The sequence below is a fragment of the Williamsia sp. z71 genome, from assembly GCF_059553375.1.
This window is the reverse complement of the sequence record NZ_JCANWX010000009.1, coordinates 171445-228861: the sequence shown is the minus strand read 5'-3', so window position 1 is coordinate 228861 and position 57417 is coordinate 171445. Positions and strand designations below refer to the sequence as shown.

The 57417-nt window shown below is 65.4% G+C and carries 55 protein-coding genes and 1 pseudogene (2 of these 56 cut by a window edge); 20 read left to right on the top strand and 36 right to left on the bottom strand.

Going from position 1 to position 57417, the window contains the following annotated elements; translation table 11 throughout:
* Positions 1-471 carry the 5' portion of a 3-oxoacyl-ACP reductase FabG gene (gene fabG, locus AC51GR_RS21785; RefSeq protein ID WP_496326736.1) on the bottom strand. It extends 285 nt beyond the left edge of the window, so only the first 471 of its 756 coding nucleotides appear in the window; the start codon lies at positions 469-471; its stop codon lies beyond the left edge, outside the window.
* Between the two features lie 163 nt (positions 472-634).
* Here fabG and glmU point away from each other — a divergent pair, with 163 nt between their 5' ends.
* The 3 genes from glmU to arsC are packed head-to-tail and all read left to right on the top strand — an operon-like array spanning position 635 to position 3463.
* Entirely contained in the window at positions 635-2131 is a 1497-nt protein-coding gene (gene glmU, locus AC51GR_RS21780) for a bifunctional UDP-N-acetylglucosamine diphosphorylase/glucosamine-1-phosphate N-acetyltransferase GlmU (protein ID WP_496326735.1), read from the top strand.
* Positions 2128-3108, top strand: coding sequence for a ribose-phosphate diphosphokinase (locus AC51GR_RS21775; protein ID WP_496326734.1), 981 nt, complete (start codon positions 2128-2130; stop codon positions 3106-3108). The genes glmU and AC51GR_RS21775 overlap by 4 nt, the downstream gene beginning before the upstream one ends.
* A gap of 13 nt (positions 3109-3121) precedes the next feature.
* Positions 3122-3463 carry an arsenate reductase (glutaredoxin) gene (arsC, locus tag AC51GR_RS21770; RefSeq protein ID WP_496326733.1) on the top strand — a complete coding sequence of 114 codons (342 nt, stop codon included), beginning with the start codon at positions 3122-3124 and terminating at the stop codon, positions 3461-3463.
* Positions 3464-3545: 82 nt separating this feature from the next.
* Here arsC and AC51GR_RS21765 read toward each other — a convergent pair whose 3' ends face one another.
* On the bottom strand, positions 3546-4028 hold the full coding sequence (locus tag AC51GR_RS21765) for a limonene-1,2-epoxide hydrolase family protein (protein ID WP_496326732.1): 483 nt from the start codon (positions 4026-4028) through the stop codon (positions 3546-3548).
* Between the two features lie 226 nt (positions 4029-4254).
* Between AC51GR_RS21765 and AC51GR_RS21760 the strand changes: the two genes are divergently transcribed.
* A complete protein-coding gene (locus AC51GR_RS21760) occupies positions 4255-4875 on the top strand; it encodes a 50S ribosomal protein L25/general stress protein Ctc (protein WP_496326731.1) in 621 nt (206 codons plus the stop codon).
* 3 nt (positions 4876-4878) lie between these two features.
* Here the strand turns inward: AC51GR_RS21760 and AC51GR_RS21755 are convergent, their stop codons facing one another.
* Positions 4879-5868: a DMT family transporter gene (locus AC51GR_RS21755; RefSeq protein WP_496326730.1), complete on the bottom strand. Its 990-nt coding sequence runs from the start codon at positions 5866-5868 to the stop codon at positions 4879-4881.
* Between the two features lie 82 nt (positions 5869-5950).
* On the opposite strand from AC51GR_RS21755, the gene AC51GR_RS21750 reads away from it, so the two are divergent.
* From AC51GR_RS21750 to AC51GR_RS21740, 3 genes are all read left to right on the top strand, one after another.
* Positions 5951-6556, top strand: a complete 606-nt coding sequence (locus AC51GR_RS21750; RefSeq protein ID WP_496326729.1) for a TetR/AcrR family transcriptional regulator — start codon at positions 5951-5953, stop codon at positions 6554-6556.
* Complete coding sequence (gene pth, locus AC51GR_RS21745) at positions 6553-7128, top strand: aminoacyl-tRNA hydrolase (RefSeq protein ID WP_496326728.1); 576 nt, start codon at positions 6553-6555, stop codon at positions 7126-7128. The genes AC51GR_RS21750 and pth overlap by 4 nt, the downstream gene beginning before the upstream one ends.
* Positions 7129-7225: 97 nt before the next feature.
* Positions 7226-8242: a beta-ketoacyl-ACP synthase III gene (locus tag AC51GR_RS21740; RefSeq protein ID WP_496326727.1), complete on the top strand. Its 1017-nt coding sequence runs from the start codon at positions 7226-7228 to the stop codon at positions 8240-8242.
* Between the two features lie 50 nt (positions 8243-8292).
* On the opposite strand, the gene AC51GR_RS21735 is transcribed toward AC51GR_RS21740, so the two are convergent.
* On the bottom strand, positions 8293-8457 hold the full coding sequence (locus AC51GR_RS21735) for a hypothetical protein (RefSeq protein ID WP_496326726.1): 165 nt from the start codon (positions 8455-8457) through the stop codon (positions 8293-8295).
* 25 nt (positions 8458-8482) lie between these two features.
* Here AC51GR_RS21735 and AC51GR_RS21730 point away from each other — a divergent pair, with 25 nt between their 5' ends.
* Both AC51GR_RS21730 and AC51GR_RS21725 read left to right on the top strand, forming a co-directional pair.
* Positions 8483-10132, top strand: coding sequence for a peptide chain release factor 3 (locus AC51GR_RS21730; protein WP_496326725.1), 1650 nt, complete (start codon positions 8483-8485; stop codon positions 10130-10132).
* The gene (locus AC51GR_RS21725) at positions 10132-10770 is read left to right on the top strand and encodes a hypothetical protein (RefSeq protein ID WP_496326724.1); all 639 of its coding nucleotides are present in this window, start codon (positions 10132-10134) and stop codon (positions 10768-10770) included. Before AC51GR_RS21730 ends, AC51GR_RS21725 begins: the two co-directional genes overlap by 1 nt.
* Before the next feature lie 31 nt (positions 10771-10801).
* Here the strand turns inward: AC51GR_RS21725 and AC51GR_RS21720 are convergent, their stop codons facing one another.
* The 15 genes from AC51GR_RS21720 to AC51GR_RS21650 all read right to left on the bottom strand — a co-directional run bounded on the left by AC51GR_RS21720 (position 10802) and on the right by AC51GR_RS21650 (position 27081).
* Positions 10802-12853: a neutral/alkaline ceramidase gene (locus AC51GR_RS21720; protein ID WP_496326723.1), complete on the bottom strand. Its 2052-nt coding sequence runs from the start codon at positions 12851-12853 to the stop codon at positions 10802-10804.
* Positions 12854-12864: 11 nt separating this feature from the next.
* On the bottom strand, positions 12865-14187 hold the full coding sequence (locus AC51GR_RS21715) for a D-arabinono-1,4-lactone oxidase (RefSeq protein WP_496326722.1): 1323 nt from the start codon (positions 14185-14187) through the stop codon (positions 12865-12867).
* Positions 14184-15428, bottom strand: coding sequence for an alanine racemase (locus AC51GR_RS21710; protein ID WP_496326766.1), 1245 nt, complete (start codon positions 15426-15428; stop codon positions 14184-14186). The genes AC51GR_RS21715 and AC51GR_RS21710 overlap by 4 nt, the downstream gene beginning before the upstream one ends.
* 44 nt (positions 15429-15472) lie before the next feature.
* A complete protein-coding gene (locus AC51GR_RS21705) occupies positions 15473-16111 on the bottom strand; it encodes a TetR/AcrR family transcriptional regulator (RefSeq protein WP_496326721.1) in 639 nt (212 codons plus the stop codon).
* Between the two features lie 213 nt (positions 16112-16324).
* Positions 16325-16939: a transglycosylase SLT domain-containing protein gene (locus AC51GR_RS21700; RefSeq protein WP_496326720.1), complete on the bottom strand. Its 615-nt coding sequence runs from the start codon at positions 16937-16939 to the stop codon at positions 16325-16327.
* Positions 16940-17731: 792 nt separating this feature from the next.
* Complete coding sequence (locus tag AC51GR_RS21695) at positions 17732-18379, bottom strand: transglycosylase SLT domain-containing protein (protein WP_496326719.1); 648 nt, start codon at positions 18377-18379, stop codon at positions 17732-17734.
* Positions 18380-18884: 505 nt separating this feature from the next.
* Complete coding sequence (locus tag AC51GR_RS21690; protein WP_496326718.1) at positions 18885-19172, bottom strand: hypothetical protein; 288 nt, start codon at positions 19170-19172, stop codon at positions 18885-18887.
* Between the two features lie 31 nt (positions 19173-19203).
* A complete protein-coding gene (locus tag AC51GR_RS21685) occupies positions 19204-19347 on the bottom strand; it encodes a hypothetical protein (protein WP_496326717.1) in 144 nt (47 codons plus the stop codon).
* A gap of 104 nt (positions 19348-19451) precedes the next feature.
* Entirely contained in the window at positions 19452-20453 is a 1002-nt protein-coding gene (locus tag AC51GR_RS21680; protein ID WP_496326716.1) for an enoyl-CoA hydratase/isomerase family protein, read from the bottom strand.
* A gap of 14 nt (positions 20454-20467) precedes the next feature.
* Positions 20468-22285, bottom strand: a complete 1818-nt coding sequence (locus AC51GR_RS21675; protein ID WP_496326715.1) for an ABC-F family ATP-binding cassette domain-containing protein — start codon at positions 22283-22285, stop codon at positions 20468-20470.
* Complete coding sequence (locus AC51GR_RS21670) at positions 22282-23220, bottom strand: 4-(cytidine 5'-diphospho)-2-C-methyl-D-erythritol kinase (RefSeq protein ID WP_496326714.1); 939 nt, start codon at positions 23218-23220, stop codon at positions 22282-22284. The genes AC51GR_RS21675 and AC51GR_RS21670 overlap by 4 nt, the downstream gene beginning before the upstream one ends.
* 24 nt (positions 23221-23244) lie before the next feature.
* Entirely contained in the window at positions 23245-24132 is an 888-nt protein-coding gene (rsmA, locus tag AC51GR_RS21665; protein ID WP_496326765.1) for a 16S rRNA (adenine(1518)-N(6)/adenine(1519)-N(6))-dimethyltransferase RsmA, read from the bottom strand.
* A gap of 16 nt (positions 24133-24148) precedes the next feature.
* On the bottom strand, positions 24149-25270 hold the full coding sequence (locus AC51GR_RS21660; protein ID WP_496326713.1) for a resuscitation-promoting factor: 1122 nt from the start codon (positions 25268-25270) through the stop codon (positions 24149-24151).
* A gap of 46 nt (positions 25271-25316) precedes the next feature.
* Complete coding sequence (locus tag AC51GR_RS21655; RefSeq protein WP_496326712.1) at positions 25317-26234, bottom strand: TatD family hydrolase; 918 nt, start codon at positions 26232-26234, stop codon at positions 25317-25319.
* A 1-nt stretch (position 26235) separates the two neighbouring features.
* Complete coding sequence (locus AC51GR_RS21650) at positions 26236-27081, bottom strand: PhzF family phenazine biosynthesis protein (RefSeq protein ID WP_496326711.1); 846 nt, start codon at positions 27079-27081, stop codon at positions 26236-26238.
* Between the two features lie 148 nt (positions 27082-27229).
* Here AC51GR_RS21650 and AC51GR_RS21645 point away from each other — a divergent pair, with 148 nt between their 5' ends.
* Entirely contained in the window at positions 27230-28078 is an 849-nt protein-coding gene (locus tag AC51GR_RS21645; protein ID WP_496326764.1) for an alpha/beta fold hydrolase, read from the top strand.
* On the opposite strand, the gene AC51GR_RS21640 is transcribed toward AC51GR_RS21645, so the two are convergent.
* On the bottom strand, positions 28079-28510 hold the full coding sequence (locus tag AC51GR_RS21640) for a TIGR03668 family PPOX class F420-dependent oxidoreductase (protein WP_496326710.1): 432 nt from the start codon (positions 28508-28510) through the stop codon (positions 28079-28081).
* A gap of 61 nt (positions 28511-28571) precedes the next feature.
* On the opposite strand from AC51GR_RS21640, the gene metG reads away from it, so the two are divergent.
* A complete protein-coding gene (gene metG / locus AC51GR_RS21635; RefSeq protein WP_496326709.1) occupies positions 28572-30125 on the top strand; it encodes a methionine--tRNA ligase in 1554 nt (517 codons plus the stop codon).
* 50 nt (positions 30126-30175) lie between these two features.
* A complete protein-coding gene (locus AC51GR_RS21630; RefSeq protein ID WP_496326708.1) occupies positions 30176-31378 on the top strand; it encodes an aminodeoxychorismate synthase component I in 1203 nt (400 codons plus the stop codon).
* On the opposite strand, the gene AC51GR_RS21625 is transcribed toward AC51GR_RS21630, so the two are convergent.
* Complete coding sequence (locus tag AC51GR_RS21625) at positions 31357-33432, bottom strand: putative bifunctional diguanylate cyclase/phosphodiesterase (protein WP_496326707.1); 2076 nt, start codon at positions 33430-33432, stop codon at positions 31357-31359. The two genes, AC51GR_RS21630 and AC51GR_RS21625, sit on opposite strands and share 22 nt — an antisense overlap.
* Before the next feature lie 149 nt (positions 33433-33581).
* Positions 33582-34433 (bottom strand): 16S rRNA (cytidine(1402)-2'-O)-methyltransferase, encoded by an 852-nt coding sequence (gene rsmI / locus AC51GR_RS21620; RefSeq protein WP_496326706.1) that lies wholly within the window; start codon positions 34431-34433, stop codon positions 33582-33584.
* Between the two features lie 97 nt (positions 34434-34530).
* Between rsmI and AC51GR_RS21615 the strand changes: the two genes are divergently transcribed.
* Complete coding sequence (locus AC51GR_RS21615) at positions 34531-36081, top strand: dolichyl-phosphate-mannose--protein mannosyltransferase (protein ID WP_496326763.1); 1551 nt, start codon at positions 34531-34533, stop codon at positions 36079-36081.
* A 176-nt stretch (positions 36082-36257) separates the two neighbouring features.
* Here the strand turns inward: AC51GR_RS21615 and AC51GR_RS21610 are convergent, their stop codons facing one another.
* The 4 genes from AC51GR_RS21610 to AC51GR_RS21595 form a co-directional block, all read right to left on the bottom strand.
* Positions 36258-37940, bottom strand: coding sequence for a BCCT family transporter (locus tag AC51GR_RS21610; protein ID WP_496326705.1), 1683 nt, complete (start codon positions 37938-37940; stop codon positions 36258-36260).
* A gap of 106 nt (positions 37941-38046) precedes the next feature.
* A complete protein-coding gene (locus AC51GR_RS21605) occupies positions 38047-38421 on the bottom strand; it encodes a GntR family transcriptional regulator (RefSeq protein ID WP_496326704.1) in 375 nt (124 codons plus the stop codon).
* A gap of 2 nt (positions 38422-38423) precedes the next feature.
* Positions 38424-39653 carry an arginine deiminase gene (arcA, locus tag AC51GR_RS21600; RefSeq protein WP_496326703.1) on the bottom strand — a complete coding sequence of 410 codons (1230 nt, stop codon included), beginning with the start codon at positions 39651-39653 and terminating at the stop codon, positions 38424-38426.
* A 19-nt stretch (positions 39654-39672) separates the two neighbouring features.
* Positions 39673-40881 carry an MFS transporter gene (locus AC51GR_RS21595; protein ID WP_496326702.1) on the bottom strand — a complete coding sequence of 403 codons (1209 nt, stop codon included), beginning with the start codon at positions 40879-40881 and terminating at the stop codon, positions 39673-39675.
* Between the two features lie 165 nt (positions 40882-41046).
* Between AC51GR_RS21595 and AC51GR_RS21590 the strand changes: the two genes are divergently transcribed.
* Both AC51GR_RS21590 and AC51GR_RS21585 read left to right on the top strand, forming a co-directional pair.
* The gene (locus AC51GR_RS21590; RefSeq protein WP_496326701.1) at positions 41047-41880 is read left to right on the top strand and encodes an oxygenase MpaB family protein; all 834 of its coding nucleotides are present in this window, start codon (positions 41047-41049) and stop codon (positions 41878-41880) included.
* 29 nt (positions 41881-41909) lie between these two features.
* Positions 41910-44054 carry a molybdopterin-dependent oxidoreductase gene (locus tag AC51GR_RS21585; protein ID WP_496326700.1) on the top strand — a complete coding sequence of 715 codons (2145 nt, stop codon included), beginning with the start codon at positions 41910-41912 and terminating at the stop codon, positions 44052-44054.
* Between the two features lie 14 nt (positions 44055-44068).
* On the opposite strand, the gene AC51GR_RS21580 is transcribed toward AC51GR_RS21585, so the two are convergent.
* On the bottom strand, positions 44069-45070 hold the full coding sequence (locus tag AC51GR_RS21580; RefSeq protein WP_496326699.1) for a TauD/TfdA family dioxygenase: 1002 nt from the start codon (positions 45068-45070) through the stop codon (positions 44069-44071).
* A 249-nt stretch (positions 45071-45319) separates the two neighbouring features.
* Here AC51GR_RS21580 and AC51GR_RS21575 point away from each other — a divergent pair, with 249 nt between their 5' ends.
* Entirely contained in the window at positions 45320-45802 is a 483-nt protein-coding gene (locus AC51GR_RS21575; protein ID WP_496326698.1) for a VOC family protein, read from the top strand.
* Positions 45803-45898: 96 nt separating this feature from the next.
* Here AC51GR_RS21575 and soxR read toward each other — a convergent pair.
* Positions 45899-46342 (bottom strand): annotated as a pseudogene (gene soxR, locus AC51GR_RS21570) (redox-sensitive transcriptional activator SoxR); the annotation flags it as partial.
* A 49-nt stretch (positions 46343-46391) separates the two neighbouring features.
* Between soxR and AC51GR_RS21565 the strand changes: the two are divergent.
* Positions 46392-46931, top strand: coding sequence for an NADPH-dependent FMN reductase (locus tag AC51GR_RS21565; protein ID WP_496326697.1), 540 nt, complete (start codon positions 46392-46394; stop codon positions 46929-46931).
* Between the two features lie 109 nt (positions 46932-47040).
* Here AC51GR_RS21565 and AC51GR_RS21560 read toward each other — a convergent pair whose 3' ends face one another.
* Positions 47041-47913 (bottom strand): universal stress protein, encoded by an 873-nt coding sequence (locus AC51GR_RS21560; protein WP_496326696.1) that lies wholly within the window; start codon positions 47911-47913, stop codon positions 47041-47043.
* Positions 47914-48321: 408 nt separating this feature from the next.
* Between AC51GR_RS21560 and AC51GR_RS21555 the strand changes: the two genes are divergently transcribed.
* Positions 48322-48477, top strand: a complete 156-nt coding sequence (locus tag AC51GR_RS21555) for a hypothetical protein (RefSeq protein ID WP_482138084.1) — start codon at positions 48322-48324, stop codon at positions 48475-48477.
* Between the two features lie 120 nt (positions 48478-48597).
* On the opposite strand, the gene AC51GR_RS21550 is transcribed toward AC51GR_RS21555, so the two are convergent.
* Positions 48598-50229: an AMP-binding protein gene (locus AC51GR_RS21550; protein WP_496326695.1), complete on the bottom strand. Its 1632-nt coding sequence runs from the start codon at positions 50227-50229 to the stop codon at positions 48598-48600.
* Between the two features lie 99 nt (positions 50230-50328).
* On the opposite strand from AC51GR_RS21550, the gene AC51GR_RS21545 reads away from it, so the two are divergent.
* Positions 50329-51207, top strand: a complete 879-nt coding sequence (locus tag AC51GR_RS21545) for a helix-turn-helix transcriptional regulator (protein ID WP_496326694.1) — start codon at positions 50329-50331, stop codon at positions 51205-51207.
* Between the two features lie 71 nt (positions 51208-51278).
* Here AC51GR_RS21545 and AC51GR_RS21540 read toward each other — a convergent pair whose 3' ends face one another.
* A complete protein-coding gene (locus AC51GR_RS21540) occupies positions 51279-52208 on the bottom strand; it encodes an SDR family oxidoreductase (protein ID WP_496326693.1) in 930 nt (309 codons plus the stop codon).
* Between the two features lie 166 nt (positions 52209-52374).
* Here AC51GR_RS21540 and AC51GR_RS21535 point away from each other — a divergent pair, with 166 nt between their 5' ends.
* Positions 52375-53577, top strand: a complete 1203-nt coding sequence (locus AC51GR_RS21535) for a trans-sulfuration enzyme family protein (protein ID WP_496326692.1) — start codon at positions 52375-52377, stop codon at positions 53575-53577.
* Here AC51GR_RS21535 and AC51GR_RS21530 read toward each other — a convergent pair.
* The 5 genes from AC51GR_RS21530 to AC51GR_RS21510 form a co-directional block, all read right to left on the bottom strand.
* Positions 53570-54793: an MFS transporter gene (locus tag AC51GR_RS21530; protein ID WP_496326691.1), complete on the bottom strand. Its 1224-nt coding sequence runs from the start codon at positions 54791-54793 to the stop codon at positions 53570-53572. The genes AC51GR_RS21535 and AC51GR_RS21530 overlap by 8 nt on opposite strands.
* 137 nt (positions 54794-54930) lie before the next feature.
* Complete coding sequence (locus tag AC51GR_RS21525) at positions 54931-56160, bottom strand: MFS transporter (protein WP_496326690.1); 1230 nt, start codon at positions 56158-56160, stop codon at positions 54931-54933.
* A gap of 167 nt (positions 56161-56327) precedes the next feature.
* A complete protein-coding gene (locus tag AC51GR_RS21520) occupies positions 56328-56651 on the bottom strand; it encodes a DMT family transporter (RefSeq protein WP_496326689.1) in 324 nt (107 codons plus the stop codon).
* 5 nt (positions 56652-56656) lie between these two features.
* Positions 56657-57025: a DMT family transporter gene (locus AC51GR_RS21515; RefSeq protein WP_496326688.1), complete on the bottom strand. Its 369-nt coding sequence runs from the start codon at positions 57023-57025 to the stop codon at positions 56657-56659.
* Positions 57022-57417, bottom strand: partial view of a lipase family protein gene (locus AC51GR_RS21510; RefSeq protein ID WP_496326687.1) — the end only. The gene runs 792 nt beyond the window's last position; only the last 396 of its 1188 coding nucleotides appear in the window; its start codon lies beyond the right edge, outside the window; its stop codon occupies positions 57022-57024. The genes AC51GR_RS21515 and AC51GR_RS21510 overlap by 4 nt, the downstream gene beginning before the upstream one ends.

Here is a 57417-nt window from a genome sequence, read left to right as displayed (position 1 = left end):
CGCTTTGGCCGCGGAGTAGTTCGCCTGTCCACGGTTACCGAGGGCCGACACGCTCGACAGGTTGACGATCCGGCCGAACTTCGCCGCGACCATGTGCTGCTGCACCGCCCGCGACATCAGGAACGCGCCACGCAGGTGGACGTTCATGACCGAATCCCAGTCATCGACCGACATCTTGAACAGCATGTTGTCGCGGGTGATGCCGGCGTTGTTGACCAGGATGGTCGGGGCACCGAGCTCGCCGGCCACCTTCTCGACGGCCGCGGCGACGGCGGCCTCGTCGGCGACATCGGCGCCGACGGCGATCGCCTTGCCACCGGCATCAGTGATCGCCTTGACGGTGTCGGCACAACTCGACTCGTCGAGATCCAGGACCGCCACTGCATATCCGTCAGCCGACAGTCGTTTCGCGACCGCCGCCCCGATCCCGCGTGCCGCGCCGGTGACGATCGCTGTCCTCTGCTCGCTCACAAACAACTCCCTTGTCGTAGAACTACCGATGACGATCGCCAGGTGACCCACAACAACGGTCCGAACACCCTGCCGATGGTTCACCAGTTGTATCAAGCGCCTCCGAAAGGTGCGTAGGATCGGGCCGTTCCCCGATACCAACCGCCAAGGGAGTCCTATGTCCATGGCACCGAAATCCGCGCGCTCGGCCCAGCGGCCAACCGCCGTGATGGTCCTCGCCGCGGGCGCCGGCACCCGCATGAAGTCGGCCACCCCGAAGGTCCTGCACGCGATCGGTGGGCGTTCGCTGCTCTCGCATGCGTTGCATGCCGCATCCGGTATCGAGCCCGATCACCTTGTTGTCGTCGTCGGTCACGACCGCGAAAAGGTCGGCTCCGCCTGCGACGAACTCGCCGCCACCCTCGGCCGCGACATCCACATCGCCGTCCAGGAGCAACAGAACGGCACGGGCGACGCCGTGCGGGCCGGACTCGGCGCACTGCCCGACGACTTCGACGGCACCGTGCTCGTCACCGCCGCCGACGTCCCGCTCCTCGACGGCCCGACGCTCGGCGATCTCATCGCCGGCCACACCGCCGAGCCTGCCGCCTCAGTGACAGTTCTCACGTCGACCGCACCCGATCCGACCGGATATGGGCGCGTTCTGCGCACCCAGGACGGCGCCGTCACCGCCATCGTCGAGCAGAAGGACGCGACCGAACAGCAACGCCGCATCACCGAGGTCAACTCCGGTGTCTACGCGTTCGACGCCGCCACCTTGCGCGGCGCCCTGGCCGAACTGTCCCCCGACAACGCCCAGCACGAGCTGTATCTGACCGACGTCATCGAAATCGCCAACCGGCATTCAAAAGTGGTGCGCGCCAAGCACATCGAGGACGCCGCCCTGGTTGCCGGCTGCAACGACCGGCTGCAGCTGGCAAACCTCGGCGCCGAACTGAACCGGCGCGTCCTGGCCGGGCACATGCTCGGCGGCGTCACGATCATCGACCCGGCCACCACCTGGGTCGATGTCGACGTGACGATCGAGCCCGACGTGACCATCGCGCCCGGAACCCAATTGCACGGGCAGACAAGCGTGGCCACCGGCGCACAGATCGGACCGGACACCACACTGTCCGACGTCACCGTGGGCGCCGGCGCATCGATCATCCGAACCCACGCGTCGGAATCGATCATCGGCGCGAACACGCAGGTCGGACCTTTCGCATACCTGCGACCGGGCTCGGTTCTCGGTGAGGCAGGCAAGATCGGGACGTTTGTCGAAACGAAGAACGCGAACATCGGCGAGGGCGCCAAGGTGCCGCATCTGACATATGTCGGCGACGCGACCATCGGCGAGGGCACCAACATCGGCGCATCGAGCGTTTTCGTGAACTACGACGGCGTGAACAAGAGCCATACCACAATTGGGGCACATTGCCGAACCGGTTCGGACACCATGTTCGTCGCCCCTCTCAATGTCGGTGATGGCGTCTACACCGGAGCAGGTACCGTCTTGACGCAGGATGTGCCCCCTGGAGCCCTGGCGGTCTCAGGTGGGAAACAGAGAAATATCGACGGTTGGGTGCAGGCCAAGCGGCCTGGTACGCCATCGGCACAAGCTGCTGCCGATGCACTCTCCGCCACCGAGAACGTGCAACAAGAAAGTGACTCGCTGTGACCTGGACGAACACCCACAATCAGAAGAACCTCATGCTGTTCTCTGGTCGTGCACATCCCGAGCTGGCCGAAGCGGTCGCCAAAGAGCTCGACATCGAGGTGACCCCCCAAACCGCCCGCGACTTCGCCAACGGTGAGATCTTCGTTCGCTTCGAGAAGTCGGTGCGTGGCTCCGACGCGTTTGTCCTGCAGAGCTGCCCGTTCCCCCTCAACCAGCACCTGATGGAACAGCTGATCATGATCGACGCGCTCAAGCGCGGATCGGCCAAGCGCATCACAGCGATCCTGCCGTTCTACCCCTACGCCCGCCAGGACAAGAAGCACCGCGGCCGCGAGCCCATCTCCGCCCGCCTGGTGGCCGACCTCCTGAAGACCGCAGGCGCCGACCGCATCATCACCGTCGACCTGCACACCGACCAGATCCAGGGCTTCTTCGACGGACCCGTCGACCACATGCACGCCCAGGGCCAGCTGTCCGAGTACGTCAAGGGCAAGTACGGCACCGCCAACATCACCATCGTCTCGCCGGACTCCGGTCGTGTGCGCGTTGCCGAGAAGTGGGCCGACTCATTTGACGGCGCACCACTGGCGTTCATCCACAAGACCCGCGATCCGCTGGTGCCGAACCAGGTGAAGTCGAACCGGGTTGTCGGTGACGTCGCAGGCCGCACCTGCGTGCTGATCGACGACATGATCGACACCGGCGGCACCATCGCAGGCGCGGTCCAGGTCCTCAAGGATGCCGGTGCGGGCGACGTTGTCATCGCCACCACCCACGGCGTCTTCTCCGATCCGGCCGCCGAGCGGCTGGCCAACTGTGGCGCCCGCGAGGTCATCGCCACCGACACCCTGCCGATCGGGCCCGAGAAGCAGTTCGACAACCTGACCGTGCTATCCATCGCCCCCCTGCTGGGACGTACAATCCGCGAGGTCTTCGAAAACGGCTCGGTGACAAGTCTTTTCAACGGAAACGCATAGGAGTACACACGCGATGGCGGCTACGATCTACCACAATCCCAAGTGTTCGACGTCACGGAAGACGTTGCAGCACCTGCGTGACGCCGGGGTTGAACCCACCATCGTGAAGTACCTCGAGGAGCCGCCGACGCGGGCCGAACTCGAGAAGTTGATCTCAGACGCCGGTATCGAGGTCTCCGCAGCGGTCCGCAAGCGCGAGTCGCTGTACAAAGAACTCGACCTCGCCGGCGCCACCGACGATCAGCTCCTCGACGCGATGGTCGCGAACCCGATCTTGATCGAGCGACCATTCGTGGTGACCGACAAGGGCACCCGCCTGACCCGGCCGGTCGAGTCCGTCGACGAGATCCTCTGAGGCAATCCACAATCGGCCCCGTGGTTCGGTGTCGAGGGCATACGTCCCTCCACACCGAACCACGGGGCCGATTTGTGTCGGACTACGGTTGCGCCGGTTTCGGCAACGGCTTCTGGATCCGCGGAATCGCGATTCCCACCAGTCCGCGCACGAGCGCCTTCGTCGTGTCGACGAAGTCGAAGTAGTCACGCCACACCGTGATCAGACCGGCCTCGACCTCGAACCGGCCGCAGACCCAGAACTGCATCCGGAATCTGCCGAGCGAGAGTTCGTCGACCCGCTCGGTCAGCACCACCGACCCGTCGGATGAGATGTTGACCAACTTCACGCCGAAACCCAGGTGCGTCTTCTCCATCGCCCGGAACAATCCGGCGATCGGTTTCTTTCCACGCGTGAAGGTGTAACCGACATTCGCGTATTCGATGTCCGGATGGACCAACTCCAACGCGCCCACGGAGTCGGCCAGTGCCATCGCGTCGAGAAAATTACGGACCGTGTCCGACGGCGTGGTTGCCACCGGAACGTTCCCCGCCTGCGTGATCTCTGTTTCTGTGTTCCCCGTCATGCCGCCCGAGGCTACGCCAACAGTCTCGAAGGTGCCGAGAAACCGCTGGTAGAAGCGGCGAAGTGGGATTTTGCGGCAGCTACGGTATAGTTTGCGCCGTTGTCTCGGCGAGGGTGATCGGTGGTCACCGTAATCGGCGCGGCGTGGTTCTCCCTCCAGGGTGCACTGTGGCTGTCTCGGTTTCTTGTCGGGCCCGAATCCCAGTACCCGAACGAGGAGTCATCTCATGGCAACCGCCAATACCGCCAGCAAGCTTGCTGTCACCATCCGCACCGAAAAAGGCAAGGGTGCCGCTCGTCGCGCACGTCGCGCCGGCAACGTCCCCGCCGTTCTGTACGGCCACGGCACCGACCCCAAGCACCTGAGCGTCCCGGCCCGCGAGTTCGCAGCCATCCTGCGTAACAACGGCCTCAACGCCATCATCGAGCTCGACATCGACGGCGAACTGCAGCTGGCCCTGCCCAAGCAGGTCGACGTTCACCCGATCCGCAACTACATCGAGCACACCGACTTCGTCGTCGTCCGCAAGGGCGAAAAGGTCCAGGTCGAGGTCGCGATCGTCGTCGAAGGCGACGCCATCCCCGGCAGCCTGGTCACCAACGATGCCAGCAGCATCGAGATCGAGGCCGACGCACTGTCGATCCCCGAGCACCTCACCATCTCCGTCGAGGGCCTCGGCGCCGGCAGCACCATCACCGCCGGCGACATCGAACTGCCCGAGGGTGTCACGCTGATCTCCGACCCCGAGACGCTGATCGTTGCCGTCAACGAGTCGCAGACCGCCGACACCACGACCGACGCCGAGGATGCCGCGGAAGCAGCCGCCGAAGCAGCTCCGGAAGAGTAGGGATCACTCCCGCCCGGTCTGCGACAGCCCTGACGCTGTCTGCACCTTCTCCGGCCCGCACACTTCGGTGTTGCGGGCCGGAGTTTTTTCGCCCGCCTCCCGATTGCCGCTGGCCCCGAGCAGTTTGATCGCCACGCCCAGCGCGCTGACCGCCACTCCGGTGACCTCCCAGTGTCCGAATGCGTCACCGAACATCGGCCAGCCGATCAACATAGTCGTCGGCGGAACCAGCAGCAGCAAAGTGCTCGACAGCACCGGCCCGGCCTGTCGGTTCACCCACATGTAGGCACCCCAGCCGCCGAACGTCGACAGTGCGACGACCCAGATGACCGACCCGGCGAACTCGACGGTGACCGGCGGAACCAGCTCGCCCGCAACCACATTCACAGACCAGAACATGACCGCGCCCACCGTGCACTGAACGGCCAGCGCCACCGCCATCGGCTCGGGCGCTTTCAGTATTCGTTGCGCCAGCGTTCCCCCGGACAGCGCCAACATCCCGAAGACGCACAGCAGAAAAGCCCACCACGGCGCGCCGCCCGTGTTCAGCTTCCCCCCGACAACCAACCCCACGCCCGCTATGCCGACGACGAGACCACCCCACTCCCGTCGACCGATCCGCTCTCCGAGAAGCGGGAATGCACAGGCCGCGACCACCAACGGCTGCAGCGAACAGATCAGGGCGGTGATCCCGGCACTGAGACCGGCCTGGACGGCCGCGCAGATCGCACTGAGATACATGCCCTGCATCACCACACCCAGGCCGGCCTGCCGAGCCATCCCCCTGGGCGTCACCCGCCACGGATTGACCTCCGCTTCGCTTCGTCTCCGGTAAGTCCGGTTCATGACGACACAGAACCCGACGAGCAGCACCCCTGCGACCAAGAACCGGCAGGCGAGCAGCATGTGCCACGACGAGTACCTGGCGCCGAGCTCGGCACCGAGGTACCCGGAGCTCCACGTGAGGACCAACAGGATGGACGCTTTAACCATGCGGCTAGGTAAACACACCGGTCGGTATACTTGCAGTGTAGTTTCGCCCAGATCGCTGCCGGACCGGGATCGGAGACACCCCATGACCACCGTCGCCGCACTACAGCTGCCGATCGAGCCGCCGATGACACCGGCCGCCGACCGTATTCTCACCGCCGCCGGGACGCTGTTCTATGGCCGCGGAATCCACGCGGTCGGGGTCGAATCGATCGCGGAGGCCGCCGGTACCACCAAGAAGACGATCTATGACCGATTCGGGTCCAAGGACGGGCTCATCGTCGCGTATCTCCGTCGCCGGAGTCTGCGGTGGCGGTCCCTGGTGCTCGATGTCATCGCCGAACAGTCCCCCGGCCGCGACCAGGCACTCGCGGTGTTCGACGCGACCGATCAGTGGATGGACAACTGGGTCCGCGGCTGCGGCTTCATCAACGCCTATGCCGAACTCGGCGGCACCGAGCATCCCGGCGTAGCGGTGATCGTCGAGGAGAAGTCATGGGTGCGGGGTCTGTTCGAATACATCTGCACCGCAGGGGGTTACGCCGAGCCGGACGTCCTGGCCGGACAACTGACACTGCTCCATGAGGGCAGCATCGTCGCCCGGACCGCGGGCGCCCAGAGCGATGCCTCGGCGCTGGCACGCCGGACCGCCGAGGTCCTTCTGACACCGGATGACAGAATGGCCCGGTGACAGATCCCATCGTGATTGTCGGGCTGGGCAATCCCGGCAGCCGCTATGAGAAGACGCGCCACAATGTGGGCGCGATGGCCATCGACCATCTGGCCGGCAAGCTCGGTGAGAAGTTCAAGGTCCACAAGAAGTCCGGTGCGGCCGTGGCCGTCGGCCGTCTGGCCGGAAAACCGGTGGTCCTGGCCAAGCCCACCTGCTTCATGAACGAATCCGGACGCCAGGTCGGCCCGCTGGCCGCCTTTTATTCGGCACCACCACAATCGCTGATCGTGGTCCACGACGAGCTCGACATCGACTTCGGTGCGGTCCGGCTCAAACGCGGTGGCGGCGAGGGTGGTCACAACGGGTTGCGGTCGATCTCGCAGGCCCTGGGAACCAAGGATTACCTGCGCGTACGTCTGGGTGTCGGTCGTCCTCCCGGGCGGCAAGATCCCGCCGACTTCGTTCTCAAACCGTTCTCCAGCACCGAACGCGCCGAAGTACCCCTCCTGCTTGAAAATGCCACCGACGCGATCGAGTTGCTGATTGAGTACAGCCTGGAAGACGCACAGAACCGCGTCCACGCCTGGTGAGGCGACCTCCGTCGTCGACCTGGGTTTGAACTAGCCTGTTGTGAGCACCACCTGCGGCCGAAACACAGATCAAGCCCGCACTGAGAAGAGGAATCGAATGCCAGTCATCGCTGACCAGACCGGAATCAACAACGTCGGGATTCTCGGCATCGGCGCCTACCGACCTGCTCGGGTGGTCACCAACGAGGAGATCTGCGAACACATCGATTCCAGCGATGAGTGGATCTACACCCGCACCGGAATCAAGAGCCGTCGCTTCTGCGCGCCCGACGAATCCGTCACCACGATGTCCATCGACTCGGGCCGTAAGGCCATTGCCAACGCGCTGCTGAGCGGGTCCGACATCGACGCGGTGATCGTGGCCACCAACACCCACCTGCTGCTCACCCCGGGCGCGGCCACCGCGGTCGCCACGGCCCTCGGTGCCAACGGCGTCCCGGCCTTCGACGTGACCGTCGGCTGCGCCGGCTTCGGGTACGCCATGGGCATCGGCGCAGACATGATCCGCAGCGGCAGCGCCTCGACTGTCCTGGTGATCGGCTCCGAGCAGCTGTCCGTGGCTCTGGACATGACCGACCGCGGCAACTGTTTCATCTTCGGCGACGGAGCCGGTGCAGTCGTGCTGGGCGCCACCAAAGAACAGGGCGTCGGCCCGGTGGTCTGGGGCAGCGACGGTTCGCAGTACGACGCCATCCGCCAGGACATCGACTGGCTGACCTTCCTCGAAGGCGACCGCAAACAGCGACCGTACCTGCGCATGGAGGGCACCAGCGTGTTCCGCTGGGCCGCGTTCGAGATGGGCAAGGTCGCCCAACGCGCCCTCGAGGCCGCCAAGATCGACGCACAAGAACTCGACGTGTTCGTACCGCACCAGGCCAACTCTCGGATCAATGAGCTGCTCGCGCGCGGCCTCAAACTGCGCGAGGGTGCCGTGGTCGCCAACGACATCGAGCACACCGGTAACACCTCTGCTGCCTCGATCCCGCTGGCGATGGAAGACCTGCTCTCCACCGGTAAGGCCAAGCCCGGTGACACCGCACTGCTGCTCGGCTACGGCGCCGGCCTGAGCTACGCCGCCCAGGTGGTCAAACTCCCGCCCGTCCCCTTCGAGTAGTCCCCCACCTCACCCCCGTCGACCGTGCCCATAACACCGTCGACCGTGCATTAATCACCGTCGACCGGGCCGAAAATGCACGTCGATCCCGGCACCAAGCGAGGTTCGGCACGCTCGACGGTCGGTTCGGCACGCTCGACGGTCGGTTCGGCACGCTCGACGGTCGGTTCGGCACGCTCGACGGGGGTGGCGGGGATGTGCGATTGGTCCTGCATAGGGCGAGGTCTGTAGCCTTTCCTCGTGAGTTCTGAAGTCAGCACGTCGTCCGGTACCGGTTCTGCAACCAGTCGGGCCGCTTTGGCCCGCGAGGTGGCGCGTCGCCGCACTTTCGCGATCATCTCCCACCCCGACGCCGGTAAGTCGACGATGACCGAGGCGCTGGCGCTGCATGCCCGGATGATCAGTGAGGCCGGTGCCATCCACGGCAAGGCCGGCCGCCGCTCCACCGTCTCCGACTGGATGGAGATGGAAAAGCAGCGCGGTATCTCCGTGAGCTCGACGGCACTGCAGTTCAACTATCGCCTCGAAGGTGGCGACGTGGACGAGGTGAACGTGATCAACCTGGTCGACACCCCCGGTCACGCCGACTTCTCCGAGGACACCTACCGCGTCCTGACGGCCGTCGACGCCGCGGTCATGTTGATCGACGCCGCCAAGGGCCTCGAGCCGCAGACACTCAAGCTCTTCCAGGTCTGTCGCCACCGCGGTATCCCGATCATCACCATCATCAACAAATGGGACCGCCCGGGCCAGACCCCGCTCGAACTCATCGACGAGATCACCGAGCGCATCGGCCTGACCCCCACGCCCCTGTACTTCCCGGTCGGTATCGCCGGAGATTTCCGTGGCCTGCTCGACCGGCGCACCGGCGAGTACATCCATTTCACCCGGACCGCGGGCGGCGCCACCATCGCCCCCGAAGAGCTTCTGGACGCCGACGCCGCGCTGGCCAAGGAGGGCGAAGAGTGGGCGACCGCCGTCGAGGAGAGCGAACTGCTCTCCGAGATGGGCCAGGACCACGACCAGGAGCTGTTCCTGGCCGGACAGACCTCACCGATGATCTTCGCCTCCGCGATGCTCAACTTCGGTGTGCGGCAGCTACTTCAGGCCCTGGTCGAGCTCGCTCCCCCGCCCCAGGGTCGCGCAGCGATCGACGGCACCGTCCGCGAGGTCACCGATCCGTTCAGCGCCGTCGTCTTCAAGGTGCAGGCCGGCATGGACTCGTCGCACCGAGATCGCCTGGCGTACATGCGCATTGTGTCCGGCGTGTTCGACCGCGGAATGGTCGTCACCCACGCCCAGACCGGTAAACCCTTCGCCACCAAGTACGCCCAGGCCGTGTTCGGCCGCGACCGCTCGACGGTCGATACCGCCTACCCCGGTGATGTCGTCGGACTGGTCAACGCGATGGCGCTGGCACCCGGCGACACCCTGTACACCGACGTCAAGGTGCAGTTCCCGCCGATCCCGTCGTTCGCGCCCGAACACTTCTCGGTGTGCCGGGCCGAGTCGGCAGGCAAGTACAAGCAGTTCCGCAAGGCGATCGACCAACTCGATTCCGAAGGTGTGGTCCAGGTCCTGCGCAACGAGATCCGCGGCGACGCGGCTCCGGTACTCGCGGCCGTCGGACCCATGCAGTTCGAGGTCGTCGCGGCCCGGATGAAGACCGAGTTCGGTATCGAGGCACGCTTCGAGCCGCTGCCGTACACGCTGGCGCGCCGTACCGACGAGACCAGCGTCGACGAACTGAACCGCCAGCGCGGCGTCGAGGTCTTCACCCGTAGCGACGGTGCGCTGCTCGCGCTCGTCAGCGACAAGTGGCGCCTGCAGTACATCGAGAAGGAACACGCCGACCTCACCCTGGAACCGTTGGTGGCGGCGGCAGATTGATGCCACGGTCGGCTTCCGTCCTGGCCGCCGGACTCGTCACCGCCGCCGCGATCCTGTCCGGCTGCAGTGACGGGTCCCGACCCGCCGATGCCACCGCGACATCATCGACCCCGGCGTCGGCCGCATCGCACACGGTGAGCGCCGAAGTGGCGGCGGCGCGGTGCCAGGAGTCCTCGCCCCGCGGTCCCGTCGATCACACCTTGGAAGGGTTTGCCTTCGATTCGGGCTCGGCCACGGTCTCGGTGACGGCGCCGGGTCGGGACGCCCGCTGCCACAGCTATCCACGGTGGGGCAACGCCGACCCGGCCGTGCCCATCGACAGTCTGCTGTTCCTGTTCAAGGGTCCGGGTTCGGATGGCGTGACCATCGACATGGCCGTCGGCGACCTCACCCAGCGCACCAAGGTCGTCGCCAAGGTGGCCGTGTCGATCGGTGGAACCACCTATCAGGGCGAGGGTTGCAGCATGGATCTCACCGCGCTGTCGAGCGCCGGTGTCGCCGGCTCGTTCTCCTGCCCCACCGCCACCGCGGTGTTCGGCAATCCCCTTGCGCCACTGGACGACCCCGCAACCGAACCGTCGACGTCAGCGCCTCTGCCCATCGCCTCGATCACGGGTTGGTTCGCCACCGAGCCGTGACAACTCCGAGCCACGGAACGATCGTCACAACTCAGGCCGTGACGTCGAACGCCGGGGAGGTGCCCGTGAAGCCGTGGACCTTTCCGTCACCGGTGCGATGGTCCCCCTGGTACCGGATCCGGTACCGGCCCGTTGTTCCCGCGTTCGTGTTCCACAGGACGGTGATCACGGAGGCGTCGAGACTTGCCGGTGGCCGCGACCACCGCAGTTCCGTCGACCACGCGTTGTCATCGAATACTCGCTGCCAGGTCCCGTCGATCCACTGCTCGACCACCGTGTAGGTGTCGGCGCGGCGCAGGTTGTTGTTCGGATGCGCCCCGACAAACTCGACCGACACCGTCTGGCCCGCACGATATCCGGACTTCGGCGCCTTGAGCACATCCCCGTACCTGCGGCCGGCCACCGGCGCGTCCGGCGGCGGCGCCGGCACCAGATCCGGCTGAAATCCCGACTTGTTCAGCGGCGCCGGACCACGCGGCGGTGGTATACCGGCGGCCAGCGCACCGGCCAATTTGTCGAAACTCTGCATGTACGCCGGCAGCGTCCACCGGCCGAACTGTGTCTCACCGCCTTCATAGTGTTGCGCCACATACTCTTCGGGCGTGGTCACGTATTGGCTGTATCCGTTGGCATAACCCTGCAGCAGAACATCGTCGAGCGAAACCCGTAGCGCAACGGCGACGATCTGCCGGACCCGTAGGCCCGAGACGATCGTGAACTCCGCCGGCGCCGCGGCCAGTACCAGATCACCGATCCGCATGATCTGGATCGGCATCACCTGCGGAATCCACGGCGCCGGCGGGAGCAACCCCAGCGGTGCAGCGATCAGTTTGGGCGCCTGCACATCCCGAATCCACGGTGAGATCGGGGCGTCGAGGCCACCGACCGCCGCGACCAGCGGATTGACCTGGCCCTCATAGAAGAACGGCAACGGTTGCTCGTAGTTGTCCTCGGTGCTCGTGGCCACCGCACCGGCCCCCATCATCGCCGGGGAGGTTCGGGCGGGTTTGCCGTCGGGCGTGTACGAACCGTCGATGGCGACATCGGAGAAATCCACGTACTGGATCACCGATTCGACACCGGACCTTGTCATTCCGGACGCGGCGGAATACGCCTGCCGGCCGGCTTGATACTGCCGTTCACCGATGATCGCGCAGTTGGCCCGGTTGTCCTTGGTGGGACCGGACGGCGAGAACGGCACCAGATTCAGGTTGGGTGTCATGTCGCCGGCGTTGGTCTGGGGAAACGCCGCGACCACACCCGGATCATCGTGCTCCCACCGATGACTGGCGTATCCCTTGTTGTCGACGGTGATCAACTTGTTGTGATCGGCCATCGACGTGCCATGGGTGGAGAACCAGGTGATGACGCCGATGTCGTTGCCGCCCTGGCTGAGCCGGAGCACCGTGACCGCCGGATCGATGCCGTCGGGGAACACACGCTTTTCGGGGTCGGGGTTGAGGTCGAAGGCCGTCCGGGACCGTTGCGCGCTGGCGTTGTGGAGTTCACCGCGGCCCAGGCTGATCGACCCCGGCGCCAGCGAATCATGGGCTCGGCAGATCGAATCGTAGATACCGTCAACCTCGGCCTGGTATGAGTTCTTCTTGAATCCGAACGCCGCGAGGGAGTAGGCGTAGTCCCACGCCGTCCCACCGCACGAGTTGTGATTGTGGGTGGCATTGAGATTGACGTTCGACTCTGTGTAGAGCGGACCGAATCGTGACCTCAGCTTCGCCAGCACCCCGAAATGGATCGATTCGAACAGACAGGCCGAATCGGCGGTGACAAAGACGACCCGGTTACCCGTCGCGTTGTCGACGATGATGTAAGCCCTTGACCAGTAACGCATGTGCAGACCTTCGGCGACCTGCGCCGGTTGCGAATAACCCATCATGCCCTGTCCGGCCACGGCGCCGGTCATGTCGGCCCGCCCGGCCCCGACCAGATACCCGCCGGCCGGATCGGCTCCGGCCGAACCGGCACCGACCGCGCCGAAAGCACTGCCCGCCCCCGCGACCACCGTGCCCGCCGCCATGGTGCCGAGCATCTGACGCCTCGACAGTTGTGGTCCAACACCATTCATACAATCCGCCCCTATTCGCTGTTGATCACCGATCCGAGCACCGACTCCAGGTACGGGTTCACGAAGACACCACCCGGGTCGAGTTCTTCTCGCACCGAAAGGAATTCATCAAACCTCGGATAGACCGAGCGGAGATATGCACTGCTCTGCGTGTGCATCTTCCCCCAGTGCGGCCGACCACCGTGGGCGACCATGATCTGTTCGACGTCGTCGAAGTACCGGTCCTGCAGGTCGCCGTGATAGCGGTGGACGGCGATGTAGCCACTCTTGCGCCCGGACGCGGTGGACAACATCAGATCGTCGGCGGCCGCCGCGCGCACCTCGACCGGGAAGCTGACCCGGTAGCCGCGGGCCTCGATCACTCGGCGAATCTCGCCGAGTGCCTGCGGAACCCGCTCGAGCGGTATCGCATATTCCATCTCCCGGAACCTGACGTTGCGCGCCGAGACGAACACCGCGGTCGAGGTATCGGTGTACGTGCGCGCCGACAGGACGTTGCCGGCCAGGGAATTGAACTTCGGCACCACCGCGGGGAACCTGGCACCGAGCGCGCACATGGCCCCGAACAGGTGATTGCTGACCAGATCGTCGTCGACATAGCGCCGCAGCTTCCCAGGACCTGACCGCGGGGTGTCGATCGGCATCCGGGTGTTCGTCTTGGTCAGCGCATATCCGGTATGCGGAAACCAGAAGAACTCGTGATGATCATGTGTTTCGACGGTGTCCAGAAATGACTCGAGGACCTTGTCCACCGGTTCCGGCCGTTCGGTTGCCTGCAGGGCGAACGCCGGAACGCACTGCAGCGTGATCTCGGTGATCACACCCAGCGCGCCGAGACCGAGTGCTGCGGCGGACAACAACCGCGGCTCATCGGAACCCAGCGTGCGCACGTCCCCGGTACCTGTCACCAACGTCAACCCGACGATCTGGGTACTGATGCCGCCGAATCGCACCCCCGTTCCGTGTGTTCCGGTGGAGGTGGCGCCAGAGATCGTCTGCGCATCGACGTCTCCGAGGTTCGCCATGGCCAACCCGTGTGGCGCCAGTAGTCCCGGGATCTGCTGCAGTGTTGTCCCGGCCTGCAGGGTCACCTGCATCGATTCGGTGTCCACAGCGACCAGACCGCACATCGCCGACAGGTCCAGCTGAATGCCCGGTGCCACCGCGATCGCGCTGAAGCTGTGACCCGACCCGACCGGCTTGACCGTCGACCCGTCCGCGCGGGCCTGCGCGACCACCGCGGCGATCTCGTCGCGACCGCAGGGCCGGACAACCCGTTCGGGAATCGCCGATTCTGTACCGCCCCAATTGCGCCAGACCAGGGGCCCGCTCACAGAAACGACTTCCCTTCGCCGCGGTACGTCGGCATCTCGCCGATGACCACGCCGTGGTCGACCACCAAAACCGTGTTCACATGTTCACTGAGTTCACCGGACTTGGTGTGCCGCAACCACACCCAGTCTCCCACCGACAGCGTCTGCGCAGACTTACCACGCAGCGGCGTCTGCACCTCGCCGGCGGCCTCCCGAGGCAGATAGCTCAGACCGGGAGGCCAGACCGGCAGCGGAAGCCGGTCTTGCCCCGGCGAACCCGACGCGATCCATCCCCCACCGAGGCAGGTCACCATGCTGCGGCTGGGGATCCGGACCACCGACAGACCGAACGCCATCGCCGGCGCGGGTTTGAAATGGGCATAGGTGTCGAACAGGTGCCCACCGAAGAAGCCGCTTCCGGCGGCGATATCGGTCACCGACAGATCGGCGGCGGTGACTTCTATCGAACCGGTACCACCGGCGTTCACGAACTCGAGGTCGGTGATCTGCCTGATCGCGGCGACGACCTCACCTCGGCGGCCGACCAGCTCCTCCATCGAACGGCGCTGCATGTCGCAGATGAGGTTGTTACGCAACCGCTTCCCGACGATCTCGTTGCCGACACCGGCCACCTGCGCCTCGTACGACATCAGGCCGACCAACGTCATCCCGGAGCGGTTGACGATCTCGGAGGCCAGGTCGACCGCCTCGGCGACCGTCCGGATCGGGGACCTGCGCACGCCGACATGTCCGAGCAAGGGTGCTCTGTACGAGGCGTCGAGGTCGATGGCGATCCGCAGCGGGCCGGCGGCTCCGGGCAGGCCCGAGCGAGTTCTGGCCGCTTCGATGAGGTCGAGCTGGGCCACCGAATCGACCAGCAGGGTGACCCGCTGCGCGGCGACCGGGTCGGCCGCCAGGCGTGCGATCGCATGCCGACCACTACTGGGATATCCGACGAGTACATCGGCGACGTCACCGGCTGTCGCCAGCCAATGCGCTTCGGCCACATCGTATGCGAGCACACCGGCGAATCCGTCCACCGCCAGGATCTGCTCGATCACCGACCTGATCCGCAGCGACTTGGAGGCGACGCGGATGGGCACCCCCGCGGCCCGCGACCGCAGATCGGCCAGATTGTGCCGCAGTGCCGTCAGCTCCAGCACCGCAATCGGACCATCCGGGTCACCGCGATCCCGGACCGCTGAATCTATTGCACCCCAATACGATTCCGGATCGGCCGCCCACGGCCAATCGGGCCGCATGGTCGAGGTGGCCAGATCCAGGTCAGGAATGTTCACGTCGACGTTCATGAGGCGGACGGATCTGTCAGGTGGCCCAGGAGGGCGGCAACGGTCGCGTCGATGATGCGTTCGGCGACCTCACGATCGCCGGTGTTGAGATAGGCCAGTGTCAGACCGTCTGTGGCGGCCACCACCAGCGGCGCCAGATACTCCGGATCAGTGGCCCAGGTGGCGCCCATCGCGGTGGCCGCGGCCTCCAGTGACACCTGAGCGATTTCGTAGTACCGGGTGTACAGGCGGGTGGCGAAGTGTTCGAGGCCGTCGGTTCGTCGGGCGTACTGGCCGAGCGTGATCATCGCCGCTTCCCGGCCGGGATCGGCGACGACGCTCTCCAGGTACGACATCAGACCGGCCCTGATCAGCGCGCCGATGTCGTCCGGCAACTTCCAGTCATCCGTGTCGAGCGCCCCCGCGGTGTCCGGCGGGCCCAGCGGTGCGGTGAGCGTTGCCAGTTCGTCGGAGGTGCCCCGCGCAACCAGCTCGGCGAGCAGCTCATCCCGCGACTCGAACGCGTAGTGGAAGCTGGCCAGCGACATCCGCGCCTCCGCACTGATCCGGCGGGTCGTCGCGGCCTCCACCCCATGATCGGCGATGACCCGGAACGCAGCGCGCACCAGCAGGTCACGCCGCACCTCCACAGACATCCGTGCCACGCAGTCCCCCGCCTGCCCGATGTGGGTCAAACGACCCACTGTTGCGTGCGAGGGTAGGCGAATACGACCGAACGCGCTACCGCAGAAACCATGAACGCCCCGCCTGCACGGGGCCCTCCACATGAATTGCGGAGAAGATTCGTACAGGCAGAGCGATGAGGGTAATCCACTACGGCCCGGAGGGGTCAGAGCCATCCCGGAGGCTCAGTAAGGGCCGTAGACGTTGTCGATCGAACCGTACTTGTCGGCCGCATAGTTGCAGGCAGCGACGATATTGGAGACCGGATCCCAGATGTCGTACACGGTGCCCTCCACGTGGTAGGCGGCGTAGGTCGGGTCGATCACCTGCAGCAGGCCCTTGGACGGGATACCGGCCGCGGCGTTCGAGTCCCAGAGATTGATGGCCTGCGGATTACCGGTCGACTCACGCATGATGTTGCGCATGATCCCGTCATAACTCGCCGGGATGTTGTGTGCGGCCAGGATGTCGAGTGCCTCACGGATCCAGCCATCGAGGTTGTCCTCGTACACCGGGGCCGGCGGCGCTTCCGGGGCGACAACCGCATCAGGGGCCGGCTCCTCGACCACCGACCCCTCCTCCACCGGGGCCTCGGCAGCAGCAGGCGCCTCGGTCTCGGTCGGCGCTGCGATCGCGGCCTCGGCAGCAGTCCTGGCCGCCGCGACGGGTTGGTCGGCGCCGGCCGGTTCGTCGGTGACGATCGCCCCGGTGACAAGCGTCGCCGCGATCGCCACCGTGACGACGCCACCGACGTAGCGGACGCGTGAACGTGATGCGCCGACCCGGGCACGCCGGACCAACGTCGAGATATCAAACCTAGAGATATTAAACTTCGATATATAAAACTTAGATAGATCAAACATTTAACCGGGTTCCTGGTGTGATTCGGCAGGCAGCAGAAGGCCTCCAGAACGCAGTGGCACTCACGGTGATGTCGGCCAACGCTGTCGATCGGTTTGTTAAACAGGGGACGTTGGTGTCCCGGGCGCATAGCGCAATCGAGCCAACCGACTACCGGGTACGGCCGAGGATCACGGCGGCGACCACGTGGCGATGTGAGCCCCGATGGCCGTGGCAGGACCCCGGATTGCGCATGCGAGGCGCATGGGCATGGCTATTCATCCTTCTCGTGCGGCAGATATTACGTCTGCGTTTCGCTCCGATAACAGATTGGTATCCACACCTGAGAAATACCTGAGAAAGACTCGTCAAGTCAGGTCTGCGAAGCACCTTCTGCGGCCCTTGTGTTCCCTAAAAAGCGGTGTGCGTTGCGAATTCGCCGAAACACCCTCGTGACAGGTCTCACATGATTAATTGACGACATACGGGTATGAAAAGCCCACAATGCCGCGCAATGGTTATAGTTCCGCGACCGACTGAATCCGCGTCTCACAGGTCGATCTGGACGATGATCGCCGCACAATGAACGGGTGCGGGGACTGTGAGCCTGGTCCCGTCGACCGAACGCGCTACCTCAGAAACCACGAACGCCCCGTCTGTACGGGCCCTCCACAGGAATTGCGGAGAGTCTTCGTACAGGCGGAGCGCTGGGGGGTTACTGCTCAGAGGGACGGCGGACCCGTCAGCCGGCCTCAGTATGCGCCGTTGACGTTGTCCATCGAGCCGTACTTGTGCGCTGCATAGTTGCAGGCGGCGACGATGTTCGAGACCGGATCCCAGATGTCGAACACGGTGCCCTCGACGTGGTAGGCCGCGTAGGTCGGGTCGATCACCTGAAGCAGGCCCTTGGACGGGATGCCGGCCGCGGCATTCGAGTCCCACAGGTTGATGGCGGCCGGGTTACCGGTCGATTCACGCATGATGTTGCGCATGATCCCGTCGTAGCTCGCCGGGATGTTATTCGCGGACAGGATGTCGAGTGACTGACGGATCCAGCCGTCGAGGTTGTTCTCGTAAACCGGGGCCGGGGGTGGCTCCGGCGCCGCAACTGGCTCGGGTGCGGGCTCGGCGGCAGCAGGTACGGGCTCCACGACTGCGGGCTCGACCGGGGCGGCGACCGCGGCTTCGGTCTCGGTCTCGGTCGTCGTCTCGACGACGGCCGTTTCGGTGGCAGACTTCGTGACCGCGGCCGTGTCGGCGCTGGCGGGCTCATCGGTGATGAACGCCCCGGCCGTGAGCGTGGCGGCAATCGCCAGCGTGGCGGCGCCACCGACGTAGCGGGCGTGCGTGTGCGATGCGCCGCTCCGGGCATCCTGGAGCAACTTCGAAAAAGCGAACATGTAACTGATTCCTAGATTTGATTCGGCCGACTGACGGCGGGCAGCAGACAACCTCGCCAGGTGCGGTCACACTCGCGGCGATGTGGGTCATTGCTGTCGATGGATTTGTGAAACCAGGGGCGCTGGCGCCCCGGCGCATGTCGCATCCGATCCGTCTGGTCAGGGTCCAGACGAGACTCGCTACACGGCCCGGGTGGCGGTCTCAGCCTCCAGGTGCCCAGCGAGACCTCGGATTGCGCATGCGGGATGAAGCCGCATGATCACCAACCTTCTCGTCCTGCAGACGTTGCATCTGCGTAACTGGTTGATAACAGATTGGTATACGAACCCGAAAAAGTCCAGTAAAAAGCGGCCTGACAAGGCCTGCAAAGTACTTTTTGCGCCCGCCGACGTATGCAAAAATACCGTCTACGCTGCGGTTTTGTCCCTATACCCCACCGTGAGGAGTTTCACAAGGATATTCGACTACGACACGCCCGAAGACGCCAAAACGTTACGGAGCGGATCAGTCGAGCGCCGATTCGAGTTCTCGAAGGCCTGCCTCGCCGACGTCGGTGACGCGAACAGCCCGGCGGTTCGGTCGGCGCGTGACCCAACCCTGGGACTCCAGCGCACCGAGGACTTGTACGCCGACCTGACCGGCGGCATGAGCACGTCGACCGGTCCAGTCCAAACAGCCCATGGCCCACGGGCGCGAGCCCACCGGAGGCCGGATGCCGAACGCTGCCGCGACAGGTCCGCGCGGGAACGGCTCCGGCGGATGTGAAGGCTGCCCGATTACCAGTTCGGTCACAACTCCGGAACGGATCAACACGCGGCGATTCTCAAGCCGAGGTCTCCGGCCAGGTGGTCGTAGCAGGAACGACCACGATGCCGCCTTCGAGCCCAACACCCGCGTCCCCGAGCGTGCGGCCGATTCGGGCGAGGGAGTCGGCGCCGTGCGGCGCCGCGATCTCGATATCGAACATCACGGCACCTCGATCACTGGTTCGAGGACCAGATCGGTGTGTGCGGTCATCACTCGACACTAGAGCCGGATCACTTCGTTGATCGCCGAAGGATCGGCGCGGTGTCAGCCGATGATGCGGGTGACGACCTCGAGGTCCACGTCGGCCAACGCGGCCGGACTGAACGTCGGATTCCGGTCCTTGTCGACCAGAACCGCCCGTACGCCCTCGGCGAAGTCAGGTGTCCGGGTGATCTGCTCGGCGGCATGTAGCTCGCGCTCGAGACATTCGTCGAGCGTCGAACGCCCACCGAGTTCGATCAATGCAGCGGTCACCACCAGGCTTGTCGGTGATGCGGCGTCGAGTTGGGCGACGGTCTGCGCTGCCCAGTCATCACCGACGGCGCCGCGCAGGCCGCCGACGATCGCCGCGACCGGATCATCACTGAAGTACTCGGCGATCTTCGCCAGCGGCAGTTCCGTCGTGGAGACCTTTTCGGTCCGGCCCGACAATGCCTGCGACAGTGACATTCCCGACCGGATGTCATCGGCGAGGTCACCGAACTTGGCACTGGGAACATAGTGGGTCGCCAGGCCGACGGCCACCGCATCCGCCCCGTGCACACGCGCGCCGGTCAATCCCATCCACAGCCCCACACCCGCCGGCAGCCGCGGCAGAAAATATGTCGAACCGACATCGGGCATGAATCCGATTGCCGTTTCCGGCATCGCGATCATCGCCTTCTCGCTGACCACCCGGATCTCACCGTGCACGCTGATGCCCAGACCACCGCCGAGCGCGGGTCCGTCGATCAATGCCACATAGGGCTTCGGAAAATCCGCCACCAGCTGATCGAGTTCGTACTCCGCGCTGAAATACCTTGTCACGGCGGCGAAGTCCTCGGCCAGCACCGCATCCCGGATCGCCCGGATGTCACCGCCGGCACAGAACGCCCGATCGTTCGACGAGGTGACCAGGACCGTCTCGATCTCGGGATTGTCCGCCCAATCCGACAGGACCCTGAACATGTCGTCGACCATCGTCTGATCCAGCGCGTTGAGGGCCTTGGGGCGATCCAAGACGATCTCGCCGACACCATTGCCGACCTGCGTACGGATGAACGACACCGATGATCTCCTTGTCAGCCGATTGCTTCGGCGAGTTCCATCCACGACTCTTCAGCCGCTTCACGTTGCGCCACCACAGATTTCAGTTCGATGCCCAGGGCAATCAGCTGATCCGGTGAGGTGGCCGCGTCGGCGAGCTTGTTGTGCAACTCGGCCTCCTGTTTGACCAGACGCTGCACCTGACGTTCGACCTTCTTGAGAGCCTTCTCCATGTCACGCTCAGCGCCAGAGCCTTTGGCGGGACCGCCGCCGGCCGAAGCGGCAGCCTTGGCCGGTCCCGACGACTGAACGGCCGAGGCAGCGGCCGGACCGTTGGAGAGTTTCGTCAGATACTGCTCGATGCCACCGGGCAGGTTGGTGAGTTTGCCGTCACCGAACAGAGCCCAGGTGCTCTCACAGATCCGCTCGATCAGGAAACGGTCGTGACTGATCACCACCAGCGTGCCCGCCCAGTTGTCGAGAAGATCCTCGAGTTGCTGCAGTGTGTCGATGTCGAGGTCGTTGGTGGGCTCGTCGAGCAACAGCACGTTCGGTTGTGCCATCAACACGCGCGTGAGCTGCAGCCGTCGACGCTCACCACCGGAGAGGTCGCCGACCGGTGTGCGCTGCCGGGCCGGACTGAATCCCAGACGCTCGGCCAGCTGCCCGGCCGAGACGTCCTTGCCGCCCAATTCGATATGTCCGGCAACATCTTCGACGGCCTCGATCACCCGCATGTCGACCGGTAGGTCGTCGAGTTCCTGACGCAGCCAGCCGATCGAGACCGTCTGCCCTTCGATGCGACGACCGGCGGCCGGCGGCAATTCACCGGCCAGGGTCCGTAGCAGTGTCGACTTGCCCGAGCCGTTGACACCGACGAGACCGATGCGCTCGCCCGGCGCCAGACGCCAGGTCAGGTCGTCGATCAGCACGCGGCCGTCGGGGGTGGTGAGCTTGGCGTCCTCGAGTTCGATGACCACCTTGCCCAGACGTCGTTTGGCGAAACTGGCCAGCGCCACCGAATCCCGCGGCGGTGGCACATCGGCGATCAGCTTCTCGGCAGCCTGGATCCGGTACTTCGGCTTGGACGTCCTGGCCGGCGGCCCACGACGGAGCCAGGCAAGTTCTTTACGCGCCAGGTTCTGTCGACGTTCTTCGGCGACATCGGAGAGCCGGGTCCGTTCCGCGCGAGCATAGACCCAGTCGTTGTAGCCACCTTCATAGCTCTCGACCTTGCCGTTCTGCACTTCCCAGGTGGTGGTCGCGACCGTGTCGAGGAACCAGCGGTCGTGGGTCACCACGACGAGCGCGCTGCGCCGGTTGACCAGATGCTGACCGAGCCAGGCGATGCCCTCGAGGTCGAGGTGGTTGGTGGGCTCGTCCAGGATCAGCAGATCCAGATCTTGCACCAGCGCGGCCGCCAGCGCCACCCGGCGCCGCTGTCCACCGGACAGGTCGGTGACGAGGGTATCGAGCCCCAATTCGCCGATGCCGATACCGGCCAGGACCGACCGGATGCGGGCATCGCCGGCCCATTCGTGTTCGGCGACCCCGAGTGGTCCGAGAACGATCTGCCCGATGGTCTGCTCGGGAGGAAGGTGTCCACGCTGGGTCACCACCGCCATCCGCAACCCGGTGGCGCGGGCCACGCGGCCCTCGTCGGGCGGCTCGATCCCGGCCAGGATCTCGAGCATCGTCGTCTTGCCGCCGCCGTTGAGCCCGACCACTCCGATGCGGTCGCCCTCCTGGACGCCGAGACTGACCGATTCGAGCAGCGGCTTGATGCCGAACGACTTGCTGATCTTCTCGACGGAGATCAGGTTGGTGCCCTGACGTTTTCCTGGTGCGGTCACAGTGCTGCCTCGATCACTCGTGCGCCGCCGACCGGGCCGGAGGCGGTACGGACCGCGCGACACACACCCGCGCCGGACAACTCGGCCGCGGTGGCCACCGCGGCGGCCTCATCGGCGCACAGGAACGCGCACGTCGGTCCCGACCCGGAGATGATTCCGGAGAGGGCTCCGGCGTCGACGCCGGCGCGCAGTGTTCGGCGCAGAGCCGGGCGCATGGACAGCGCTGCCGGTTGCATGTCGTTGTGTAGCAATGTTGCAACTCTCTGTGGGTCACCCGATGCGAGCGCCTGCAGGAGCTCGTCGGGAGATTCGGTATAGGTGCCGGTGTCGTCGGCGGACTCGTTCGTCTCGCGCAACCGGTCCAGTTCGCGGTACACCTGCGCGGTGCTCAGACCTTCTTTGGCGACGGCCAGCACCCAGTGGTACTCACCGCGGGACAGGACGGTGTTGAGCTTCTCGCCGCGGCCGGTGCCGAGCGCGGTGCCACCGCGCAGGGAAAACGGTACGTCGCTTCCCAATTCGGCGGCGAGGGATGTCATGGTGGCGCGGTCGATCTCCAGGCGCCACAGCCGGGACAGCGCCAGCAGTGTGCCGGCGGCATCGGCCGAACCACCGGCCATACCCCCGGCGACCGGGATGCCCTTGTTGATCGTGATCGTCACCTCGGGCGGCCGGCCGGCCGCCCGCGACATCAACTCGGCGGCCCGCCACGCCAGGTTGGTCGAGTCGACCGGGACCTCGGCGGCGCTGTCTCCGGTGACAACGATCGAGAGGTTGTCGGCCGGGGCCACCGTGACGGTGTCCGACAGTGACAGCGCCTGGAACACGGTCGTCAATTCGTGATAGCCATCACGGCGGGGCAGACCGACGCCCAGGTGCAGATTCACCTTTGCGGGTACCCGAACCGTGACGGGACGTGGGACAACAGACAACACGATCGCCAAGTCTATGCGGCCCGGCTAATCGAGCTGCGCGGCGAGCGCCACGTAGTCGTCGATGGCCAGGCGCTCACCCCGGAGGGTGGGGTCGATACCGGCGGCGGTCAGCAGCTCCTCGGCCGCCGGGGATGAACCGGCCAGACCGGACAGCGCCGCACGTAACATCTTGCGCCGCTGGGCAAAAGCCGCATCGATCACCGAGAAGACGCGTCGGCGATGGGCCTCGTCGACCGGCCAGCGCGGTTCGGCGTACCGGCTGATCCGGACCAGACCGGACTCGACCTTGGGTTCGGGCCAGAACACATGCCGCCCCACCGAGCCGGCCTGGGAGACCTCCCCGAAGAACCGTGCCTTGACGCTGGGAACCCCGTAGACGCGCCCGCCGGGACCGGCAGCCAGCCGCTGGGCGACCTCGAGCTGCACCATCACCAATGCCGTGCGGATACTGGGGAACTCCGACATCAGGTGCAACAACACCGGCACGGCGACGTTGTAGGGCAGGTTCGCCACCAGCGCGGTCGGCGCGGTCGGCAGGTCCTCCGCGGTCACCCGCAAGGCGTCCTTGGTGACCACGGTCAGCGCATCGGCCTGGTCGGGCGCACGCTCGGCGACGGTCGCGGGCAGCCGGCCGGCGAGCCGGGGATCGATCTCGACGGCGATCACTTCTTTGGCCACCGCGAGCAGTCCCAGGGTCAGCGAGCCGAGTCCGGGGCCGACCTCGACCACCACATCGTCCGGACCGATCCCGGAGGCCGTCACGATGCGCCGCACCGTGTTGGCGTCATGCACGAAGTTCTGGCCGAGGGTCTTGGTGGGGCGGATGTCGAGTTCGGCGGCGAGTTCACGGATCTCCGCCGGACCGAGCAGCGCGGGTACGTTACTCAGCGCAGCGTCCGCCCACGAGGGCAGGCGTGCTGCGGTGAGATCAACGAAGTCCGAGTTTGGACGAGCAAGAAGGCCATGCGCCCCATCCTTGCGCGGCCTGGGTCTTGGTTGCAATTGCGATCTGTTCCTCGCGGGTCGCGAGGTCGGCGCGCGGCGCGTATTCCTGGCCACCCCAGCGGTCCCAGGTGTTCTGGTCGAACTGCACGCCACCGTAGAAACCGTTGCCGTTGTTGATGGACCAGTTGCCGGTCGCCTCACACTGCGCCAGCCGGTCCCAGACCGAGCCCGGCGGCACGTACGGCGCACCCGGCTTGGTGCCGACCGCCACGGTGGCCGGCTTCGGTTCGACCTTCACCACGGAATCGAGCTTCACCTTCTCGGTCTCTTTGCCGTTGACGGTGGTCACCTCATAGGTGACCTCGGCGGAGCCGGGCTGTCCCGGGTTCTTGACCTCGGTACGGCCGGTGGTCAGTTCGGGGTCGTCGACCTTGTTCTCCGGCGGTGCGACCGGTTCGGTCACTGTCACGGTCTCGGTGCGGATCCGGGTGACGGTGATGTCCATGTCGTTGGTCACCGGCGCGTCGGCGGCCGGTGTGACCTGATCGGTCGGCGTCAGCGGGTTGCCCGTGTCATGGAGCAGTTCGGCGACGGTCTTCGCGGCGATCTGCGGCGTCGAGGTGTGCGTCCCGTCGGTGAGCTTGACCTTCTTGGGAAGCACCACGTTCACGGTGCCACCGGACACCGGCAGATGCTCGGTGATGGGACCTTCGATGTCATTGGCCGCCGAGTCGAGGTCGATCTGCGCGAGCGCCTGCTGGACCGTGGTGGCGGTGGTCTTGACCTCACGGGGCTGACCGTCGACGTTGACCGTCAGGGTCTTGAGCCGGTGCAGGGTGATGGTCTCGCCATCGCCCACCCGGTCGTCGGGTGCCGGCAACACCAGGTCGCCGTCGGCCGGGTCGTAACCCTGTTCGTCCAGGATGGCGTCGACCGAGCTACGCATGGTGGCGACGCTGACCACCTCGCCGTCGACGTCGATCGTCACGCTTTTGTGGGCGACGATCCCCATCACACCGCCTGCGACGAGTACTGCGAGCAGTAGCGCGATTGCGATGCGTGGGGTGCGGGAGGTCGATTCGTTGATACGAGCAAGCACAGACATGATCACAACAAGATAACGAGATGGTGTGCGTTGTGCAAAGCTATCGCTAAACCTGCAGGTCCAATCCGTATGCGCGGATCGCATTTTGGGTAACAGCTCGGGCGAGCCCCGCTGGCTCCTGCCCCCGCACCTCCGCCAGCGCCCGCGCGGTGTAGGGCAGGACGTACGACTGGTTCGGTTGGCCTCGATACGGGTGGGGTGTCAGGAACGGCGCATCGGTCTCGATCAGGAGCTGATCGTCGGGCACCAGAGCGGCGGCGGCCTGCAAGGTGGTGGAGTTCTTGAAACTCACCGTCCCGGCAAAACTGAGCAGATACCCGCGCTCGACACACTCCGCGGCGACGCGTTCGTCCCCGGAGAAGCAGTGCATGATCACCGTCTGCGGCGCACCCTCGCGTTCGAGCACATCGAGCAGGTCGCGATCGGCCTCGCGGTTGTGGATCATCAGCGGCTTGCCGACGCGTTTCGCGAGATCGATATGCCAGGCGAACGCCTCATGCTGCTGTGGGACGGTCGCGCAGTCGTCCGACTTGCCCGGCCAGTAGTAGTCCAGGCCGGTCTCCCCCACCGAGACGACCCGCGGGTCGGTCAGCATCTGTTCGAGTTCGGCCTTGGTGGCGTCGTCGAGTTCGTGCGCATGGGTCGGGTGCAACGCCACGGCGGCGTACGCCCGCGAATCCCACCGCGCCGCGTCCACGGCCCAGCGGGCATCGACGATGTCGTCGGCGACGGTGACCACGGCAAGAACACCCACCGCCTCGGCACGGTCGAGAATCTGCCGCACCGATTCGGCATCCCGCCCGCCACAGGCGGCCAGGTGGGTGTGGGCGTCGATCAGCGGGGGCAACGGCTCCGGATCCGGCGGCGGGGTGCGCCGCCGCTCCTTCTTGAGTTCCTTGTTGCTCTTCTCCTGGCCGTTGCTCGTGTCCGGCGCGATGGGTCCCGGCGTCGTCTGATCGGTCATGTCAGAGATCGACCTCGCCGACGATGACCGACACACTGCGACCGCCGACCCAGACGTCGGTGTCGTCGTCATTGATCAGGACACGGCCGGACCGGCCCAGCGCCGCCCCCTGCGCCGCGACGTATGTCGCGGGCGCGATCTCCAGCCCGCGCAGCCAGCACGCCAGGCCGGCATTGAGGCTGCCGGTCACCGGGTCCTCCGCGACGCCCGCGCCGGGGGCGAAGGCCCGGACTTCGTAATCTGGTCGATCAGGTGGTCCCGTCTCGCCCAGGTAGGGGCCGATGAGGCCGACATTGAACGCCCCGAGCGCGGCAAAATCCGGCTCGACGTCGAGTACCAGGCCGGCCGAGGTCAGCAGCAATCCGATCCATCCCGGTCCGTTGTCCACCCAGTTCGCGGCGACGACATCCGACGGGCGCAGACCCAGGGCCTGCCGGATGAGGGCGAGGTCGTCGGCCTCGACCGCGCCCGACCGGATCAGCGGTGGGGCCGCGAACGCCAGCGCGTCGCCGACCGCGCGGATACCGACCAGTCCCACGCCACATTCCTGAATGATCTTCTCGCCCTTCGGCTCTCCACCGGCCTGCAACCAGGCGTGCGCCGAACCGAGGGTCGGGTGTCCGGCGAAGGGCAGTTCCCCCGCAGGCGTGAAGATCCGGAGCAGGTAATCCGCCGCCGGATCCCGCGGGGTACACACGAACGTCGTCTCGGACAGATTCGTCCACCGCGCGAACGTGCGCATCTGGTCGTCGGTGAGGTCGTCGGCGCCGAACACGACGGCGACGGGGTTACCGGTCAGCGGCCCGGACGCGAAGACATCGACTTGCTCGAACCGGCGAGGTGACATGTGTGGATTGTGCCCGTCCGCCCCCGCGGTTGGCGAATGGAAATCGACCGGCTCGACAGCAGGTGCACTAAAGTGGCGCGATGTGACACAGACCAACCACCGGGTGGGCACGAAGCAGGTCGGCGACCTGACGATCGCCTACGAGGACATGGGCGATCCCGACGATCCGGCAGTGCTGCTGATCATGGGCCTGAGCGCCCAGCTGACGTTCTGGCAGACCGAGTTCTGTATGAAGATCGCCGATCAGGGCTACCGCGTCATCCGGTTCGACAACCGCGACATCGGTCTGTCGACACACCTCGACGGCGTCCGGGTCGACGGGTCGCTGCTCAAACGGCTCGCCAACTACGAACTCGGCAAGGCCAGTGAGGTGCCGTACACCCTGGTCGACATGGCGGCGGACGCGGTCGGCCTCCTCGACGCCCTCGAGATCCGGCAGGCCCACATCGTCGGCGGTTCGATGGGCGGCATGATCGCCCAGATCGTGGCGGGTAAGTATGCCGACCGGGTGTTGTCGGTGGGCATCATGTTCTCCAGCACCAACCAGGCCTTCCTCCCGCCACCGGATCCCCGCAAACTCAAGGCATTGCTCTCCGGGCCGGGCATCGGCGCCACCCGCGAGGAGTACATCGAAAACGCCGCGCGATCCGCCCGCACCATCGGCAGCGCCAAATACGCACTGCCCTGGGAAGAGTCCTTGCGTCGCGCCACCCTGGCCTACGACCGCGCCCACGACCCGGCCGGCGTCGTGCGACAGGCGGCCGCGGTGATGGGTACCGGCAGTCTGCTCCCCTATACCCGCGCCATCACCGCACCGACCGTCGTCATCCACGGCACCGCGGACGGTCTGATGCGCCCGACGGGTGGCAAGGCGATCGCCAAGGCGGTCAAGGGTTCGAAGCTCGTCCTGCTCAAGGACATGGCGCACGACATCCCCGAACCCCTGTGGCCGCGAATCATCCTGGAACTGACCGAGAACTTCGCCCGGGCGGAGTAGTCAGGCCCGGCCGGTTGCACTCCAGGCCGACCATCGGGTCACGGCCACCACGATGACCGGGCCGTCGAGCGGCACGGTCGCGTACTGCGGGTATTTGGCTCGCAGGAGTTGATACGTCCGGTCCACCGCGGGGCCTTCGGTGTGGATCGCGGCGTGGCCGTCGGCGCGCACCCACCACAGCTGCTCCCAGTCCTCGGTGTACTCGTCGACCAGGAGGCAGACCTGGGCATTGCGCTCGATGTTCGCCAGCCGCCGCAGCTGCCGGGTCGATTTCGGCTTGCCGTCGACGGCCAGGTGGATCGTCTGGCCGTCGACGGCGAAGACGACCGGGACCAGGTGCGGACCTCCGGTGGCCGACACCGTCGCCAGCCGGGCCGACCGGGCGGCGGCAAATCGCTCGAGCGGCACTCGCGTGCCGGTGGGGTCACCCATACCGGGCAACTGTAGTGGCCGAGTCCGCGCAGGCTCGGCCTGCCGATAAGCTGTCGACACCATGGCTTCTGCAACAAAACCGCCGTTCTACATGACAACGGCCATCGCATACCCCAACGGGGCACCGCACATCGGGCACGCCTACGAGTACATTGCGGCCGATACACTGGCACGATTCAAGCGGCTCGACGGCTATGACGTGCTGTTCGTCACCGGCACCGACGAACACGGCCAGAAGATGCAGCAGACCGCAGAGAACGAGGGCGTCGAGACCCGCGAGCTGGCCGACCGCAACTCCGCCGCGTTCCGCGAACTGCAGGAGATGCTGGGCAGCAGCTTCGACCGGTTCATCCGCACCACCGACGCCGACCACCATGTCGCGTCCCGGGCCATCTGGGAGCGGATGAACGCCAACGGCGACATCTACCTCGACAAGTTCTCCGGCTGGTACTCCGTCCGCGACGAAGCCTTCTACGGCGATGCCGAACTGACCGTCCTCGAGGACGGCAGCCGCATCGCCACCGAGTCGGGAACACCGGTCGAGTGGACCGAGGAAGCGTCGTACTTCTTCCGGCTCTCGGCGTACCAGGACAAGCTTCTCGCTCTTTATGACGAGCACCCTGAGTTCATCGGACCCAACACCCGCCGCAACGAGGTCGTCAGCTTCGTCCGCGGAGGCCTGCGGGACCTGTCGATCTCCCGCACCACCTTCGACTGGGGCGTGAAGGTACCGGGCGACGACGCCCACGTCATGTACGTGTGGGTCGACGCGCTGACCAACTACATCACCGCCGCGGGCTTCCCCGACACCGACTCGGCGGCCTGGAAGAAGTACTGGCCCGCCGACCTGCACATCATCGGCAAAGACATCATCCGGTTCCACTGTGTGTACTGGCCCGCATTCCTGATGAGCGCCGGGATCGAACTGCCCAAACGGGTCTTCGCACACGGCTTCCTGCTCAACAGCGGCGAGAAGATGAGCAAGTCGGTCGGCAACGTGGTCGACCCCGCCGGCCTGATCGCCGAGTTCGGTCTCGATCCGATCCGGTTCTTCTGCCTGCGCGAGGTGCCGTTCGGCCAGGACGGTTCGTACAGTCACGACGCGATCGTCGCGCGGGTCAACGCCGATCTGTCCAACGAACTCGGCAACCTCGCCCAGCGGACGCTCTCGATGGTTGGCAAGTACTTCGACGGCGTGCTGCCTGCCCCGGTGAACCTCACCGAGGCCGACAACACCCTGCTGGCCAAGGCCGACGGACTTCTCGACCGGGTCCGCGCTGAATTCGACCAGCAGGCAATCCATTCCGGACTCGAAGCGATCTGGGACGTTCTGGGCGACACCAACAAGTACATCTCCGTCGAAGAGCCGTGGAAGCTGGCGAAGACCGATCTCGAACGCACCGGCACCGTGCTCTACATCTGTGCCGAGGTGGTCCGGATCGCGGCATTGCTCACCCAGCCGGCCATGCCGGATTCGTCGGCACGTCTGTTGGATCAGCTTGTGGTCAAGCCAGATTCACGTGACTTCGACGCGATCGCCCAGCGGCTCACCGCCGGAACGTCCCTGCCGAAGCCGACACCGATCTTCCCGCGCTACGAAGCACCGAAGAGCTGAGCCCTCAGTGCCCCAACGGCCCATCGCCCGTACGGACCAATGCGGGCGGTGTGTTGCGCAGCGTTGAGATCGGTCCCGCCGCCGCCCCGGATGTGGTGCGCGCGCTGGATTTTCACACGCGCCGGCTGGGCCTGCCCGGTCCGGCGGCACTGATCGGCGATTGGCTCGGGTCCGATGCCGTCATCGCCCCGTCGATCACGCTGACCGCGGGCACCGCGGTTCCGGACCACCCGGACCAGTTCTGGTTCGGGTACCTGGGTTTTCCGGATCGCGCCGACGAGGGCCCGTTGCCGGCCACCGCGGGCGGATCGACGGACGCCATCCTGCACCAGGACCGACTGGGCACCTGGTGGTGGACCTCGGTCACCGGCCGCCCGTGTCCCGACTGGGTTCTCGCCGCCCTGACCGAACAGCACCGGGACAACTGGGCGGTGCGGTGGACACCGCCCGACAAGGCGCCACACGTGAGAGCCATCGAGCAGTGCCTCGACGCCATCGCAGCCGGCGAGGTGTACCAGGCGTGTATCTGCACGCGGTTCACCGGGCAGCTCGACGGGTCCGTCGCCAATTACTTCTCCGACGGTGTCGACGTCACCCGGCCCAGGAAATCTGCTTTCCTGCAAGGTGATTGGGGTTCGGTGGTGTCGTTCTCACCGGAGACCTTCCTGAGGCGGCACGGTGCAGTGGTCCACTCGAGTCCCATCAAGGGAACACTCCCGATCGATCTCGACCCGAAACAACTGCTCGGCTCCGCCAAGGATGTGGCGGAGAACATCATGATCGTCGACCTGGTCCGCAACGATCTGGGCCGCGTCGCCGTCCCGGGCACCGTCACGGTCACCGAGTTGCTGCAGGTCCATCCGGCCCCGGGGGTCTGGCATCTGGTGTCGACGGTGCAGGCCACGCTCGGTCGGACAGTGTCCAACAGCGACCTGATCGACGCGACCTTTCCGCCTGCCTCGGTCACCGGAACCCCCAAGATCCGTGCGCGCGAGCTACTCACGGACTGGGAGCAGCATCCCCGCGGGCTGTACTGCGGCGCGATCGGAGTGGCCTCCCCCGACGGCGACCTCGACCTCAATGTCGCGATCCGCACGGTCGAGGTCTCACCCGAGGGCTCGGTGCACCTCGGTGTCGGTGGCGGCATCACCATCGATTCCGACCCCGCAAGCGAGTGGCAGGAATGCCTCGACAAGGCGGCCGCGATCATCGGCCTGCAACACCGGCCCGATCACACCAGCGCCGACGGCTGACGACGGTCCGGATTCAGTCCGTCGGCAGACCGCAGCAGCGCCACCACCGCTGCCGCATCCATCGCCTCGGCGAACAGAAAGCCCTGGCCGAAGGCGCATCCGGCATCGGCCAGCGCGCAGCACTCCAGCTCGGTCTCGATGCCCTCTGCGACGACGTCGAGATCGAGGCCGGGCCCGAGTTGGGCTATCGCCCGGACGATGGCCAGGACGGCCGGGTCATCGTTCAGTCGCCGAACGAACCCACGGTCGATCTTGACGCAGTCGACCGGGTAGTCGCGCAGGTGGGCCAGCGATGAATGCCCGGTACCGAAGTCGTCCAGTGCCACCCGCACTCCGGCCGACTTGAGCGCATTGAGTGCTCGCACAACATGTTCCGATCCGCGATCGGTGAGAATGTGTTCGGTGATCTCGACCTCGATGAGCGAGGTCGGGATCCGGAAGAGTTCCAACCGCCGCAACAGTCTCTCGGCATAGTCATCGCGCAGGAACTCGACCGGCGAGGCGTTCAGCGACACCGGCACGATGGGCAGGTCCGCGTCGATCCAGGCGGCGATGTCGCGGCAGATCTTCAGGTGCATCAGAGCGCCCAGCCGGGTGGCCAGCTCGTAGTCTTTGAACGCTTCGGCCACTGCGCCGGGTAGTTGCAGGCCCAACGGTGTCCGCCAGCGCAACAGAGCCTCGAATCCGACGACTTCTCCGTCGGCGAGGCGGACCTTGGGTTGGTAGTGCGGTTCGATGGCGTTGTCGCGGATGAGCTGACGGGCGCGCCCGCGCTGCGCCGCCGCGTCTTCGGTTCCGGCCATCATCTCCGCACTGAACATCCGGACCCCGCCGCGTCCGCCCGCCTTGAGGTCGTTGAGTGCGGTGTCGGCCGACCTCAACAGTCCAGAGGCGTCTGCGGCATCGCGCGGATACGTCGCGCAGCCGATGCTCATTCCACCGTTGATCACCTTGCCCGCGTAGGTGACCTGCGTGTTCGTCTGCGCGGCAACGGATTTTGCCACCGCCTGCAGTTCGGCATCACCGTTCACGTCCTCGATCACCACACCGAACTCGTCACCACCGAGCCGGGCGACGTACCCACTGTCCGGCAGACACGATCGCAGGCGCCGGGACAACACCCGCAGCAGATGGTCACCGGCCGGGTGTCCGAGGGTGTCGTTGACCAGTTTGAAGTGGTCGAGGTCGATCAGGAGCAGGCCCACCGGCCGGTTCGTGTTCCGCGCACGGCCGAGGGCCCGCTTCAGGTGGATCTTGAACGATCTGCGGTTGGGAAGGCCGGTGAGGTCGTCGATCTCCCCGGCACTGCGCAGTCGGGCTTCGGCCTCGTGCTGCAGTGTGACATCGCGCGAGACGCACAGGATCCGTGCGGTTGTCCCGTCCGCGGATTTCATCGGCGTCAGCAGGTTGTCCCAGTACTGCCGGGACGGTCCTTCCGTCGGGAGCGAACCCGCGAAATGCGCGTTCTCGCCGCTCCTGGCCGCATTGATGGCGCGTTGTCCGCGCCCGCGGAATTCTTCCGGCAGCAGATCGAGCCAACGCATCCCGAAGATGGTCGTCTCGATTGGCAGCCCGAGTGCGGCACACCCCGCCTTGTTCATGTGCACCACGACGCCGTCGGTATCGAGGATCTTGATGCAATCGCCGCTCGCATCGAGCATGGTGTTCTGGATCTCGGCGCTCACCACCAGCGCTCGGTGTGCACGCACCCGCTCGTCGATGTCGGCGCAGCTGATCACCCACTGCTCCGACGAATCCCGCGATGCGTCCGGCGGATAGGCCATCATCACGAACCAGCGGTACCCGCCGTCACGCTCGCGCAGGCGACACTCATCGCCGAAGGTCTCGCCATGCGCCGTGGCGTACTCCCAGGCCTGCACCACCCGTTCCCGATCCGCCGGGTGGACGACGTCCGTCCAGTCGGCCAGGGCCCCGACCGCGCAGCCGACGAACTCGGACCACGCCCGGTTGCCATGCCCCCGGGTCCCGCCGCGGCCGGCGACCCACACCGGGTTGGGCATCGCGTCCAGGTCGACATGATCGAAGGCCGCCATGCGATCGCCCCCTCCCGAGGTGCCACACCCAGGCACACCACTGACAATGGGCCGAACATTACGCCTCCGCCGCCGTCGTCTCAGCCGACTTTGAACGATCGGCCAAATAATGACGGTCCGATCACATAAACCCGGCGGGCGGGAAGCGCCTACTCGTCCGGACGGCCGGCCAGCACTGCTTCGTAGAGTTCACGCTTGGACGCACCAGAGGAAGCCGCCAATTGCGCGCAGGCGTCCTTCAGCCGGACACCCGACGCCACGAGCTCTTCGGCCCGCGCCACCAGATCATCGATGTCGGGTTCACCGGCGACGGCACCCTCGAGCACCACCGTGATCTCACCGCGGACCCCATCGGCAGCCCACCGCGACAGCTCTGCCAGCGTCCCGCGGCGCACCTCCTCGTAGGTCTTGGTGAGTTCCCGGCACACCGCCGCCCGACGGTCGGGTCCGAGTACCTCCACCGCGTCGCCGAGGCACTCGGCCAGACGGTGTGGCGCCTCGAAGAACACCGCGGTGCGCGGCTCTTCCACATAGGCGGCCAACCACTTCTTGCGCTGACCCGGTTTACGAGGGGCGAAGCCGTCGAAGCAGAATCGCTCGACCGGCAGTCCCGAGACCGCGAGCGCCGTGGTGACCGCCGACGGGCCCGGCAGGCAGGTGATCGGCAACTGCGCCTCGACACAGGCCACCACGAGGCGGTAGCCGGGGTCGGACACCGACGGCATCCCCGCGTCGGTGATCACCAACACAGTCGCACCGGACCGGACCTCTTCGACCAGAGCCGGTGTCCGCTGTGCCTCCACCTGGTCGTAATAGCTCACGACCCGCCCGGTGATGGTCACCCCCAGACCCGCGGCCAGGGCCCGCGCCCGGCGGGTGTCCTCGGCGGCGACCACATCGGCGCTGGCCATCGCCTGCCGTAGTCGGGGTGAGGCGTCGTCGAGGTGCCCCATCGGGGTTGCTGCGAGTACCAGTTGGCCGTGCGGTTCCGGAGAGTTCATCACTGCACAGCCTACGATTGGCCCCGTGACGTTCTCCCCGCCGCTCGAGATCTCCACGCCGGAGGACTCGATCAACACCCGTCGACTCCCGGGAGAACTGCCGGGCACGCATGCCGAGGACCTCGGCAACACCCCGAACGATGCCCGTGATGTACCCGCACCGGTCTTCGGTGCCACCGACCGCAGGCGCGGCTGGATCGTCACCTTGATCCTCACCGCCATCGGCGCGGCAACCCGCTTCATCAACCTCGGCACACCCACCGACAAGGGCACGCCGGTCTTCGACGAGAAGCACTACGTCCCACAGGCCTGGCAGGTCCTCACCGGCGACAACTGGCTCGAGGACAACCCCGCCTACGGCCTGGTGGTGCATCCCCCGGTCGGCAAATGGATGATCGCCATCGGCGAGTGGATCTTCGGCTACGACGCCTGGGGCTGGCGTTTCATGTCCGCGGTCTGCGGAACGCTGATGATCCTGATCGTCATCCGCCTGGTCCGCAGGCTCACCCGGTCGACCCTGGTCGGGGCCATCGCGGGGGTGTTGCTGATCTGCGACGGGGTGAGTTTTGTCGCTTCCCGCACCGGGCTGCTCGACATCTTCCAGATCTTCTTCGTGGTCGCCGCGCTGTCCTGCATCGTCTGTGACCGCGATCAGATGCGCGCCCGGATGCACCGGGTCCACCTCGAAGGACGGATGGGAGATTCCGTCTACGGCCCCCGCCTGGGCTTTCGGTGGTGGCGCTTCGGCGCGGCCATCCTGCTGGGATTGGCCTGCGGCACCAAGTGGTCCGGCATCTACTTCGTCGCCTTCTTCATCGTGCTGTCGCTCGGTTTCGACGTCGCCACCCGGCGCGCCTACAAGGTCCGGCGGCCATGGCGCGGAGTCCTGGTACGCGATCTGATCCCCACCGGATTCTCGTTGGGCCTCACGCCGATCTTGGTGTACCTGGCCACCTTCGCACCCTGGTTCGCCTCCGAGACGGCGGTGTACCGCTATGAGGTCGGCAGGCAGATCGGTACCGACGGGCCGTTCGCCTGGGTGCCCGACGCGCTGCGCTCGCTCTGGTACTACGAGTCCGGCGTGCTCGACTTCCACTCGACCCTGACCAACTCTGCGGGCAACCATCACCCCTGGGAATCCAAGCCCTGGACCTGGCCGATGAGCCTGCGCCCCATGCTGTACTACATCGAGTACGGCCCCGACCAGTGCGGCGAATCCGAATGCGTTCGCGCCATGATGTTCATCGGCACGCCGATCCTGTGGTGGCTGGCCTTGCCCATGCTCGCGTGGGCCCTGTGGCGGATGTTCTTCCGGCGCGACTGGCGATACGCGGTGGTCCTGGCCGGCTACGGCGCGGCCTATCTGCCCTGGTTCGCCAACCTCGATCGGCAGATGTACTTCTTCTACGGAACCGCGATGGCCCCGTTCCTGATCATGGGTCTGGCCCTCTGCGTCGGCGACATCCTGGCGGCCGGCCGGAAGCCACGCAAGAACGCCTACGAGTGGCGGCTCGCGGGCGCGGTCGGGATCAGCATCTACATCGGCCTGGTGGTCCTCAACTTCATGTGGATGTGGCCGATCCTCACCGGATCCCCGATCAGCCGCGAGTTGTGGAACCTACAGATCTGGCTCCCCAGCTGGGCCTGACCCCTGCACTCCGACACTGACCCCCCACCCCACCCGTCGACCGGGCCCTAATCACCGTCGAGCGGGCCCAAAATACCGTCGAGCGGGCCGAAACTGCCGCGCCGCCAGCAGATTGGGCAGTTGGGCGGTGTTTTTCGCACGTTGGGCGGTTGTTTCGGCACGCTCGGCGGCGGTGGTCAGTCGTCGAACGTGTCCGGGGTGATGGCGGGGAACTGGTCGGACGGCATGACGTCGCTGGAATCATCTTCGGCGGCTATGATATTCGCCTTCACACGCAGTTTCCGGTCGATTTCACCCTTATACGTACGGCGCGCCACGATCAGCGGGTCTCGTCGTAGATCCAGGTACAGCGACAGACACATACCGAGCATCACGATCACAAACGGTAGTGCTGCGATGATGGCCATCGTCTTGATGCCTTCCAACGCATCGTCGCCACTGAGCCACAACAGCAGAGCGGCGACCCCACCGGTCAACGTCCCCCAGAAAATCGTGACCGTTTTGCTCGGATTCTGCGCACCGCGTTCCGACAGCGTCCCCATCACCAACGACGCCGCATCGGCTCCCGACACGAAGAAGATCGCCACCAGGAACATCACCAGCACCGACGCAACACCGGTCAGCGGCAGGTTGCCGAGCATGTCGAAGAGCAGGCTTTCCTCCGTTCCGGAGACGTCGAGGTCCTTACCCTCCATCTGTTGTCTGATCGCGGTACCGCCGAAGATCGCGAACCACACCAACGACACGATCGTGGGCACCAGCATCACACCGACCACGAATTCCCGAATTGTCCTGCCGCGACTGATCTTGGCCAGGAACATGCCCACAAACGGCGTCCACGACACCCACCACGCCCAGTAGAAGATCGTCCAGCCGGCGAGCCATTCTTCGCCGGCACTGTCCACCGTGGCACCCGATCGCGCCGAATACGACGTGATGTCACCGAGATATGTGCCGATCGTCGTCGGCAGCACATTGAGGATGAACACAGTGGGCCCGACGACGAACACGAAGATCGCCAGGATCACGGCCAGCACCATGTTGGTGTTCGACAACCATTGGATTCCCTTGGCCACCCCCGACACCGCCGAGGCGACGAACGCGGCGGTCAACACCGCGATGATGGCCACCAGCAACAGCTTCGACGGGTCGTCGAGCCATCCGATCTCCACCATGCCCGAGCCGATCTGCGCCGCACCGAGCCCCAGCGACGCGACGGTCCCGAACAGTGTGGCAAAGATGGCCAGGATGTCGATGAACTTGCCGCCCCACCCGTTCGCGCGATGCCCGAGGATCGGCGCGAATACCGCGCTCACCAACTGGCCCCGGCCACAGCGGTAGGTGCTGTAGGCAATCGCCAGGCCCACAACGGCATACATCGCCCAGGGATGGAATCCCCAATGGAACATCGTTGTCGCCATGGCGACACCGACATCTTCACTTTCGGTTCCGGGCGGGGCGTCGACATAGTGAGCCAGCGGTTCCGCGGCGCCGAAGAACATCAGGCCGATACCCATACCGGCGCTGAACATCATCGCGATCCAGCTGATCGTCCGATATTCCGGCTTTTCGCCGTCGCGCCCGAGCGGGATCTTGCCGTATTTGCTGATCGCGAGATACAACGCAAAAAGGACAAAGAACGTGGCGGACAGGATGTAGATCCATCCCAGGTTTTCGGTGATCCAGGCCAGCATGTCCGCGGTGATCGACCGCAGATGCGATCCGTCGGCGAGACCCCACACCACGAACGCGATCACAGCCACCGCGGTGACCCCGAAAACCACCAGATCGAGTCGGGGTTTTCCACTTCCGGGGTCAGCTGGCGGAACTGCGTCAGAACGTTCGGTCTTCAATGCCATGTACTCACCAAAGCAGCATCAACCCTTATTGATCAACATTCGCTATCCTTTTGCGATCTCGCGGAAAGTATGCGGCTGAACAGAATCGGACGTGACGCCAGGCCACTCACCGACGCAGGGCGGTGTCGAGCAACAGTCTGATCCGGTCGTCGTCGATGCCGAGTTGCCGCAACGCCGAAACATGCTCGACGGTCAGTTCCCCCGCGCGCTGCAGCGTGGAATCTGCATGCGCCTTCACAAACGACCCTTTACGGCCCCGTGTTTCGATGATGTCTTCGGCCTCGAGCTCGCGATATGAACGCGCCACCGTGTTCGGCGCGAGATCGAGCACCGACGCGAGCGCCCGGACGGTGGGGATCCGGCTCCCGGCCAGCAGTTCACCGGAGTTGACCAATTCGATGACGCCGCGGCGCACCTGCTCGTACGGCGCCACGTCGGAATCCGGGTCGATCGTGATGTCGATGCGAAGGTCAGGAGACATGCCTACACCCGATCCCGTGAGACCGGGCACGACATGCAGCGGGGGCCACCGCGGCCCGAACCCAGCTCACTGCCGGCGATCCGAAGCACTTCGATGCCCGAATCCTCAAGTCGCCGATTGGTTTCGACATTACGGTCGTATGCGACCACCACCCCCGGGGACAACGCCAACGTGTTGTTCCCGTCGTCCCATTGTTCCCGTTCGGCGGTGACCGCGTCGAGTCCGGTATCGATGACCCGGAGTTTGTCGATGCCCATCGCCGTGGCCGCCGCATCGACGAACGGCTCCGGTCCGCTGATCGACACATTCCCACCGGCACGAATCGTGAACGCGGACAACGTGTTCTGGATCGCGGCATACATCACCACCGCGTCGGTGTCGACCATGGTACAGACGGTGTCGAGGTGCATCGAGGCCCGGCGTTGCTCGATCGGCACCGCCAGGACCGTATGCGCGAGATTGTCGTCGAACAAGCTGCGCGCCAACGCTTCCGCGCCCGCCGGAGTGGTTCGCTCCCCCACACCGACCGCCACCACGCCCGGTGCCAACAACAGGACGTCGCCACCCTCCACCGGTGCCGTGTGCGACTCGTACGCCCGGCGGACCCCGAGGAACCGCGGATGATGTGCATAGATGAGATCGGTCAGGGACGTCTCTCGAACCCGGGCGGGCAGCGCCAACGAGGTGATCGCGAACCGGTCACCGATCCAGAACGAACTGTCACGGGTGAACAACAGGTTCGGTAGCGGCTCGATCGCGAACTCGGAACCGTGGTGCATCCGCCACACCAGCGAGGACCGCACCGTCGCCGCCGACTCGGGCAATTCGTCGAACGTCATCCCGGCCATCAGGACCCGGGCCAGATCACCGGCCGGCAAACGCCGCAATTCCGCGGACAGGTCCTGAGCCAGATGATGGCCGAGTCGGCGCGGGCTGACCGCGGCCGCGATCCCCTGCATCCGCGCCGCGCCACTGATCTGAACGGTCTCGGTCAGCAGGTCGCCGAGGAGCAGCACCTCGACTCCACGCTCACGCAGCACGTCGGCGAATGCATCGTGTTCTTCCTGCGCCCGGTCCACCCAGGGCAGACCGTCGAACAACAACTGGTCACTGTTCCGTGGTGTGAGCCTGCGCAGTTCGTCACCCGGACGATGCAACAACACCGTGCGCAATCGGCCGACCTCGGAGTCCGAACCCAGAACCGGTTGCTGCGAACTTGCCGTCTGTGACATGCAGTCAACGGTAGTGCGGTCAGGCGTCGTTCGCCTGCAGGTTGTCGTCGGCGATGCGCTTCGGCAAGGTCTCCCGCGCCGCGATCCACAGGATCGTCGCGGCGAATGCCACCCCGGCCGTGACCAGGAATGCCGGACCGAACCCCCACTGCTGTGCAATGACACCGGCGATGATCGGCCCGCTGATCGCTCCGACGTCCGCGGTCATCTGATAGGTCGCCAGAGCCGGGCCACCCTGCCCCCTACCGGCGAGGACGTCGGCAAGTGCAGCCTGGTGTGTCGGGGCGAAGAGTCCTGAACCGATCCCCGCCACGAAGGTCAGTGCGGCCGCGATCCAGATGTTGCCGCTGTACCCGAGAAAGGCGGTCGACGTCCCCATCAGCAGGAGGCCGGGGAGCATGATCGGGCGTCGCCCGAGCGAGTCCGACAGCCGGCCCGCGACGATGATCGCCAGCACATTGCCCGCGGCGTAGACCGCGAGCACCACGCCGGTCATGGCATCGGACTGATCGAGATCTTCCACGATGAACAGCGGGACCAGCGCGACACGCACGCCCATCGACGCCCATCCCTGCGTGAAACTCGATGCCAGGATCGCGCGGTATGCGCTGTCGCGCAGCGCTTCGGCCATGGGCATCGCGACCTGGTCGTCGTCGCCGCCGGGCAACGGGCGCCCACCCACCGACCGGAGCTGGGTGGCGACAACCACGGAGGCCACGATCAGCGCGATGGAATACACCACGAACGGCATCCGCAGCCCGAAACCGATCAGTGCACTGCCCAGTAGCGGGCCCGTGATGTTGCCGACGAGGAATCCCGCACTGAAAAAGCCCGAGACCCGGCCGCGGATATCGGGCGGCGCCAACCGGATCATCAACGCTGTCGCGGAGATCGAGAACATCGTCGATCCGATGCCACCGAGCCCGCGGAAGACCAATAGTTGCCAATAGTTCTGCGCAAACGCACATGCCAGCGTCGAGGCCGCCACGATCAGTAGTCCGGTCAGGTAGATCCGGCGTTCGCCGAGCACCCGGACGAGCCGTCCGCCGACCGGTGCGAACAACAGTCGCATGACCGAAAAGGCGGAAATGACCACGGACGCCGCAGTGATGCCGACGTTGAAACTGCGTGCGAACATCGGCAACGCCGGGGCGATCAGGCCGAAACCGAGTGCGATCACGACGTTGGCGACGAGCAGAACCCATATCTCCCGGGGTATCTGCTTCACGGGACAAAACTACCGTCGCGCCTTGAGCCGGTCACATCGGACCCTCCGATCACCCACCGGATGATCAACCCCGGCCGAGTCCGACGGTCCGGTGCGGATCGGAGCTATCATCGAAAAACGCCGATGTGTGCACACTGCGGTGCACCCGGGTCCAGGAGCCGTGTGATGCGCAGCAAGCCTCGGAGAACGCTAGACCTCATCACTTCACTGGGCGGCACGATGGCCGCAGCAAACGTCATCATGCAGCTCGCCTCCCCCGGTATCGGCCACGGCGTCCTCGAGAGCCCGGTCGAACGCGGCAGCACGTTCAAGCACCCGATCAAGCGAGCGCGCACCACCGGCCAGTATCTGGCCGTGGCGATCAGCGGTTCCGACGACGACGTCGCCTACGTCCGCGAACAGCTACATCATGTCCACGGTCAGGTCGCCTCGAAAACGGGTGCCGAGGTCGCCTACAGCGCCAACAGCCCCGAACTGCAACTGTGGGTGGCCGCGTGCCTGTACCGCTTCTACGTCGACCAGTACGAGTTCCTGTACGGACCCCTCGACTCCGACGCCGCCGACGCCGTCTACGCCGACGCGGCCCGGCTCGGCACGACGCTGAACGTGCGCCCCGCGATGTGGCCGCCCGATCGCGCCGCATTCGAGGAGTACTGGGACAAACAGATCGCGGACATCCACATCGATCCACCGGTCAGGGAGATGCTGACCTCGCTCGCCGATCTCAGCTTCCTCACCGGCCCGTTGGGTATCAGCGGGAAGGCATTGCACAAGGCGTTCGGCGGACCACAGCTGTTCATGACCAAAGGCGCCCTTCCCGAGCCTTTCCGGGAGGCGATGGGCTGGTCGTGGACCGCCGCGGACGATCGGCGATACCACCGGGTCCTCAAGGTGTATCGCCAGACCGATTGGGCGTCCTCACGCCTGATCAAAGGGCTCAACGACGTCATGCTGGCCGACCTGCGAATCCGGCGCAGGTTCGGAATTGCTGTCTTCTGAGACCGCGACCAGGCCTACACTCACGTCGTATGCCGCCCAGCCACAGCGTCTGCAATCTGTGTGAGGCCATCTGCGGTCTCCACGTGACCGTCAAGGACAACCGCGTCGTCGATATCCGTGGCGATCGCGATGACCCCCTATCCCGTGGCCACATCTGTCCCAAGGGCACGGCCCTGGCCGACCTGCACGCCGATCCTGATCGGTTGCGGACGCCGCTGCGCAAGACACCCGAAGGTCGATGGCAGCCCATCAGCTGGCCGGCGGCGATCGAACTGGTCATCGGCAAGATCACCGGGACCCAAGAACAGCACGGTCGCAACGCCGTCGGAATCTATCTGGGCAATCCCAACGCGCACAGTCTCGGATTCGTCACCCACGGACTGCCTTTTGTGAAAGCAATCGGCACCCGCAACGTCTTCTCCGCGACCTCGGCGGATCAGCTTCCCAGCCAACTGACCGCCCATCTGATGTACGGGCACCAGCTGCAGATCCCGATACCCGACCTCGACAACACCGACCACCTGCTGGTCATCGGCGCAAATCCGGTGGTCTCCAACGGCTCGATGATGACCGCGCCCGACTTCCGCAACCGCATGCGCGAACTACGCCGTCGCGGTGGGCAGCTGGTGGTCATCGACCCCCGCCGCACCGAGACCGCCGCAATAGCCGACAAGCACCATTTCATCCGCCCGGGCACCGACGCGGCGTTGCTCATGGCCATGTTGCACGTGCTCGTCCACGAGCGCGGGATCTCGCCGGAGCGCATCGAGCACCTCCCGTTGTCCGGACTCGATACGGTCCGGACGCTCTGCGCGACGACCACGCCGGAATGGGCGGCCCCGATCACCGGTGTGGACATCACCGACATCCGTTCGATTGCAACCTATTTCGGCGCGTCCCCGCGCGCGGTGATCTATGGGCGAACCGGTGTGTCGACCCAGCGATTCGGGACCGTGTGCCAATGGGCGATCCAGGTGATCAATGCGGTCACCGGCAACCTCGACCGCGTCGGCGGTGCACTCCTGCCCGACCCCGAGATCGACCTGGTGGGGCGCAAACTCAGTGGCCGGGGCCATTTCGACAAGTGGCGCAGCCGGGTTCGTCAGCTTCCGGAATTCGCGGGCGAACTCCCCGTCGCCACACTCGTCGACGAGATCGTCACCGAGGGCAAGGGCCAGATCCGGACCCTGATCACGGTCGCGGGCAACCCGGTCTCCTCAGCACCCGGAGGCGGCAATCTGGGACCGGCCCTCGATGGTCTCGACTTCATGGTGTCCGTCGACTTCTATATCAACGAGACCACCCGGCACGCCGACGTGATCCTGCCACCGACGATGATCCTCGAACGCGACCACTACGACCTCGTCTTTCACCAGCTCGCGGTTCGCAACACCGCCCGATTCACCGCGCCGGTTGTCACCAAATCGGCTGATGCCAAGCATGATTGGGAGATCTTCGGAGACCTCACCCGCGGCCTGTCCCGGGCCCGCTCCGCAGACCGGCCCGTGCTCCAACGTCTCCGGCAGATTCCGAAGCAACTGGTTCCGAACATCCGCGCGGCGGTCGGTCCACGGTTTCTGCTGAATCTGCTGCTGCACACCGGGCCGGGAGAACTGACGGTGCGCAAACTCCTTGCCACCCCGTCCGGCCGGGACCTCGGTGCACTGCGCCCCGGCCTGCGCCGCAAACTCGTTGCCGCTTCCGGCCAGGTCGATCTGGCACCACCGCCGATCACCGCGGACCTGGGCCGCATGCACACCGACCTGGTGGCGACGACCGGTGACGAACTGTTGCTGATCGGCCGGCGGCACCTGCGATCGAACAATTCGTGGATGAACAACTCACCCAGATTGTCCAAAGGTCATGCGCGCCATCACCTGTTGATGCATCCAGCGGACCTGGCCTCCGGCGGGCTGTGTTCCGGCGACCGGGCGTTGCTGCGCTCCGCGGCAGGCAGTGTGGAAGTGACTGTTGCCGAAAGCGACACCATCATGCCGGGCGTGGTGAGTCTGCCCCATGGTTTCGGTCAGAACAAAGACGGCGTTCGTCTGTCCGTGGCCGCACTCGTCGATGCCCCGAGCGCCAACGACGTCACCGATCCCCTTCGCCTCGACGAGATCTCGGGAAATGCGGCGCTGAACGGGGTACCGGTGACGGTCAGTGCCGCCGGCTGAACAGGCACCGGCCTTCAGCAACCCTCGACCTCGATGATCGGCGACCGATCCTCGCGAGCGAACCGTGACACCGCCAGATTGCACAGCCCCTGCAGCCGGCACAACCATCGATCGGCCCCATCCCAACGCGGCGCGAAAGAACTACGACCGTGGATGGCCCGGCTGTTGTCGATGATGAATAAATCGCCTGGGCGCAGGACGATTTCGTCATGGTGTGTCCGCCATACGGACCTCACCGCCGCCAGAGCGGCAACGTGGTCGTCGTCATCTGCAGACATCAGATCTTCGTCGTAGGTGATCACCGGGTCATCCCAGGAACCACTGAGTACCGGGATGGGTCCTCGGGTTTCGTCCGCAACGCCACCGTCGACGAACGATCCGTCCACGCGCGTGTAGAACACCGGATCCCGGAGCAAGGCGACGGTCTCGGCGGGAAGCAGGTTCTGCAACTGCCGAGCCGACAACAGATAAGTCGCCGCCGTCGAATCACCCCGCAGGCATCCGAGGGCGATGAAGTCGGGTCGGGTCCGGAGATTGTGGCACTGCTCGGTATGGCTTTCGAGGTTCACCGCACTACCGGTCGACATCTGCCGCCTCTGATGACCACGAATCGGGACCAGGGTCTGCACGAGTTCACCGCCACATTCCGGTCGATATCCCACCAGATGCACAATGCTCGAGAGCAGTAGCGCCGACTGCCTCGCGATCGCGGTGTGCCGTGTCGGAGCACCGACCGCGGCGGCCGGGGTTTCGGGAATGTCACCGACGTCGAGCCCACGCAACAGCAATCCTCCGTCACCCTCGACGAGGAAGTCGAGCAGCAGCTCCCGGATCGGCGCGGGCAACAGCGCCGCCGACAGTCGGGCCTGCCTGCTGAAATCTTGCGGATCCGTCAGCGAATCGGCGGACACATTCTGCGCGAGCTTGCTGATGACCTGCGCATACTCACCGATATCTGCCGTCTGAACTGTCGGCCAGAGGTGCCCGTGCAGTCCGGGAAGCGATTGTGCACTCATCTTGCTCGCCCTCCGATCCATGCCGAGGCGGTATCAACAGGGTAATCCGCGCCAACCGATCGCACAGTGCGAGAAATGCCAAGAAATGGCGGCGGCAAGGTCACGATTCGAACCCCGAGCCGATCGGCCCCGAGTACCGGCTGGGCCTCCGCGGTGAGTTTTCACCGCCGGCGCAGTCGGTACCTGTGGACGCAGCGCCGGAGGCAAGCAGGCCGTCTGCTCGCCTCCTACACCCGAAAGGACCCGGACATGCCCGCCATCACCCCTTCGCTCTGGTTCAACCAGAACATCGAAGAAGCCATGAAGCTCTACACCGAGACCTTCCCCGACTCGACCATCGACCAGATTTTGTACGTCGGCGAGGATGATCCGAGACCGAAAGGAAGCATCCTCGCCGCCATGTTCACCTTGTCCGGCAACAGCTTCGAAGGCATCAACGCCGGCCCGGAATTTCATTTCAGCGAGGCGGTGTCGTTTGTGGTTCGTTGCGGATCACAGGAGGAGATCGACTACTACTGGAACGCGCTGACCGCCAATGGCGGCTCCGAATCCGAGTGTGGCTGGCTGAAGGACCCGTTCGGTCTCAGTTGGCAGATCGTGCCGAACAGGTTGTACGAACTGTTGACCGATCCGGATCCGGCCCGCGCCCGGGGCGCCAGTGAAGCGATGATGAAAACCCACGGCAAGCTGGTGATCGCCGATCTGGAGGCCGGCGCCGACTCAGCCGCCTGAGCGGACGGGACCGACCCGGCCGGCTGGACCACCTGCGCGCGGCGAGGGTTTGGCGCAGCCGGCCGGCTCATGACCTTCGAGTTTCTCTTCACATTCCTGCGTGAGCAACCGGTTGGTGCCGACTCCCTGCTGCGCGAACACGTCGCCGGGGTTGAGGAGTTGGCACGCCTTCATCGACAGGCAGCCGCAGCCGACGCAGCCGTCCATCAGGTCCCTCATCCGCTGCAGCAGCGCGATCCGCTCGTCGAGGTCTTCCATCCACCGCACCGAGGCCTTGTGCCACATCGCCTTGGTCGGCGACTCGTGTTCACCGAGCACCTCCAGGACCGAACCGATGGTCGCCAGGGGTATCCCGACGGCTTGGGAGGCCCGGATGAAGGCCAGCCGCCGCAACATCGCGCGGTGATAGCGCCGCTGGTTACCAGCGGTACGGCGACTGAAGATCAGTCCGCGATCTTCGTAATATCGCACGGCCGACGGCGCCACGCCGGCCCGGATGGCCAACTCCCCTACCGTCAACTCCAACTTGTTCACTGCCATTTTCGCATCGTACCCCCTTGACTTCAAGTGCCCTTGAACTTGAAGACTGATGACCATGCAAGCAACACACCTCGGGTTCGCCCTGATCATCGCGAGCGTCCGCCCCGGTCGCATCGGCCCACGCGTGGCCGAATGGTTTGTCGAACAAGTCAATCCGTATGGGCTCGACATCGAGGTCATCGACCTCGCCGAACCCACCGGACCGCACACCACCGACCTGCTGGCGACCGCCGACGGGTTCATCGTGGTCACACCGGAATACAACCATTCCTACCCCGGCGAGCTGAAAATTCTCGTCGATGCCCACCGCTTCGAGTGGAAACACAAACCGGTGACCTTCGTGTCCTATGGCGGCATGTCGGGAGGTCTACGCGCAGTGGAACATCTACGCGCCGTGTTCGCCGAACTGTATTCGGTCGGCACCAGAAACGGTGTGGTCATCCACGCTCCCTGGGACCACGTGACCGACGGTCGCCTCACGCTCGACGAGACCGCGATCGTCTCGGCACGCAGCGCGATGGACGAACTCGTCTGGTGGGCCGAACTGCTCAAACCCGAACGCAACCATCGGGATCGAGGCGCAGCGTGACCATGGACCTGCGTACAAAAGGTGGCAGCTGTCCTAGCGCTCGGCACCGCCGGAATCGAAAACGCCGGCGCTCAAGAACTCTCGGCTGAGCCCGGCTGAATCGTCGGAGTCAGTCCTTGGTCGACGGCTTGACGACCAGGACCGGGCAGTGGGCCCTGTGCAGGATCGCCTGGCTGGTGGAGCCGAGCAGCAGCCCCCTGAATCCGCCACGCCCACGACTGCCCACCACCAGCAGTTTCGCATCTTTGGCGTGCTCGAGTAGCTGGTGCACCGGGCCGTCGGGCACGATCACCCGCTTGACCTCGACGTCGGGATAGTCGGCGCCGAAGCCGGCGATCCGTTCGGCAACAACCTCATGCGCGTCATCGGACAGTTGTTGCAGCTGATCGGGCTCGAGTCCGTATCCGTACAGCGCATCGGAGGCCAGGTCGGTCCAGGTATGGACCACAAGCAGATCGGCCTTCAACAATGACGCCTGTTCGAACGCCGCGGCGACCGCTCCCTCGCTCAATTCGGATCCATCGAGACCGACCACAACCGGTCCGGTCCCGCTGGGACCTGCGTAGACGAGGACCGGGCACGTGGCATGGGCGGCGACATCGACACCCACCGAACCGAGGAACAGTCCCTTGACGCCGCCGAGACCTCGACTGCCCACCACGACCATCGAGGCATGGTGCGATTCTTCGATCAACAGTGTCCCTGCGCGCCCTTCGGCGACTTTGGTTTTCACGTCGACGCCGGGTGCGATATCCCGGACCATTGCCGCGGCTTTGTCCACGTTGTCGTGTGCTTCTTGCCGGATGATGTCGACGACATCCTGCGGGATGACCAGTGCCGGCGCGTACAGCGCGCCCTGGGTTTCGTACGCGCCCAGGATGGACAAGGATTCGCCTTGCCGCTCAGCAGCTTTCGCTGCCCAGGCCACCGCCTCGAGGGCGGATTCCAAACCGTCTACTCCTACAACGATCGTGGTGCTCATGGTCGAACCTCCTTGTTCACGTCGGCCCCATACAATCGCGCCGGGCTTCACCCAGTCAACGCGCGCCGCACATCTACTGCACCACATTTCGCCACGTCGATGTAGGGCATATGTGCCCAATACAACCGGTTCGGCCGAATTGCCCGTACACTTGGTATCGTCGGATACATCCACCACCGGCAACCTTCGTCGAACCTCCTCGAATCCGATACCTCGGAACCCTGCGAATCGCCGATAGCCGGTAGACGTTTGATCACATTTTTCCTGGCACCGTGGAACATCTCGAAGAGATTCTCCCAATGAGTCTTTTCAGACCACGATCGCCGGCGACACCCGGCAGCTCTCGCGCAGATCCCGTGCATCGCACGACAACACGAGAGCCGCACCGAAACAAAGAAAGAAGCCAGCATGCCCGAAACCGAACTCTTCTCGCACCGCGAGTCGATCCGCTCCGAGCCCGCCGCACAGAGCTCCAAAGACGCGCCGCGGATCCCGCAGCCGGTCTTTTCCGACCAGGTGGTCGATCCCGCGGTGCAGCGCGCACAAGAGCGCACACCGCGCTGAGCGACGAACCCCGTTCGCCTCATATCTCCGGATAGAACAATGGCCCGCCGATGATCGGCGGGCCATTGTTGTGTGTTTCTGGTCACAGTCCCGACGACGCTGGTGGTCGCCCGATGCGGATCAGCGCTTGCGGAGCTGGAAGCGCTGGACCTTGCCGCTGGGGGTCTTCGGCAGTGCCTCGATGAAGTGCACCGTGCGCGGGTAGGCGTGGGCCGCGAACTTCTTCTTGACCAACTGCTGGAGTTCGGCCTCGAGTTCGGCCGACGCGTCCGCCGGATCCCTGAGCACCACATAGGCTTCGAGCACCTCGCCGCGCAGCTCGTCTGCCTTGCCCACCACCGCAGCCTCGACCACGGCCTCATGCATCACGAGCACGCTTTCGACGTCGAAGGGGCCGATGCGGTAACCGGCCATGATGATGACGTCATCATCGCGGGACGAGAAGGTGAAGAAGCCGTTCTCGTCGACTGACCCGGAATCCCCGGTGACGTACCAGCGGCCGTCCTCGGTGTACCGGCCCGCCGTCTTCTCCGGCGCGTCCACGTATCCGGTGAACCAGAGCAGGTCGCTGGCGGTGGTGTCGATCGCAACCCGGCCGACGGTCCCCACCGGAGCAGGCGTATCGGAGTCCTCGGCGAGTACCGCGCAGGACCAGCCCGGCAATGGCCGTCCCATCGAGCCCGCGGGCACGTCGGCGCGCAGATCGTCGTGCCAGGCGTTGACGATGAACATGCCGTGTTCGGTCTGTCCGTACTGATCACGTACGGACACACCCAGGACATCCTTCGACCAGCCGACGACGTCGGGTGTCAGCGGTTCACCGGCGGACGACGCGCGCCGCAGTCCGATCGACTCGGGGACCGGTCCGCTGTCGGCGCGCAACGCGCGGTAGACGGTGGGCGCGGCGGCAAAATTGGTGACACCGAACTGCTCGAGCACCTTCCACGTCAACGCCGGGGAGAAACCGGCGTGGAGCAGCAGGCTCCGGGTGCCGGTCGCGAGCGGGCCGAGCAACGAATAGTAGAGGCCGTACGCCCATCCGGGATCGGCCGCATTCCAGAACACGTCGTCGGGGCGGACGTCGAGCCCGAACTCCTGGTACGCGTGGAACGACGCCAGCGCCCGAACCGGGACCGGCACGCCCTTGGGGGCCCCGGTGGTTCCGCTGGTGAACAGCTCGACGAGGAGTCCCTCGCCACCGACCGCGACCGCCTGCCCACCGGGCTCGTCCGCCTCGTGGGCCTCGATCAGCGTGGCCAGTTGCAGTTCGTGCTCCGCGGACTCACCGGCAGCGATGACCTGCCACGGTGCATCGGCCGGAATGTCGTCACCGGGGGCCAGCTTGGGTAGTTGATCGAGATCGGAGATCACGAACTTGGCCCCGCTGTTGGTCAGCCGGAAAGCGATCGCCGGAGACGCGAAGGCGGTGAACAACGGGACGTAGACAGCGCCGCGTCGCCAGATGCCCAACGCCGCGACCACCAGGTCGGCGGACTTGCTCATCAGACTTGCGACACGGTCACCCGGCTCGACGCCGAGCCCGGCCAGCGCTGCCGCGAACTTCGACGACTGCTCGCGCAGCTCTCCGTAGGTCAGATCGACGGAGACGAGTTCTCCGGCGTCGTCGGTCTCGATCACCGTGAACGCCACCGCGTCGGCTGGGTGGCGATCACACAGCAGGTCAGCGGCACTTGCGTCGGGGCGGTCGTACTGTGCCAGCATCTCGCTGACCCGCTCAGTTGTGGCAAACATATTCCCTTTGAATCCTCACTGGTCAGGACACTTCTACTCCGGAGTAGGATCCACGTCACAGTAACTCACCCGCTACCCCCGAAAAGGGCTGACTCACCGATGACAGGCCGGCACCCACTGCTGCGACCGCGCGATACCGACGCTCTCCGGGACGAGATGCGGGCACTGGCGACGGAGCCACAGACCCCGGTCCTGTTCGGCGGCGAGGTTCTTGCCGGAACGCTGCTGCTCACCGAGTTTCTCGGGGTCCGCACCAACGGGCTGCGGGGGTTGAATGTGAACCCCGCGGCCGGTCTCGGTGGCCGAGTGGTGCAGCGACGCCAACCCGCGTCGGTGTCCGACTACCGGACCGCGTCGGCGATCACCCACGACTACGACGGGCCGGTGTTGGGCGAGGGCCTGCGGTCGGTCCTGGCGGTGCCCGTCGTGGTCGGTTCCACCGCCCGGGCGGTGATCTATGCGGCGCGCCGTGACGCCGCTCCGATCAGCAGCCGTACCTCCGAGTCGGTGATCGCGGCGTGCCGGCGGCTGGCGACGGAGATCGCTATCCGCGACGAGGTGGACCGTCGAATCCGAATGCTCGCCTCCGCCACCGAGAACACCGCCACCGAGAACACCGCCGAGCGTCCCGACTCGGCGACACGGGAAGAGTTGCGCAGCATCCACGCCGGGCTCCGTGACCTTGCCGGGCGAATCGAACCGGTCGAGGGCGGTCGGGCCCGTGACCTGTCCGACCGGCTTGCTCGCGTCGTCGGCGGCGAGGCGGCAGAACCGGCACCCGATGTCGACCTGTCCCGCCGGGAGATAGATGTCCTGGCGGTGGTGGCGCTGGGTTGTTCCAATGCCGAAGCCGCGAAGACACTCTCGGTGAAACCGGAGACCGTGAAGAGCTATCTGCGCAGCGCGATGCTCAAGCTGGGCGTCCACAACCGGCACGAAGCCGTGGTCACGGCCCGGCGAATGAACCTGCTCCCCTAACCCGATGATGTGCCCTTCTGGCGGCGTCCACCTGGGCTTTGATCGCCAAAGGGGCACATCATCGGGACGGTCTAACGACCAGCTCGAATCATGATGTCCCAGTGAGCATGTAGAGCGTTGGTGTCGAGGACATCGCAGCTGAGCAACACCGGATCGATGCGTCCTTGCGCGGCTTCGATGGCAGCAACGGTCATCGTGGCCGTGATCTCGGACTGGTTGCGGCCCTCGGTGTACAGCCATCGACCGGTGTTCCGGTTACGGACCAGCACCGACCACTCTTCGCTTCCGGGCATGTGGATCTTCCTCAGCATGGGCCGGCCCAGAACCGGCATCAGCGCCGCAGCCCGCAACGCCAGCGTCGCCGACACCGAACTCAGGGTCAGGTAGTTCGCCACATGCGGTCCATCTGAGCCGATTGCCAGATAGTCGGGAAAGTCGGCTCGCACATATCGCTTTCGACTGTTGTGCGGGCCCTCGAGAATTCTTGACCTGACCATGTTCCGGATCCGCTCACCCGAGACATAATCGGTGAACGACGTACCGAGAAGGTCGACCGTCCATTCCACAGCCGCCCGGCCATGACGTTCACCCGCCCCGAGCATCAATCCGATGTCGACGCCGTCGGATGAGTCGGCGGCCAGTGCAGTTGCCAAGATGGTCGTGAGGCCGGGAGCGAGCCCGACACAGGTGAGCACACCACCTGCGGCCGGCGCGGCCATGATCGCCTCGAGATATCGCGGGGTGGCGCTGATGTCGACAAATCGTGCTGCCCCAGCCTCTTTCGCGAGGGCGGGATCCTCGATCCCGGAAGCGTTGACCACCACATCCATGCCATCAACCGCCGCGCGATACGCCTCCCCGCCCGCGTCGGCGAGATCGACCAGCACGTCGTTGTCGTCCGGTCTGCGGCCGATCCGGACGACGTCGTGGCCGTCGTCGCGCAATTTACGGACCACCCTCGTCCCGACCGCGCCATTGGCACCGAGCACCGCGATATTCATGTGACATCTCCGCCCGCCCACGTTTGTGATAGCTCACAAACATTGTGATACCAAATTTCCGATTGCAACCACGTTTTCGGGTCGTCATCTGCTCCGGGCCGTTTCGACAGACGGCGTGGGCGCGTCGCGTTGGCGGGGGTGGCCGCCGCCCTCCTACCCTGAGCACATGTCACGCCCCGACAGCCACGACCCCGCCACACTCGCCTTCGGCAGCCAAGCGGTGCATGCCGGCAACAGCATCGACAAGGGTTCCGGAGCGATCCGTACGCCGATCGTGATGGCCAATTCGTATGCACTGCCCGATGATCCGTCGCAGGTCAGTTGGTCGGGCACGGAGATCCCGCTCTACACCCGTAACTCCGGGGCCAATCAGATTGCGTTGCAGCATAAATTGGCCGCACTCGAAGGTGCCGAGGACGCTGTCGTCCTGGCTTCGGGGGTGGCCGCGCTGCATGCGGTCTTCTTCACCCATCTCGAGTCCGGGGACCACGTGCTGATCGCCGACGTCACCTATGAGGCGACGTTTCGGTTGTTCACCGAACTCCTGCCTCGTAAATACGGCATCGAGGCGACATTTGTCGATGCCTCGAACCTCGATTCGGTGCGGGCAGCACTGCGGCCCAACACCCGCCTGGTCCACATCGAGGCGATCGCCAATCCCACCACCAAGGTCACCGATATCGGTGCGGTCGCCGAGATCGCGCATGCCGCAGGCGCGCTGGTGGTCGTCGATTCGACATTCACACCACCGCCGCTGTACCGGCCGCTCGCCGACGGTGCGGATCTGGTGGTGCACTCGCTGACCAAGTATTACAACGGCCACGGCGACGCGATGGGCGGCGCGGTCCTGGGCGCCAAGGCACTGATCGATCCCATCAAGACCGACGCGATGGTTGACGTCGGCGGCGTGATCTCACCGTTCAATGCCTGGCTGATCAGTCGCGGGTCGATCACACTTCCGTTGCGGATGGCCCGGCACCTGGAGTCGGCCGCGCAGGTCGCCGAGTTCCTCGAGAGCGACAGGCGCGTGGCCTATGTGGCCTACCCCGGCCTGGAGTCGCATCCTCAGCACGCGCTGGCGACCACCCAGTTCGGTGGCCGTGGCCACGGCGCGATGATGGCGTTTGCCGTCAACGGCGATTCCGACACCCAGAACCGATTCGTCTCGAATCTGCGGATGATCACCTCGGCCGTATCGCTCGGTCACGACGAAACGCTGATCGTGCACGTCGGTACGAGTGGTCCACGGGTGCAGCACTATCCAGAGGAATTCCGCACCTGGGGACACCTCCGGTTCTCGATCGGACTCGAAGACCCCGCCGACATCATCGCCGATCTGTCAGCGGCGCTGGACGCCACGTTCAGCTGATCGACTCGCGGGGCCGCATCAGCAAACTGATCAATCCGCCCAGTGCCAGGACGATGACCACGACCGAAAACGCCACACTCGCGGTCCTCAGGCCCCAGGCCTGCTCGGCAAACCCGGTGGCGATGATCGGCACCGAGATCGCCACATAGGCGACCACAAAATATGCCGACGTTGCGTCCGCCTTACGGTGCGGTTCGACGCGTGCGGCAATCGCCGCGATTCCCTTGGCGAACAGGACGCCCTGGCTCGCACCCGAGATCACCGCCGCAACAACCAACGCGACCAACGATTCGGCGTGCAAACTGACGATCAGCACAACCATGCTCACGGTCAATGCCACATATCCGTAGAGCAAGGACGGCCGAATGGGCCCTTTGGACAACACGATCTGGGTGATCGCCGACGAAGCGAACAGCACGAAGACCACCACACCGGAAACGATCGGCGACTTCTCGTGGAGCACGTCGGCAAGGAAGTCCGGCGCCACCGCGCTGAAGAGACCGAAGACCGCGAAGCCGGCAATTGCACCCACGGCGGCTTGGGCGAAAACGCCACGCACAGAAGGCGGGACACTGACCCGCTGCAGTTTCGGGCGAGCGCCCTTTCGCACGTCGACCGTTTCCGGAACCCTGAGCAGGCCCACACCGGAGATCGCCACCAGCACCGCTTGCACCACGAAGACCGTGTGGGTCGGATCCGGGGCCAGGTCGGCGACCACACCGGCGAGCAGGGTGCCGAGCCCGAGGCCACCGATGTTCGCTCCGGTGGCCACCGCCGGCGCGATCCCGCGGCGGCTCTGTGGCGCCGACTCCATCACCGCCACCGTGGCGGTACTGGTGAAGATGCCGGCCGAGAACCCCGAGATGACCCGGCCGATGAAGAGCATCTCCAGGCTTCCGCCGATGATGAACAACACGGCACTGAGCAACGACAGTGCGACGCCGGCATAGAGCATCGGCCGGCGGCCGATGGTGTCGGAAAATCTGCCGACGCCGATGAGAGCAGCGAGCACGCCGAGTGCGTAGACGGCGAAGATGACCGTGGTCATCAAGGTGCCGAACCCGAACTCTTCGGAGAACTCCGGGTACAGCGGAGTCGGCAGCGTGGTCCCCATCATCACCACCGTGAACGCATAGACCACCGCCACAAACGCGATCATCTGCGTTCGGTTCCGCGCCGGGGCGGCGGCGTCCTCCGGCGATTCGGACGGGCCCACGGAAGTCACATCCCAGATCCAGTCCCGATAGGCAAACAGGGGTTACAGGTCGATCAGTATCTGTGAGTCACGATAGCCCCAGGCAAAACCACGATCAGGCGTTCGGCGATGATGCGCGTAATGCACCTCTTGCCTGATCAGGTGGCGCTACGCGGTCGCAGGAGCAGACCGGTCACCGTGGCCACCGCGATCACTCCGATCACCGCGGAGAAGACGACGCCGGCGGTGGTCAGGCCCCAGGCCGAGGAGGCGATCCCGACGGCGATGATCGGGACCGAGATCGCCAGGTAGGCAACCACGAAGTACGCCGATGTGGCCTCGGCCTTACGGTACGGCTCGACCTTGGCTGCGATCGCCGCAATACCCTTGGCGAACAACACACCCTGACTGGCACCCGAGATGGCCGACGCGAGAAGCAGCCCCGGCAGCGACTCGGCAACCAAGCTCACGATCAGAATCGCCATACTCACCGCCAGCGCGAGATACCCGTACAGCAGCGAGGGGCGGACGCGCGCTCTCATGAACACGATCTGGGCCACGGCCGAGGCACCGAAGGTCACAAAGACGACGATTCCGGCGAGCGCGGGCGATGATTCGTCGAGCACGTGGGCCAGGAAGTTGGGCCCGACGGCACTGAACAGCCCCGACACCGCGAATCCCGCCATCGCACCGACCGCGGCAAGAGCGAACACGCCACGCACCGACGGCGGGACGTTGACACGTTGCAGCTTGGGGCGCGCGCCGGTGAGTACCTTCACCGTTTCCGGCACGGTGATAAGCCCAAGTCCGGCGATCACCAGGAGCACCGCATGGACGACGAACACCGTGCGGGTCGGGCCGGGCGCGAACTCGGCGACCAGACCCGCCAGCAGTGTGCCGAGCCCGAGACCACCGATGTTGGCCGCAGTGGCGACCGCCGTGGCCATGGTCCGGCGACCTTTCGGCGCGGCCTCGATCACTGCGGCGGTGGCGGTACTGGTGAAGATGCCCGCCGAGAATCCCGAGATCACCCGGCCGACGAAGAGGATCGTCAGGCTGCCACCGATGATGAACAGCACCGCGCTGGCCAGCGACAGGGCCAGTCCGGCATAGAGCATCGGACGACGGCCGATGGTGTCCGAGAACCGGCCGACCCCGATCAGTGCGGCCATCACCCCGATCGCATAGGTCGCGAAGATGACCGTGGTCATCGCGCTTCCGAAGCCCAGTTCGCGTGCGTACTCGGGGTACAGCGGGGTGGGCAGGGTGGTCCCCATCATCACGACCGTGAACGCGAACACCACCGCGGGAAACGCGATCCACTGCAACCGACGTCGCGGTGTCCCGCCGATCCCGATCGCATCGGAGCCCATCGGGGGTCGGTCCACGGCAGTCACAAATCCTCTATCCGGGTTCACAGTTGACGCAGCGATCGCTACGCAATCAGTCAACACCGCAGCGGCGCCGAACCACTCGTCACCCCCGGCCGTGGTGCGTTCAGGCGGGACCGACCTGCGGGTTTGCCCACCGGGGCCACCAACATCGGGAGTCGACGTCAGTGCGCGGCACCGATTTCGATGATCAGTACTCCCCCGGCTATCAAGGCGATGCCGGCCCCCATCAGCCAGGTGAGCGGGTCGTTGAACAGGATCCACGCCACCACCGCGGTCAGTGCCACGCCGACTGCCGCCCAGATCCCGTACGCGATCCCGACCGGCATGCCCTCGGCAAGCGACAACGCCAGCGCACCGAATGCGGTGAGGTAACCGAGCACGGTCGGGATGAGCCACACCATCTTCCGAAAGCCGTCCGAGGCGCGCAGCGACATTGTCCCGATCAGTTCGGCTCCGATGGCGATGGCCAGATAAACCCATTGCATCGGCGCTACTGCTCCGGCTCTGATCGGGGCGACTGCTCGGCAGGGTGGGAACCGAGTTCCACCAACAGCACACCCGCGATCACAATCGCGATGCCCAGACCGATGACCCAGGTGAACGGTTCGCTGAACAGCACTGCGGCCAAGACCGCGGTCAAGGCCACACCGCAGGCGGCCCAGACTCCGTACGCCACGCCGATCGGCATGCCCTCACGCAGAACCAGTGCCAGGCACGCGAATGCCGTGACGTACCCGATCACGACCAACGTCACCCAGGCCGCGTGATCGACCGCTGCCCGCAACGCCAGGGTCGCGCTGACCTCGGCAACGATGGCACCGGCCAACAGCGCCCACCGCTTCGTCGATGATCCGGTCATCTGCGGCAGTCATTTCTGACCGGGAGCCCGGCGATCCGATCCTTGAGATATTGCTCGACGTCGGCGGTGTTCACGTCGACGTGGCCGGCGGCGGGCTGGAAGTTGACCGTGATCGGTCCGCCCAGCTCACAGGCCCGGCCGATCGCGTCGCCGGTCCACCTCGGATCATTGAACCGATCGTTGCCGCCGTAGAGCACGTAGAGCGGGGCGCTCAGACTCGCTCTGGGCAAAGCCATCTCCTGCAGCAGGGAGCGCAGGGTCTCGGTGGCCGCAGGGGTCGTCGGCCGGAAATCCTGGGCCGAGACCTTGCTCAGCGCCGCACCGCGTACCGGCGATCGGCCGCAGTCGCTCAGCGCATTCCACTGCGCCGCCAGTGCCGGGCTGCGCAATTC

Coding starts and splice junctions, on each gene's coding strand:
- glmU (WP_496326735.1), top strand. CDS start 635: ATGGCACCGAAATCCGCGCGCTCGGCCCAGCGGCCAACCGCCGTGATG.
- arsC (WP_496326733.1), top strand. CDS start 3,122: ATGGCGGCTACGATCTACCACAATCCCAAGTGTTCGACGTCACGGAAG.
- AC51GR_RS21765 (WP_496326732.1), bottom strand. CDS start 4,028: ATGACGGGGAACACAGAAACAGAGATCACGCAGGCGGGGAACGTTCCG.
- AC51GR_RS21760 (WP_496326731.1), top strand. CDS start 4,255: ATGGCAACCGCCAATACCGCCAGCAAGCTTGCTGTCACCATCCGCACC.
- AC51GR_RS21755 (WP_496326730.1), bottom strand. CDS start 5,868: ATGGTTAAAGCGTCCATCCTGTTGGTCCTCACGTGGAGCTCCGGGTAC.
- AC51GR_RS21750 (WP_496326729.1), top strand. CDS start 5,951: ATGACCACCGTCGCCGCACTACAGCTGCCGATCGAGCCGCCGATGACA.
- AC51GR_RS21740 (WP_496326727.1), top strand. CDS start 7,226: ATGCCAGTCATCGCTGACCAGACCGGAATCAACAACGTCGGGATTCTC.
- AC51GR_RS21735 (WP_496326726.1), bottom strand. CDS start 8,457: ATGCAGGACCAATCGCACATCCCCGCCACCCCCGTCGAGCGTGCCGAA.
- AC51GR_RS21725 (WP_496326724.1), top strand. CDS start 10,132: ATGCCACGGTCGGCTTCCGTCCTGGCCGCCGGACTCGTCACCGCCGCC.
- AC51GR_RS21720 (WP_496326723.1), bottom strand. CDS start 12,853: ATGAATGGTGTTGGACCACAACTGTCGAGGCGTCAGATGCTCGGCACC.
- AC51GR_RS21710 (WP_496326766.1), bottom strand. CDS start 15,428: ATGCGGCCCGATTGGCCGTGGGCGGCCGATCCGGAATCGTATTGGGGT.
- AC51GR_RS21705 (WP_496326721.1), bottom strand. CDS start 16,111: ATGTCTGTGGAGGTGCGGCGTGACCTGCTGGTGCGCGCTGCGTTCCGG.
- AC51GR_RS21695 (WP_496326719.1), bottom strand. CDS start 18,379: ATGTTCGCTTTTTCGAAGTTGCTCCAGGATGCCCGGAGCGGCGCATCG.
- AC51GR_RS21685 (WP_496326717.1), bottom strand. CDS start 19,347: ATGTTCGATATCGAGATCGCGGCGCCGCACGGCGCCGACTCCCTCGCC.
- AC51GR_RS21660 (WP_496326713.1), bottom strand. CDS start 25,270: ATGTCTGTGCTTGCTCGTATCAACGAATCGACCTCCCGCACCCCACGC.
- AC51GR_RS21655 (WP_496326712.1), bottom strand. CDS start 26,234: ATGACCGATCAGACGACGCCGGGACCCATCGCGCCGGACACGAGCAAC.
- AC51GR_RS21650 (WP_496326711.1), bottom strand. CDS start 27,081: ATGTCACCTCGCCGGTTCGAGCAAGTCGATGTCTTCGCGTCCGGGCCG.
- AC51GR_RS21645 (WP_496326764.1), top strand. CDS start 27,230: ATGGGCGATCCCGACGATCCGGCAGTGCTGCTGATCATGGGCCTGAGC.
- AC51GR_RS21640 (WP_496326710.1), bottom strand. CDS start 28,510: ATGGGTGACCCCACCGGCACGCGAGTGCCGCTCGAGCGATTTGCCGCC.
- metG (WP_496326709.1), top strand. CDS start 28,572: ATGGCTTCTGCAACAAAACCGCCGTTCTACATGACAACGGCCATCGCA.
- AC51GR_RS21625 (WP_496326707.1), bottom strand. CDS start 33,432: ATGGCGGCCTTCGATCATGTCGACCTGGACGCGATGCCCAACCCGGTG.
- rsmI (WP_496326706.1), bottom strand. CDS start 34,433: ATGAACTCTCCGGAACCGCACGGCCAACTGGTACTCGCAGCAACCCCG.
- AC51GR_RS21610 (WP_496326705.1), bottom strand. CDS start 37,940: ATGGCATTGAAGACCGAACGTTCTGACGCAGTTCCGCCAGCTGACCCC.
- AC51GR_RS21605 (WP_496326704.1), bottom strand. CDS start 38,421: ATGTCTCCTGACCTTCGCATCGACATCACGATCGACCCGGATTCCGAC.
- arcA (WP_496326703.1), bottom strand. CDS start 39,653: ATGTCACAGACGGCAAGTTCGCAGCAACCGGTTCTGGGTTCGGACTCC.
- AC51GR_RS21590 (WP_496326701.1), top strand. CDS start 41,047: ATGCGCAGCAAGCCTCGGAGAACGCTAGACCTCATCACTTCACTGGGC.
- AC51GR_RS21585 (WP_496326700.1), top strand. CDS start 41,910: ATGCCGCCCAGCCACAGCGTCTGCAATCTGTGTGAGGCCATCTGCGGT.
- AC51GR_RS21580 (WP_496326699.1), bottom strand. CDS start 45,070: ATGAGTGCACAATCGCTTCCCGGACTGCACGGGCACCTCTGGCCGACA.
- AC51GR_RS21575 (WP_496326698.1), top strand. CDS start 45,320: ATGCCCGCCATCACCCCTTCGCTCTGGTTCAACCAGAACATCGAAGAA.
- AC51GR_RS21565 (WP_496326697.1), top strand. CDS start 46,392: ATGACCATGCAAGCAACACACCTCGGGTTCGCCCTGATCATCGCGAGC.
- AC51GR_RS21560 (WP_496326696.1), bottom strand. CDS start 47,913: ATGAGCACCACGATCGTTGTAGGAGTAGACGGTTTGGAATCCGCCCTC.
- AC51GR_RS21555 (WP_482138084.1), top strand. CDS start 48,322: ATGCCCGAAACCGAACTCTTCTCGCACCGCGAGTCGATCCGCTCCGAG.
- AC51GR_RS21550 (WP_496326695.1), bottom strand. CDS start 50,229: ATGTTTGCCACAACTGAGCGGGTCAGCGAGATGCTGGCACAGTACGAC.
- AC51GR_RS21545 (WP_496326694.1), top strand. CDS start 50,329: ATGACAGGCCGGCACCCACTGCTGCGACCGCGCGATACCGACGCTCTC.
- AC51GR_RS21540 (WP_496326693.1), bottom strand. CDS start 52,208: ATGAATATCGCGGTGCTCGGTGCCAATGGCGCGGTCGGGACGAGGGTG.
- AC51GR_RS21535 (WP_496326692.1), top strand. CDS start 52,375: ATGTCACGCCCCGACAGCCACGACCCCGCCACACTCGCCTTCGGCAGC.
- AC51GR_RS21520 (WP_496326689.1), bottom strand. CDS start 56,651: ATGCAATGGGTTTATCTGGCCATCGCCATCGGAGCCGAACTGATCGGG.
- AC51GR_RS21515 (WP_496326688.1), bottom strand. CDS start 57,025: ATGACCGGATCATCGACGAAGCGGTGGGCGCTGTTGGCCGGTGCCATC.